This window comes from Litorisediminicola beolgyonensis (genome assembly GCF_042679605.1).
In the GTDB taxonomy this organism is placed as follows: Bacteria; Pseudomonadota; Alphaproteobacteria; order Rhodobacterales; family Rhodobacteraceae; genus Litorisediminicola; species Litorisediminicola beolgyonensis.
In genome coordinates this window covers 164,441-220,116 of record NZ_JBHTMU010000001.1, presented here as the reverse complement: position 1 = coordinate 220,116, position 55,676 = coordinate 164,441, and the positions used below count along the sequence as shown (strand labels likewise).

51 protein-coding genes, 2 tRNA genes and 1 riboswitch (2 of these 54 running past the window's edge) are annotated in these 55,676 nt (G+C 68.1%); of the genes, 28 read left to right on the top strand and 25 right to left on the bottom strand.

Going from position 1 to position 55,676, the window contains the following annotated elements; all coding sequences use genetic code 11:
- The 7 genes from ACFQ4E_RS01045 to thiB form a co-directional block, all read right to left on the bottom strand.
- Positions 1-19 carry the beginning of a phosphatidylserine decarboxylase gene (locus ACFQ4E_RS01045; protein WP_386801058.1) on the bottom strand. Its footprint begins 653 nt before the window's first position, so 19 of the gene's 672 nt are visible here — the first part of the coding sequence; it begins with the start codon at positions 17-19; its stop codon lies off the left edge, out of view.
- Between the two features lie 72 nt (positions 20-91).
- Positions 92-697 (bottom strand): glutathione S-transferase, encoded by a 606-nt coding sequence (locus ACFQ4E_RS01040; protein WP_386801160.1) that lies wholly within the window; start codon positions 695-697, stop codon positions 92-94.
- Positions 698-817: 120 nt separating this feature from the next.
- Positions 818-1,744, bottom strand: a complete 927-nt coding sequence (locus ACFQ4E_RS01035; protein ID WP_386801057.1) for a tyrosine recombinase XerC — start codon at positions 1,742-1,744, stop codon at positions 818-820.
- Positions 1,741-2,448 (bottom strand): DUF484 family protein, encoded by a 708-nt coding sequence (locus ACFQ4E_RS01030; RefSeq protein WP_386801056.1) that lies wholly within the window; start codon positions 2,446-2,448, stop codon positions 1,741-1,743. Before ACFQ4E_RS01030 ends, ACFQ4E_RS01035 begins: the two co-directional genes overlap by 4 nt.
- A gap of 151 nt (positions 2,449-2,599) precedes the next feature.
- Positions 2,600-3,298 (bottom strand): thiamine ABC transporter ATP-binding protein, encoded by a 699-nt coding sequence (locus ACFQ4E_RS01025; RefSeq protein ID WP_386801055.1) that lies wholly within the window; start codon positions 3,296-3,298, stop codon positions 2,600-2,602.
- Positions 3,291-4,799 carry a thiamine/thiamine pyrophosphate ABC transporter permease ThiP gene (locus ACFQ4E_RS01020; RefSeq protein WP_386801054.1) on the bottom strand — a complete coding sequence of 503 codons (1,509 nt, stop codon included), beginning with the start codon at positions 4,797-4,799 and terminating at the stop codon, positions 3,291-3,293. Before ACFQ4E_RS01020 ends, ACFQ4E_RS01025 begins: the two co-directional genes overlap by 8 nt.
- Complete coding sequence (gene thiB, locus ACFQ4E_RS01015; RefSeq protein ID WP_386801053.1) at positions 4,775-5,761, bottom strand: thiamine ABC transporter substrate binding subunit; 987 nt, start codon at positions 5,759-5,761, stop codon at positions 4,775-4,777. The genes ACFQ4E_RS01020 and thiB overlap by 25 nt, the downstream gene beginning before the upstream one ends.
- 34 nt (positions 5,762-5,795) lie before the next feature.
- Positions 5,796-5,899, bottom strand: a riboswitch (TPP riboswitch).
- Positions 5,900-5,991: 92 nt separating this feature from the next.
- Between thiB and aroC the strand changes: the two genes are divergently transcribed.
- The gene (aroC, locus tag ACFQ4E_RS01010) at positions 5,992-7,092 is read left to right on the top strand and encodes a chorismate synthase (protein ID WP_386801052.1); all 1,101 of its coding nucleotides are present in this window, start codon (positions 5,992-5,994) and stop codon (positions 7,090-7,092) included.
- 15 nt (positions 7,093-7,107) lie between these two features.
- Here the strand turns inward: aroC and polA are convergent, their stop codons facing one another.
- The 3 genes from polA to ACFQ4E_RS00995 form a co-directional block, all read right to left on the bottom strand.
- On the bottom strand, positions 7,108-9,909 hold the full coding sequence (gene polA, locus ACFQ4E_RS01005; RefSeq protein WP_386801051.1) for a DNA polymerase I: 2,802 nt from the start codon (positions 9,907-9,909) through the stop codon (positions 7,108-7,110).
- Between the two features lie 67 nt (positions 9,910-9,976).
- Positions 9,977-10,435 (bottom strand): hypothetical protein, encoded by a 459-nt coding sequence (locus ACFQ4E_RS01000; protein ID WP_386801050.1) that lies wholly within the window; start codon positions 10,433-10,435, stop codon positions 9,977-9,979.
- A gap of 209 nt (positions 10,436-10,644) precedes the next feature.
- Positions 10,645-10,824, bottom strand: coding sequence for a zinc-finger domain-containing protein (locus ACFQ4E_RS00995; protein ID WP_386801049.1), 180 nt, complete (start codon positions 10,822-10,824; stop codon positions 10,645-10,647).
- Between the two features lie 73 nt (positions 10,825-10,897).
- Between ACFQ4E_RS00995 and ACFQ4E_RS00990 the strand changes: the two genes are divergently transcribed.
- On the top strand, positions 10,898-11,836 hold the full coding sequence (locus ACFQ4E_RS00990) for an ABC transporter ATP-binding protein (protein ID WP_386801048.1): 939 nt from the start codon (positions 10,898-10,900) through the stop codon (positions 11,834-11,836).
- Between the two features lie 89 nt (positions 11,837-11,925).
- Here the strand turns inward: ACFQ4E_RS00990 and ACFQ4E_RS00985 are convergent, their stop codons facing one another.
- Together ACFQ4E_RS00985 and ACFQ4E_RS00980 are read right to left on the bottom strand one after the other, a co-directional pair.
- Entirely contained in the window at positions 11,926-12,294 is a 369-nt protein-coding gene (locus tag ACFQ4E_RS00985) for a histidine triad nucleotide-binding protein (protein ID WP_386801047.1), read from the bottom strand.
- Positions 12,295-12,313: 19 nt separating this feature from the next.
- Positions 12,314-13,891: a DUF5928 domain-containing protein gene (locus tag ACFQ4E_RS00980; RefSeq protein WP_386801046.1), complete on the bottom strand. Its 1,578-nt coding sequence runs from the start codon at positions 13,889-13,891 to the stop codon at positions 12,314-12,316.
- 145 nt (positions 13,892-14,036) lie between these two features.
- Here ACFQ4E_RS00980 and ACFQ4E_RS00975 point away from each other — a divergent pair, with 145 nt between their 5' ends.
- On the top strand, positions 14,037-14,855 hold the full coding sequence (locus ACFQ4E_RS00975) for a sulfotransferase family protein (RefSeq protein ID WP_386801045.1): 819 nt from the start codon (positions 14,037-14,039) through the stop codon (positions 14,853-14,855).
- Positions 14,856-14,894: 39 nt separating this feature from the next.
- Here ACFQ4E_RS00975 and ACFQ4E_RS00970 read toward each other — a convergent pair whose 3' ends face one another.
- On the bottom strand, positions 14,895-15,662 hold the full coding sequence (locus ACFQ4E_RS00970; RefSeq protein ID WP_386801044.1) for a hydroxypyruvate isomerase family protein: 768 nt from the start codon (positions 15,660-15,662) through the stop codon (positions 14,895-14,897).
- Entirely contained in the window at positions 15,659-16,249 is a 591-nt protein-coding gene (locus ACFQ4E_RS00965) for a DUF1285 domain-containing protein (RefSeq protein ID WP_386801043.1), read from the bottom strand. The genes ACFQ4E_RS00970 and ACFQ4E_RS00965 overlap by 4 nt, the downstream gene beginning before the upstream one ends.
- 69 nt (positions 16,250-16,318) lie before the next feature.
- Here ACFQ4E_RS00965 and ACFQ4E_RS00960 point away from each other — a divergent pair, with 69 nt between their 5' ends.
- From ACFQ4E_RS00960 to ACFQ4E_RS00945, 4 genes are read left to right on the top strand one after another with little or no spacing between them, the layout of a single operon-like run.
- Positions 16,319-17,323: an AAA family ATPase gene (locus ACFQ4E_RS00960; protein ID WP_386801042.1), complete on the top strand. Its 1,005-nt coding sequence runs from the start codon at positions 16,319-16,321 to the stop codon at positions 17,321-17,323.
- Positions 17,320-18,195, top strand: coding sequence for a DUF58 domain-containing protein (locus tag ACFQ4E_RS00955; RefSeq protein WP_386801041.1), 876 nt, complete (start codon positions 17,320-17,322; stop codon positions 18,193-18,195). Before ACFQ4E_RS00960 ends, ACFQ4E_RS00955 begins: the two co-directional genes overlap by 4 nt.
- On the top strand, positions 18,192-20,966 hold the full coding sequence (locus ACFQ4E_RS00950; RefSeq protein ID WP_386801040.1) for a DUF4159 domain-containing protein: 2,775 nt from the start codon (positions 18,192-18,194) through the stop codon (positions 20,964-20,966). The genes ACFQ4E_RS00955 and ACFQ4E_RS00950 overlap by 4 nt, the downstream gene beginning before the upstream one ends.
- Complete coding sequence (locus tag ACFQ4E_RS00945) at positions 20,963-23,005, top strand: glutamine amidotransferase (protein ID WP_386801039.1); 2,043 nt, start codon at positions 20,963-20,965, stop codon at positions 23,003-23,005. The genes ACFQ4E_RS00950 and ACFQ4E_RS00945 overlap by 4 nt, the downstream gene beginning before the upstream one ends.
- A 36-nt stretch (positions 23,006-23,041) precedes the next feature.
- Here the strand turns inward: ACFQ4E_RS00945 and ACFQ4E_RS00940 are convergent, their stop codons facing one another.
- Genes ACFQ4E_RS00940 through ACFQ4E_RS00930 form a run of 3 tightly spaced genes read right to left on the bottom strand, consistent with a single transcriptional unit; the run spans position 23,042 to position 24,566 of the window.
- Complete coding sequence (locus ACFQ4E_RS00940; RefSeq protein WP_386801038.1) at positions 23,042-23,401, bottom strand: hypothetical protein; 360 nt, start codon at positions 23,399-23,401, stop codon at positions 23,042-23,044.
- A 5-nt stretch (positions 23,402-23,406) separates the two neighbouring features.
- A complete protein-coding gene (locus ACFQ4E_RS00935) occupies positions 23,407-24,150 on the bottom strand; it encodes a DUF599 domain-containing protein (RefSeq protein WP_386801159.1) in 744 nt (247 codons plus the stop codon).
- 5 nt (positions 24,151-24,155) lie between these two features.
- Complete coding sequence (locus tag ACFQ4E_RS00930) at positions 24,156-24,566, bottom strand: CopD family protein (RefSeq protein ID WP_386801037.1); 411 nt, start codon at positions 24,564-24,566, stop codon at positions 24,156-24,158.
- A 109-nt stretch (positions 24,567-24,675) separates the two neighbouring features.
- Here ACFQ4E_RS00930 and ACFQ4E_RS00925 point away from each other — a divergent pair, with 109 nt between their 5' ends.
- The 7 genes from ACFQ4E_RS00925 to ACFQ4E_RS00895 all read left to right on the top strand — a co-directional run bounded on the left by ACFQ4E_RS00925 (position 24,676) and on the right by ACFQ4E_RS00895 (position 31,439).
- On the top strand, positions 24,676-26,124 hold the full coding sequence (locus ACFQ4E_RS00925; RefSeq protein ID WP_386801036.1) for an FAD-linked oxidase C-terminal domain-containing protein: 1,449 nt from the start codon (positions 24,676-24,678) through the stop codon (positions 26,122-26,124).
- A 60-nt stretch (positions 26,125-26,184) separates the two neighbouring features.
- Positions 26,185-27,327, top strand: coding sequence for an FAD-binding protein (locus ACFQ4E_RS00920; RefSeq protein ID WP_386801035.1), 1,143 nt, complete (start codon positions 26,185-26,187; stop codon positions 27,325-27,327).
- Positions 27,324-27,668 (top strand): hypothetical protein, encoded by a 345-nt coding sequence (locus ACFQ4E_RS00915; protein ID WP_386801034.1) that lies wholly within the window; start codon positions 27,324-27,326, stop codon positions 27,666-27,668. The genes ACFQ4E_RS00920 and ACFQ4E_RS00915 overlap by 4 nt, the downstream gene beginning before the upstream one ends.
- Positions 27,668-29,044 carry a glycolate oxidase subunit GlcF gene (glcF, locus tag ACFQ4E_RS00910; protein ID WP_386801033.1) on the top strand — a complete coding sequence of 459 codons (1,377 nt, stop codon included), beginning with the start codon at positions 27,668-27,670 and terminating at the stop codon, positions 29,042-29,044. The genes ACFQ4E_RS00915 and glcF overlap by 1 nt, the downstream gene beginning before the upstream one ends.
- A 94-nt stretch (positions 29,045-29,138) precedes the next feature.
- Positions 29,139-29,939, top strand: coding sequence for a trypsin-like serine peptidase (locus ACFQ4E_RS00905; protein ID WP_386801032.1), 801 nt, complete (start codon positions 29,139-29,141; stop codon positions 29,937-29,939).
- Positions 29,936-30,802, top strand: coding sequence for a trypsin-like serine peptidase (locus ACFQ4E_RS00900; RefSeq protein WP_386801031.1), 867 nt, complete (start codon positions 29,936-29,938; stop codon positions 30,800-30,802). Before ACFQ4E_RS00905 ends, ACFQ4E_RS00900 begins: the two co-directional genes overlap by 4 nt.
- A 163-nt stretch (positions 30,803-30,965) precedes the next feature.
- Positions 30,966-31,439 (top strand): Hsp20 family protein, encoded by a 474-nt coding sequence (locus ACFQ4E_RS00895; RefSeq protein WP_386801030.1) that lies wholly within the window; start codon positions 30,966-30,968, stop codon positions 31,437-31,439.
- Between the two features lie 81 nt (positions 31,440-31,520).
- Here ACFQ4E_RS00895 and ACFQ4E_RS00890 read toward each other — a convergent pair whose 3' ends face one another.
- The gene (locus tag ACFQ4E_RS00890) at positions 31,521-32,996 is read right to left on the bottom strand and encodes an NAD-dependent succinate-semialdehyde dehydrogenase (protein ID WP_386801029.1); all 1,476 of its coding nucleotides are present in this window, start codon (positions 32,994-32,996) and stop codon (positions 31,521-31,523) included.
- 92 nt (positions 32,997-33,088) lie between these two features.
- Between ACFQ4E_RS00890 and ACFQ4E_RS00885 the strand changes: the two genes are divergently transcribed.
- The 3 genes from ACFQ4E_RS00885 to yaaA all read left to right on the top strand — a co-directional run bounded on the left by ACFQ4E_RS00885 (position 33,089) and on the right by yaaA (position 36,882).
- On the top strand, positions 33,089-33,880 hold the full coding sequence (locus ACFQ4E_RS00885; RefSeq protein ID WP_386801028.1) for an alpha/beta hydrolase: 792 nt from the start codon (positions 33,089-33,091) through the stop codon (positions 33,878-33,880).
- A gap of 103 nt (positions 33,881-33,983) precedes the next feature.
- Entirely contained in the window at positions 33,984-36,035 is a 2,052-nt protein-coding gene (gene recQ / locus ACFQ4E_RS00880) for a DNA helicase RecQ (protein ID WP_386801027.1), read from the top strand.
- A gap of 82 nt (positions 36,036-36,117) precedes the next feature.
- Positions 36,118-36,882 carry a peroxide stress protein YaaA gene (yaaA, locus tag ACFQ4E_RS00875; protein ID WP_386801026.1) on the top strand — a complete coding sequence of 255 codons (765 nt, stop codon included), beginning with the start codon at positions 36,118-36,120 and terminating at the stop codon, positions 36,880-36,882.
- On the opposite strand, the gene ACFQ4E_RS00870 is transcribed toward yaaA, so the two are convergent.
- The 3 genes from ACFQ4E_RS00870 to ACFQ4E_RS00860 form a co-directional block, all read right to left on the bottom strand.
- A complete protein-coding gene (locus tag ACFQ4E_RS00870) occupies positions 36,844-39,381 on the bottom strand; it encodes a PAS-domain containing protein (protein WP_386801025.1) in 2,538 nt (845 codons plus the stop codon). The two genes, yaaA and ACFQ4E_RS00870, sit on opposite strands and share 39 nt — an antisense overlap.
- Positions 39,382-39,470: 89 nt before the next feature.
- Positions 39,471-40,649 carry an acetyl-CoA C-acyltransferase family protein gene (locus tag ACFQ4E_RS00865; protein ID WP_386801024.1) on the bottom strand — a complete coding sequence of 393 codons (1,179 nt, stop codon included), beginning with the start codon at positions 40,647-40,649 and terminating at the stop codon, positions 39,471-39,473.
- Between the two features lie 215 nt (positions 40,650-40,864).
- Entirely contained in the window at positions 40,865-42,220 is a 1,356-nt protein-coding gene (locus tag ACFQ4E_RS00860) for a mechanosensitive ion channel family protein (RefSeq protein ID WP_386801023.1), read from the bottom strand.
- Positions 42,221-42,520: 300 nt separating this feature from the next.
- Between ACFQ4E_RS00860 and leuC the strand changes: the two genes are divergently transcribed.
- The 5 genes from leuC (at position 42,521) to leuB (ending at position 47,873) form a co-directional block, all read left to right on the top strand.
- Positions 42,521-43,924, top strand: coding sequence for a 3-isopropylmalate dehydratase large subunit (leuC, locus tag ACFQ4E_RS00855; protein WP_386801022.1), 1,404 nt, complete (start codon positions 42,521-42,523; stop codon positions 43,922-43,924).
- A 75-nt stretch (positions 43,925-43,999) separates the two neighbouring features.
- Complete coding sequence (leuD, locus tag ACFQ4E_RS00850) at positions 44,000-44,605, top strand: 3-isopropylmalate dehydratase small subunit (protein WP_386801021.1); 606 nt, start codon at positions 44,000-44,002, stop codon at positions 44,603-44,605.
- Between the two features lie 317 nt (positions 44,606-44,922).
- The gene (locus tag ACFQ4E_RS00845; protein WP_386801020.1) at positions 44,923-45,750 is read left to right on the top strand and encodes a hypothetical protein; all 828 of its coding nucleotides are present in this window, start codon (positions 44,923-44,925) and stop codon (positions 45,748-45,750) included.
- 98 nt (positions 45,751-45,848) lie between these two features.
- Positions 45,849-46,709: an endonuclease/exonuclease/phosphatase family protein gene (locus ACFQ4E_RS00840; protein ID WP_386801019.1), complete on the top strand. Its 861-nt coding sequence runs from the start codon at positions 45,849-45,851 to the stop codon at positions 46,707-46,709.
- A 60-nt stretch (positions 46,710-46,769) separates the two neighbouring features.
- On the top strand, positions 46,770-47,873 hold the full coding sequence (leuB, locus tag ACFQ4E_RS00835) for a 3-isopropylmalate dehydrogenase (protein WP_386801018.1): 1,104 nt from the start codon (positions 46,770-46,772) through the stop codon (positions 47,871-47,873).
- On the opposite strand, the gene ACFQ4E_RS00830 is transcribed toward leuB, so the two are convergent.
- A complete protein-coding gene (locus ACFQ4E_RS00830; RefSeq protein ID WP_386801017.1) occupies positions 47,874-48,575 on the bottom strand; it encodes a hypothetical protein in 702 nt (233 codons plus the stop codon).
- A gap of 9 nt (positions 48,576-48,584) precedes the next feature.
- On the opposite strand from ACFQ4E_RS00830, the gene ACFQ4E_RS00825 reads away from it, so the two are divergent.
- The 4 genes from ACFQ4E_RS00825 to ACFQ4E_RS00810 all read left to right on the top strand — a co-directional run bounded on the left by ACFQ4E_RS00825 (position 48,585) and on the right by ACFQ4E_RS00810 (position 51,404).
- Entirely contained in the window at positions 48,585-49,319 is a 735-nt protein-coding gene (locus ACFQ4E_RS00825; RefSeq protein WP_386801016.1) for an endonuclease/exonuclease/phosphatase family protein, read from the top strand.
- Positions 49,320-49,395: 76 nt separating this feature from the next.
- Complete coding sequence (locus ACFQ4E_RS00820) at positions 49,396-50,361, top strand: DMT family transporter (RefSeq protein ID WP_386801015.1); 966 nt, start codon at positions 49,396-49,398, stop codon at positions 50,359-50,361.
- A gap of 45 nt (positions 50,362-50,406) precedes the next feature.
- Positions 50,407-50,483 (top strand) — tRNA-Pro (locus ACFQ4E_RS00815).
- A 219-nt stretch (positions 50,484-50,702) separates the two neighbouring features.
- The gene (locus ACFQ4E_RS00810) at positions 50,703-51,404 is read left to right on the top strand and encodes a hypothetical protein (protein WP_386801014.1); all 702 of its coding nucleotides are present in this window, start codon (positions 50,703-50,705) and stop codon (positions 51,402-51,404) included.
- 21 nt (positions 51,405-51,425) lie between these two features.
- Here the strand turns inward: ACFQ4E_RS00810 and ACFQ4E_RS00805 are convergent, their stop codons facing one another.
- Both ACFQ4E_RS00805 and ACFQ4E_RS00800 read right to left on the bottom strand, forming a co-directional pair.
- A complete protein-coding gene (locus ACFQ4E_RS00805) occupies positions 51,426-53,708 on the bottom strand; it encodes an adenosylcobalamin-dependent ribonucleoside-diphosphate reductase (RefSeq protein WP_386801013.1) in 2,283 nt (760 codons plus the stop codon).
- Positions 53,709-53,760: 52 nt separating this feature from the next.
- A tRNA-OTHER gene (locus ACFQ4E_RS00800) sits at positions 53,761-53,858 on the bottom strand.
- A 108-nt stretch (positions 53,859-53,966) separates the two neighbouring features.
- Between ACFQ4E_RS00800 and ACFQ4E_RS00795 the strand changes: the two genes are divergently transcribed.
- Both ACFQ4E_RS00795 and yghU read left to right on the top strand, forming a co-directional pair.
- Positions 53,967-54,398, top strand: coding sequence for a DUF1489 family protein (locus tag ACFQ4E_RS00795; protein WP_386801012.1), 432 nt, complete (start codon positions 53,967-53,969; stop codon positions 54,396-54,398).
- A 145-nt stretch (positions 54,399-54,543) separates the two neighbouring features.
- The gene (yghU, locus tag ACFQ4E_RS00790; protein WP_386801011.1) at positions 54,544-55,377 is read left to right on the top strand and encodes a glutathione-dependent disulfide-bond oxidoreductase; all 834 of its coding nucleotides are present in this window, start codon (positions 54,544-54,546) and stop codon (positions 55,375-55,377) included.
- 71 nt (positions 55,378-55,448) lie between these two features.
- Here yghU and choX read toward each other — a convergent pair whose 3' ends face one another.
- Positions 55,449-55,676: the end of a choline ABC transporter substrate-binding protein gene (choX, locus tag ACFQ4E_RS00785; RefSeq protein ID WP_386801010.1), read on the bottom strand. 699 nt of this gene lie beyond the right edge of the window; 228 of the gene's 927 nt are visible here — the last part of the coding sequence; its start codon lies off the right edge, out of view; its stop codon occupies positions 55,449-55,451.

Below are 55,676 nucleotides of genomic sequence, written 5' to 3'. Positions count from 1 at the left end.
AAGTGTCGCGCATGCGCATGGCGTCTGGTCTCCGGATCGTCACTCTGGGCAGCGCGGCTACCGCGCTACCGATACCTTTGCAAGCGAGGCGTCACGTCTCGGGCGCGGTGGCCGTCATCGAGGGGCGCTGCGAGAAATCGGCATACCAGGCCGCCAATCCGTCCCGTCCCTGCCGCCAGTCGCGGTCGCCATGGCGGAAATCGAGATAGCCCAGCGCGCATCCGACGGCGATTTGCCCGGCGTCGATCCGCCCCTTCAGATGGCTGGTCCAGCGCGCCTCGAGCGCGTCGAGCCCGCGCGCGACCTTGGCCCATTGCGCCTCGATCCAGTCGTCCCAGACCAGGCCCTCGGGCCGGAAGCGCCGCTCGTAGACGATCGCAAGCGCCGCCTCGAGAAGACCGTCGCCGGTCGCCTCGAGCGTCAGCACCTCCCAGATCCGGCTCTCGGGATAGAGAGCGCCTCCGGCGCGCGCGTCGAGATACCGGCAGATCACCCGGCTGTCATAGAGCGTCGGGCCATCGGGCCGCACCAGCGCCGGGACCTTGCCGATGGGGTTCACGCCGGTCAGCGCCGCGTCGGGCTCCATCGGCGAGGCGGTGACCTTAACGATCTCGACCGCGTCGGTCTGGCCGGTTTCCTCCAGCGTCACGCGCACCTTGCGCACGAAGGGCGACGGTCCCGCCATCAAGAGCTGCATCATCGCGTCATCCCCTCTGCGCCGGATAAAAATCTTATCTAAGATTTTTATCCGCAGCTTTTAGGAAAGTCGCCGTGCGATAAGAATTTTGTCGCAAAATTCTTAAAGCCCGCCGCGCGTTCACCCGGCCTTGGGATGGGCGGCGGCGTAGACCTTCATCAGGTGCACCGTATCGACCGAGGTATAGGCCTGCGTGGTCGACAGCGAGGCATGGCCCAGAAGCTCCTGGATCGCGCGCAGATCGCCGCCCGCGCTCAGAAGATGCGTCGCGAAGCTGTGGCGCATCGCATGCGGCGTGGCCGTCGCGGGCAGGCCGAGCTGCAGGCGCGCCGCCTCGGTCGCCTTCTGCACATGGCGCGGGCTGAGCGCCCCACCGCGCGCGCCCCGGAACACCGCGAGATCGGGCGCCATCTCGAACGGGCAGAGCGACAGGTATCGCGCCACCGCCTGCCGCGCGACCGGCAGGACCGGCACCAGCCGCTCCTTACCGCCCTTGCCGACAATCCGCAGACTCTCGCCCAGCGGCAGATCGCGTCCGCAGAGGCCCAGTGCCTCGGAGATCCGCAAACCGCAGCCATAGAGCAGCGTCACCACGGCAGCGTCCCGCGCCCCGGCCCAGCCCTTCAGCGACTGCATCTCCACCGTATCGATCATCGCCCGCGCGGCGTTCTCCGAGAGCGGGCGCGGCAGCTTCTTCTGGAACTTCGGCGCGCGCGCCGACAAGACAGCCGTCGGCTCGAACCCGTTCCGCTCGGCGAGCCAGCGATAGAAGCTCTTCACCGCCGAGAGCTTCCGCGCCACCGACCGGGAACTGGCTCCGCCCGCGCGCAGATGCGCCATCCAGGCGCGCATGTCCGAGGTCGTCAGCCGCGACAGCGGCCCAAGGCCTTCTGTCCCGCCGTGATGGTGGGACATGAAGGCGATGAAATCGACGGTATCGGCGCGATAGGCCGCCAGCGTGTTCTCCGCCGCGCCCTTGATCGCGCGGGACTGGTCGAGCCATGTCTCCAGCGCGTCGCGCGCCTGCGGAGAGAGCGCGAGGCTCACGCCAGCCAGCGCCGCATCGACCGCTCGAACACCCCGGCGAAAAAGCCCATGAGATCGGTGCCATGTTGCGGCGTGAACTGATGCGGGTCCTCGGCGCCGAGCACCAGGAGGCCCGGCAGGCGCCCCCGACCGAAATCGAGCCGCAGGCAGGCCTCGGAGCGGATCCATTCGGCCTTTTCGCCGTAGAGCTCCGGATCGCCCGACTGGATCTGGCGCAGCGTGACCACCCGCGACGGCGCGCCGCGCCCGTGATCGACGTAATGCGCGACGAAGCCCGGCACCGCCACGGTCAGGACGTCGCCCAGACGCGCCAGTGCGGCATCGGGTTCGGCCTCTTCACTTTCCAGCACCAGCCGCATCGCGTCCACGCGCAGGATCTCGGCCACCTCGCCGCCCAGGTCGTGTAGGAACGGCTCGAAATCGACCGGGTCGAGCAGCCGCAGGATGGCGCGATGGATCTGGTTGGTGCCCGCGAGGTTCTCGTAGGCGGCGGCGATCACCGAGCGGTGCGTCTCTTCGAGCCGGTCGAGCCGCGCTTCCAGCCGCTCCATGGCGATGCCGCGCAGGTCGATGATATTCGATCCCATCGCGCGCTCGTTCGCAGCGACGAGGGCGCGCATCAGGTCGAGATCCTCGAGCACGATGTCGGGTTTGGCGATGATCGTCTCGCGGAGACGATCGTCGATACGGGTCTGGCTGCTCATGTCGCCCTTTCCGGCCATGTGCCGCCTCTTACGGGCGGCTTTCGGAGTGGCACCGTCTTCTGCGGCGCGCTTTAGAGGGGATCTTGTCCCGCAGCGACGCGCGGGCGTCAATCGCACCAAGCCCGGTTCCGCCGGGCCGGTGTCTTCCGAGTCACTCCTGCCCCAGATAGGCCGCGAGGCTCGGCGGCGGGTCGGCGAGAAGCGCCTCGGTCTCGACCGGCGCCTCGGCGCGACCGTCGGCGACGAGCACGGTCTCGGTCATCTGACGCGCGTCCTTGGGGTCATGAGTCACCAGAAGAACCAGCGCGCCCTGCGCTTTTGCGGTCTCGTCGAGAAGCGCCAGCATCTCGCGTTTCAGCGCGGGTCCGAGCGCCGCAAACGGCTCGTCGAGAAGCCAGACGGGCCGGTCCTGCAAGAGAAGACGCGCGAGCGCCGCGCGGCTCTGCTGCCCGCCCGAGAGCGCCCCGGGCTTGCGCGCGCCCAAGCCCGCAAGCCCGACGCGCTCGAGCGCATCCGAGATGCGCGCGCGCTCTTCCTTCGTGGGCCGGCCGCCCGAGGGCCGGAGCGCCAGGGCGAGGTTCCGGTCGAGATCGAGATGCGGAAAGAGGTTCTGATCCTGGAACAAAACGCCCACGGGCCGCTCCGCAGGCGGGGCGTCGGTGATGTCGCGCCCGTTCCAGATCACTTGGCCGCGGCTGGGCGCACGAAACCCGGCAATCGCGTCCAGAAGCGTCGATTTCCCCGCGCCCGATGGCCCGATCACGGCGATCCGCCCGCCGGACGCGAGATCCAGATCGGCCTCGAGCGCGAAGTCTCCGGCCTCGATCCGCAGGTCCTTCAGCTCAAGCACCGACCCGCCCTCCCCGGTCGAAGAGCCAGAAAAGCGCGAGGCTCGCCGCGAGAAGCAGGAGCGCCGCCGCCTGCGCGTCCTCCATCCGGTAGGAGCCCATCAACCGGTAGACCATGAGCGGCAAGGTCGCGCGGTCGGGATCGGCGAAAAGCGCGATCACCCCCAGATCGCCCATCGAGAGCGCCGCTGTCAGTCCTGCGGCGAAGCCCAGAGGGCGCCGGAGCCGCGGCAGGAACACCCAGCGCAGCCAGGCGAGCGGGTTCAGGCCCAGCGCGGCGGAGAGGCGGCCATAGTCCGCGCGGACGGCCTCGGCCTCGGGGCGCAGGATGCGCAGCGCGAAGGGCAGGCTGACAAGCGCGTTCACCAGCGCCGTCACCGGCAGGGCCAGAACGAAGGGATTGATCACGGGCCGCAGGATCAGGAACAGCCCCGTCCCGAGCACCAGGGGCGACAGCGCGATGCCGAGCAGCCCAAGGAATTCGCCGCGCCGCGTCGCCAGCGGCAAGGCCCAGGCGAGGCAGAGCGCGGTCGAGGCCAGCGCCACCCAGAGCGACTGGAGCGCCGCCTGCCAGACCCCGCCGTCGAGCGATGCGAGCCCCGGCAGACCCGCCAGCGTCACCAGCGCCAAGGGCGTGAGCAGAAACGCCGCCGCCGCGAGGATCGCCACGGCGTCGAGTCCCCGCGCCACCGCGCCCGTGCGTGCCGGCGGCAAGGCGCGGTCCAGACCCGCGCCGAAGCCCGAGCCGGACCCGAGCTTCAGCGCCACGAGGCCCGCCGCAAGCGCGAGCCCCAGTTGCAGAAGCGACAGCGCCGCCGCGCGCCCGAGATCGAACTCGAACCGCACCGCCTGGTAGATCGCCAGTTCGACCGTGGTTGCGCGCGGACCGCCTCCGAGCGTCAGCGCCACGGCGAAGGACGAGAGGCAGATCACGAAGATGACCGCCGCCGCCCCCGGCGCGATGCGCAGGAGCATCGGCGCCTCCAGCACGCGGAACCGGCCCCAGGGCGTCAGGCCCAGCGTCTCGGCCAGGCGCAGCCGTTCCGCGGGGATCGCGAGCCAGCCTTGCAGGATCAGTCGCGTCGCCAGCGGCAAGTTGAAGAACACATGCGCGATCACGACGCCGTGCAGGCCGTAGATCGTCATGCCCGGCAGGCCCAGCGCACCCAGCGCCCGGTTCACCACGCCATTGCTGCCGAACGTGGCGATGAGCCCCAGAACAGCAACGATCACCGGCAGGATGAAGGGCGCGCCAAGAAGCGCCACCAGAAGCCCCCGGCCCGGAAACCGCCGCCGCGCAAGCGCGCGCGCCACCGGCACCGCCAAAGCGACCGAGATCAGCGCCGACAGGGTCGCCTGCCAGAGCGTGAACCGCACCGCCTGGCCTGCGCCGGGGCCGAGCGCGCCGAGCCCCTCGGCGCGCCAGATCACCGCGGCGACCGGTCCAAGCGTCAGCGCCAGGACCAGTCCACCCGCGATTACTGCGAGAGCGCGCGCCGCCATGCCTCGATTGCCTCGGGCGCGCGGTCGGCGGCCGTGTCCTCATCGTAGAAGAGGACGGTTTCGGGAAGATCGAGCGCCTGGAAGCCCTCGGGCCAGTCCTCCTGCGGCAGGGCGGCCGGGAACGACCAGTTGCCGGTCGCGATCATCGACTGGAAGTCGGGCGTCAGGATGAAGTCCATGAACGCCTGCGCCAGCTCCGGCTGGTCGGTGTCCGCGAGCTTCGCCGCCAGCTCGACCATGAAGTAATGCCCCTCGGGGAAGATCGCCGCCTTCTTGGTCCGGTCGTCCTCGGCGATGATGTGATAGGCGGGCGAGGTGGTGTAGCTCAGCACCATGTCCGCTTCGCCATCGGTGAAGAGCCCGTAGCTTTCCGACCAGCCCTTGGTGACGGTCAGGATCTTCGGCGCGAGCTTGGCCCAGGCGGCTTCGGCCTCGTCGCCATAGACCGCGTCCACCCAGAGGACGAGCGCGAGCCCCGAGATCGAGGTGCGCGGGTCCTGGATCACCAGCTTCAGATCGCCCGGCGCCTCGAGCAACGCGTTGAAGCTCTCAGGCGGCGTCTCGATCCGGGTGGCGTCGTAGACGAAGGCCGTGTGCCCGTAGTTGAACGGAAGAAAGATGTCGTCCGACCAATCGACCGGCAGCGTCAGCGGCGCGAGATCCACGCCATGGGGCGCGAAGAGCCCGCTTTCGCGCGCTTTCTTCGTCTCGTCTGTGGTCAGGCCGATGGCCACGTCGGCCTCGGTCCGCGCCCCTTCGAGCAGGAGGCGCGGCAGCAGGTCACCGGGCTTGAACTGCAGGTCGCAGGTGCAGCGGGCCTCGAACATCTCCTCAATCTTCGGGCCGGGGCCCCATTCCGAGGCGAAGTAATCAGGCGAATAGACCGTGAGCACCTCTCGCTCCTGCGCCGCGGCGGCGCTGGCGAAAAGGCATGTCGCGATCAGGGAAAGGGTCCGTGTCATGGCTTTCTCCTATCGGCGACGGATGGGTAAAGCCGGATCAGACCCGTACCTTCCCTCCGCCGGTTCTAACCGGTTCAGGTTCAACGGGTTCGCGCGAGCGCATCTCAGCCTGTCTTCGAGGCACCCCGAGGTATCCCGACAGCTAGCCCCGGAGGCCGCCGCTGGCAAGCCCTGCCCTTGAGCGCGGGCCTCGGCTGGCCTAAAGCGGGCGGCGCAACAGGAGAGCGCACATGAGCTTCAACACGTTCGGCCACGTCTTCCGCGTCACCACATGGGGCGAGAGCCACGGGCCCGCGCTCGGCTGCACGGTGGATGGCTGCCCGCCGGGCGTGGAGATCGACGAGGCGCAGATCCAGCACTGGCTCGACCGCCGCAAGCCCGGTCAGAACAAGTACACGACCCAGCGCCGCGAGCCCGACCAGGTGCGGATTCTGTCCGGCGTGTTCGAGGGCAAGACCACCGGCAGCCCGGTGCAGCTGATGATCGAGAACACCGACCAGCGCTCCAAGGATTACGGCGAGATCGCCGAGACCTTCCGCCCCGGTCATGCCGACATCACCTACTGGCAGAAATACGGCCATCGCGATTACCGCGGCGGCGGGCGGTCCTCGGCGCGCGAAACCGCTGCGCGGGTGGCCGCGGGCGGCCTGGCACGCGCGGCGCTGGCCAAGCTGGTGCCGGGGCTCGTTATCCGCGGCTACATGACCCGGATGGGCGAGCACGCGCTCGAAGGCACCCGCGATCTGGACGAGATCGAGAACAACCCGTTCTGGGTGCCCTCCGCCAAGACCGCCGAGACCTGGGCCGCCTATCTCGATGGGCTCAGGAAGAGCGGCAGCTCGGTCGGCGCCGAGGTCGAGGTCACGGCGACCGGCGTGCCCGCGGGTCTCGGCGCGCCGATCTACGCCAAGCTCGACACTGACCTGGCGGCGGCGATGATGTCGATCAACGCCGTGAAAGGCGTCGAGATCGGCGAGGGCATGGCCGCCGCGCGACTGACCGGCGAGGCCAATGCCGACGAGATCTTCCTTGGCAACGAGGGCGAGCCGGTGTTTTCCTCGAACCACTCGGGCGGAATCCTCGGCGGCATCTCCACCGGACAGGAGGTCGTGGTCCGCTTCGCGGTCAAGCCGACCTCGTCGATCCTGACGCCGCGCGCCTCGATCACCAAGTCGGGCAAGCCGACCGAGGTCGTCACCAAGGGCCGCCACGATCCGTGCGTCGGCATCCGCGCGGTGCCGGTGGGCGAGGCGATGATGGCCTGCGTGCTTCTCGATCACCTGCTGCTCGACCGCGCCCAGACCGGCGGCGAGCGCGGTCAGATCGGCTGAGCCCCTCCGCCGCGCCTAATGCGCGGCGGCCCAGTTCGCCCCCTGTCCGGCATCGACGACAAGCGGCACGTCGAGCCGGATCACCGGATCGGCCGCCCCCTCCATGACCTCGCGCGCGACCGCGATCAGGTCTTCGGTCGCGCCCTCTTCGACCTCGAAGAGCAGTTCGTCATGGACCTGCAGCAGCATCTTCGCGGGCAGGCCCGCAATGGCCGAAGGCATCCGCACCATCGCGCGGCGGATGATATCCGCGGCGGTGCCCTGGATCGGCGCGTTGATCGCCGCACGCCGCGCGAAGCCCGCGCGCGGCCCCTTGGCCGAGATCTCGGGCGTGTGGATCACCCGACCGAACAGCGTCTCGACCCGGTCGTGCTTCTTCGCGAACTCCACGGTGTCGTCCATATAGGCGCGAATGCCGGGGAAGCGCTCGAAATAGCGGTCGATGAAGCCCTGCGCCTCGGCGCGCGGGATGCGCAGGTTGCGCGCCAGCCCGAAGCCCGAGATGCCGTAGATCACCCCGAAATTGATCGCCTTGGCCTGGCGGCGGATATCCGGCGTCATCTCGTCCATCGGCACGTTGAACATCTCCGACGCGGTCGCGGCGTGAATGTCCTGCCCGTCGCGGAACGCTTCTTTCAGAGCCTCGATCCCGGCGACATGGGCGAGGATGCGAAGCTCGATCTGCGAATAGTCGAGACTGACCAGCACCTTGCCCTCGGGCGCGACGAAGGCTTCGCGGATGCGCCGCCCCTCCTCGGTCCGGACGGGGATGTTCTGCAGGTTCGGATCGGTCGAGGCCAAACGCCCGGTATTCGCTCCGGCGATGGAATAGGAGGTATGGACGCGCCCCGTCTCGGGGTTGATGTGCTCCTGCAGCGCGTCGGTATAGGTCGATTTCAGCTTCGAGAGCTGCCGCCAGTCCAGAACCCGCGCCGGGAGATCGTGCTCGGTCGCGAGATCCTCCAGCACGTCGGCGGGCGTGGCATAGGCGCCGGTCTTGCCCTTCTTGCCGCCCTCGAGCCCCATCTTGTCGAAGAGGATCTCGCCAAGCTGCTTCGGCGAGCCCACGTTGAACTTTTCCCCCGCGAGCTCGTGGATCTCGTCCTCGAGCGCCGCCATCTTCTGCGAGAACGCGTTCGACATCCGGCTGAGCGTGTCGCGGTCGACGCAGATGCCCTGCATCTCCATCTCTTTCAGCACCGGCACCAGCGGGCGCTCCAGCGTCTCGTAGACCCGGGTGACGCGGGCGCGGTGCAGCTCGGGCTTCAGGAGCGTCCAGAGCCGCAGCGTGATGTCGGCGTCCTCGGCGGCGTATTTCGTGGCCTCGGCGATGGGCACCCGGTCGAAGGTGATCTGGCTCTTGCCGCTGCCGATCACCTCCTTGATCGGGATCGGCTGGTGGGCGAGGTAGCGCTCCGAGAGCGTGTCCATCCCGTGCCCGTGCAGACCCGCATGCTGGGCGTAGGAGATCAGCATCGTGTCGTCGATGGGCGCGATCTCGATGCCGTGCCGCGCCAGCACCTTGGCATCGTATTTCATGTTCTGGCCGATCTTCAGGACCGCCGGGTCCTCGAGAAGCGGCTTCAGCAGCGCGAGCGCCGCCTCCATGTCCATCTGCCCCTCTTCCAGCGCATCCGAGCCGAAGAGGTCGTCGCTCGACGCGGGCCGGTGCGCGAGCGGCAGGTAGGCCGCCGCGCCCGGCGTCACGCAGAGCGACACGCCGACCAGGTCGGCGCGCATCTCGTCGAGCGATGTGGTCTCGGTGTCGATGGCGAGATAGCCGCGCTCGCGGGCCTCGGCGATCCAGCTCTCAAGCGTCTCGGCATCGCGGATGGTGACATAGGCCTCGGGGTCGATGGCGGGCATCTCGGGCGCGGCGCGCTCGCCGTCGGACGGCGCGGTCGGCTCGGGGATGGTCGGAGCCTCCTCGCCCAGCGCCTCGGCGATGCGGCGCGAGAGAGTGCGGAACTCCATCTCCGCGAGAAAGCCCAGAAGCGTGTCGGGATCGGGATGGCGCGCCTCGAGATCGTCGAGCGTGAACTTGATCGGCGTCTCGCAATGGAGCTGCACGAGCCGCTTCGACAGCTCGATCTGCGCGCGATGCTCGATCAGGGTCTGGCGGCGCTTGGGTTGCTTGATCTCCTCGGCCCGGTCGAGAAGCTCTTCCAGCGTGCCGTATTCGTTCAGGAGAAGCGCCGCGGTCTTCACGCCGATCCCCGGCGCGCCCGGCACGTTGTCAACCGAGTCGCCCGCGAGCGCCTGCACGTCGACCACCCGCTCCGGCCCGACGCCGAACTTCTCCTCGACGCCCTCGCGGTCGATCACGCGGTTTTTCATCGCGTCGAACATCACCACCCCGTCGCCGACGAGCTGCATGAGGTCCTTGTCGGAGCTGACGATCGTCACCTGCCCGCCCGCATCGCGCGCCCGGCAGGCGAGCGTGGCAATGATGTCGTCGGCCTCGTATCCCTCCATCTCCTGGCAGGCGATGTTGAAAGCCTCGGTGGCACGGCGGGTGAGCGGGATCTGCGGGCGCAGATCCTCGGGCATCTCGTCGCGATTGGCCTTGTACTGATCGTAGAGATCGTTGCGGAAGGTGTGGCTGCCCTTGTCGAAGATCACCGCGATATGGGTCGGCGCGTCGCGCCCGTGATCGCGGCCGATATAGCGGCGGAGCATGTCGCAGAAGCCCTGCACCGCGCCGACCGGCAATCCGTCGGACTTGCGGGTCAGCGGCGGCAGCGCGTGGAACGCGCGGAAGATGAAGGCCGAGCCGTCAATCAGATGCAGGTGGGATCCCTTGCCGAAACCGCTCATGTCTCACTCCCGTCGCGCAATCACTGCGCCACGGCTTAGCACATCGCGAAGGAGGGAACAGGCGCGATCAGCCGCCGAAGTCGAAGACCTCGGCGATGGCACCGAAGAAGGCCGCGATGATGATCGCGCCGCAGATCAGAAGCGCGACCTGCCAGGCGAAGGGCAAGGCGATTGCCGCGACCGCCACCGTCGCGGTGGCCGTGGCGGGCTTCCAGGGTTCGCCGCGAACGAGCGCGAAGAGCGCCGTGGCCAGCGCCGCGGCCCCGGCCACCGAGACCGTCATCGCAAGCACGCGGTCGATATCCCAGGGGGCGGCTTCGGGCGGAGGCGCGGCGACGGGTTTGTCGGTCATGCTGCCCCAGGCCGCCTTGAGCGCGCTTCCGGCGAACTCGCCGAGAGAATTGGCCGCGTCGGGCTGGGGGGCGAAGGGGCCGGCGAGGATGGTGACCATCGCAACGGCGATGGCGCCGCAGCCCAAAATCAACGAGAGGGTCGTGGCCACAGGACGAGGGGCAGTCCGTGTCATGGCGTCTCCGGAACCTAAAGACTTGCACGAGGATGGCCGGAACGGCGCCGTGCTGTCAATCTTCTGGGCCGGTGCGCCCGACAGGACCGTGGCTTGCAGAGCGGACTACCGCGCCAAGGGCTGACGTCACGCACGTCTCCACCGCGCGCGGTGCGGCGCGAGGACGACAGAAGCTCGGGTCGGAAACGCGACGCCCGGGAGCGCGAGGGTCAGACCTTGCCCTCGAACTCCTTGTGCACGTATTTCGCGTCGCAATAGCCACATTCGACATATCCCTCGTCGCGGGGAATCTGCAGCCAGACGCGCGGATGACCGAGCGCGCCTTCGCCGCCGTCGCAGGCGACACGCCAGGTCTCGACGATCTTGGTCTCCGGTGCCTCGATGGTCATGGCAGGGTGCCTTTCCTGTCTTCGCGATCTAGATGCGTTATGGGCGAAGGCCGCAGCAGGAGCAAGACACGCCATGGCACGGGACGCGATCCGCATCGAGAGCTTGCGGAAAACCTACGGGGGACAGGGCAAGGCGCCGCCGAAAGAGGCGCTGACGGGCGTCGATCTCGCGGTTCCCGAAGGCTCGGTCTTCGGGCTCCTCGGTCCGAACGGTGCGGGCAAGTCGACGCTGATCAACATCCTCGCGGGTCTCGTGACCAAGACCTCGGGCAAGGTGACGATCTGGGGCTTCGACCAGGACGTGAACCCGCGCCAGTCGCGCGCCTCGATCGGGGTGATGCCGCAGGAGCTGAACCTCGATCCCTTCTTCACGCCGCGCGGCGCCCTGGAGGTGCAGGCCGGTCTCTACGGCGTGCCGAAGGCGCAGCGCCGCTCGGACGAGATCCTGGAGATGGTGGGGCTCTCGGACAAGGCCGAGGCCTATGCGCGGACGCTTTCGGGCGGCATGCGCCGAAGGCTGCTCCTCGCCAAGGCGCTGGTGCACCACCCGCATGTGCTGGTCCTCGACGAGCCGACCGCGGGCGTCGATATCGAGCTGCGCGAGATGCTCTGGGAAAACGTGCGCCGCCTCAACCGCGAGCGCGGCATGACGGTGATCCTGACGACGCATTACCTCAAGGAGGCCGAGGAGATGTGCGACGAGATCGCGATCCTGCACCAGGGCGCGAAAGTGGCGCAGGATTCGACGCGCAACCTTCTGGGTCAGCTCGATGCCCGCACGCTGGTGATCGACCCCGAGGAGGGCGGCGACGCGACCCCCGACGCGCAGGGCGTCGAGACCGAGCGGCGCGAGGACGGCACGCTGGCGCTGACCTATCACGCCAACGACACCTCGGCCGAGGAGGTGCTCGACGCGGTGCGCCGCGCAGGGATCCGCATCCGCGACGTCCGCACCGAACAGCCGGACCTCGAAGACGTGTTCCTGTCTCTCACCCGCGGCGCGCATGGCTGAGCGGGCGCCGGGAGGGGCGCCGCCCCTCTTGGCCTGACGGCCAATTCACCCCGGCGGTATTTGGAAAAAGAAGAAGCGTTAAGAGGCGCTCACGCGGGCTGGAGCATCCGGCCCAGATTGCGGCCGGCGAGGATATGGACGTGCAGATGCGGCACCTCCTGCACCCCGTCGCGGCCCGCATTGGCGATCATCCGGAACCCGCCCTCGGCCACGCCCTCCATCCGGCAGACCTCGCCCACGGCGCGGGTATAGTCGAGGAGCTCGGCATCCGAGGCCTCCTGGGCGAAATGGTCGTAGCAGACATAGGGGCCTTTCGGGATCACCAGCACATGCGTCGGCGCCTGCGGCTGGATATCGCGGAAGGCGAGGCTGTGGTCGGTCTCGAGCACGGTGTCGTTCGGGACCTCGCCGCGCAGGATCTTGGCGAAGATGTTCTGGTCGTCATAGGCGTAGGCCATCGGGTCCTCCGGCACTCGGTCAGTCGGCAAAGAGATAATGCGTCCGCGCGATATCGAGCGCCTGCTCGCGTTGCAATCCCAGGAAGCGCTCCACCGCCACCGCGTTCTCGTCGGGCGTGTTGACCTCGCGGATGCGCAGGTAATTGTCGAAATCCGCATCGCGGATGCGGTCGCTTTCATGGGTCATGTCGCCGCGGATCGTCGGCAGGAGCCGGTTCAGCGTCTCCTTGGGCGTGCGCTCTCCAGCGAGGCCCACCCGCATCGCGTGGCCGATCAGGTAATCGTCGGAGAACTGGCACTCGATCTCGAGGATGCGCGTCACCGCCCGGTCGCGGCAGAAATCCTCGAGCAGGTCGAGATTGGCCGGATCCATGCAGACCACCAGCCGGTCGGTCTCGTAATAATCGAAGAGCATCCGCATCAGCGCGCGCCGGTGGCGGTGGCGCTTGCCCATCGTCGCCTGGATGCCGCCGAGATCGGGCAGCGCGCAGCTTTCCTCGTTGAAGAGATATTCGATGCAGGGAATGTTTGTCATCTGCCGCACCCGCTCGAGCAGGCGCTTGGCGACATGCCATTTCTTGCACACCACGATCAGGAGCTCGCGCTCGCGTCCGAGCGTCGACTCGGTCTCCCAGAAGCGCGGCGCGAAGCGGCGGCCGATCCGGCCCTTGCCGACCAGGAACTTGTAGAGCGAGGTGCCTTCGTTCGAGATCTGGAAGCGGATGCCCTCGGTCGCGTAGAGCACGCCCAGCCGCCGCTTGAGCTCGGTCGCGCCGGGCGAGATCTTCCGCGCGAAGAGGAAATCCTGGCTCAGGAGCAGATCGTAGTGATCGTTGTAGAACGTCACCGGCATCCCGTAATCGGAAAACATCAGGAAGGTGAGCGTCCGGCTGTCGATCTCGGTCTCGGGCACCAGATGGCGCACCAGCGTCTGGAAGAAGGTCTCGTCGGGGATCCAGGTGGTCGCGAAGAACCGCATCACGTCGCGCCGCCGGTCGCAGAAATCGAGGATCCACTCGATGGTCCGGCGCCTCAGGCACCACCATTGCGAGCCGATCATCACCTCGATATCGGCGGGGATCTCGCGGGTCAGGCCCAGCCGCTTCTGGACCTCGAACATCGCGTAGAAGCGGCGCTTCTGGGTGCGTTCGTTGAACCAGTGGCGATAGATCAGCCGCTCTTCCTTCCAGCCGGTCTTGATCCAGTCGGACTGGAAATAGTCGAAGCTCTCGATGTAGTCGGCCTCTCGCCGATCTAGGAAGTCATGCGCGTATTCCGCCGACTTGATCGCCATGCAATCGCCCGAGAGCATGTAGAAATGGGTGGCGCGCGGGAAGGCCTCGACCGCGGCGCGGATCGCCGAGAGCGAGGCCGCGACGAGGCTCCACTCGCCCCAGCCGCATTTGTGGCGGCGCTTGGCGAAGGTGACATTGGGATTGCCGTTCAGCGCCAGCCGGATCTTGCGATAGGCCGACAAGGGCGCGCGGGCATCGAAATGGATCGCCATGTAATCGCCCACGGCGGTGAGGCTCTCGGCCTGCTTGATGATCGCATCCGGGTCCTTGTGACACAGGAGGATGAAGGCGATTTTTGCCATTACGCGATCAGTCTGCCCTATTTCTGCCTGATTGTTGTATTGATAGAGATGAACAAGCGTTGAATGAACCTCGTTCTTTTGCTTTTTTCAGACGGTGCGCGCGCAGAAGACGCGCCTCGAGCAGGATGTCGGAGGCACGGCCGCTATGGGCTTTCCCGGAACATGGATGACCGAGAGTGAGAGCGTGGTCTACCGCGTGGTGCCGAAATGCGCCTGCTCGACCATCGGGCAGATCATGTATTACTCGGATCATGGGCAGTTCTTCGACGGGGACATTCACGATGCGGAACAGGGCCTGCACAAATGGGCCCGCGAGGACAGCCAGGCGGCGATCAAGGCCAACGTCAAGACGCGCTCCTCCTATGCGTTCACATGTGTCCGAAATCCCTACACGCGCATCCTTTCGTCCTTCTTCGACAAGATCTGCGGCATCCAGCGCAACGGCAAGCGCTACCGCGGCAATCTCGTCCCGCTCCTGATCCAGAAATACGGGATCGAGGTCGGCGGCGACGACGGCAAGGACGAGTTCGACCAGATCAAGAGCTTCCGGCGCTTCCTGCTCTTTGCCCGCGACACCATCCGCTGGCGCCGCCCGATGGAGCCGGACATCCACTGGTCGGCAATGTCGGGGCATGTCTCGACCTTCATCGTCAATGGCGGTCGCTACAACAAGATCTTCTGGACCGAGCAGTTCAACGAGGGCATGCAGGACGTGCTCGACCATATCGAGACGCCGCATCCGGTCGATCTCGCGACGATCCCGCGCTTCAATGAAAGCGAAGGGCACGGGCCGAAGCGCGCCCACCCGGTCGAGGAGTATTTCGACGATCTCGCGATGCATCTCGTCTACGAGATCTACAAGCGCGACTTCGAGCTGTTCAAATACGATTTCGAGAACCCGGGCAACAAGATGCCGGTGGGCGAGATCGACCTCAACGAGGTTCACGCCAAGCTTGGCGACTGAGCGCTAAGGCGCGCCCGCCTCAAGCTGCCCCCTAAGCCCTCAGGCCGCCAGCGCGCTGCGCAGGGTGCTCAGCCACTCGGCATCCTGCGGATCGGGGTCGGGATATTCGACGCTCACCCAGCCGTCATAAACGCTCTCGACCATCGCGGCGTAAAGCCGGGCCTCCTCGGGATGGCCTGGATCGGGCGCGCCGCGGCCGTCTAGACCGGCGATCTGCACATGCGCCGCCCGGTGGCCATGCTCGCGCCAGACGCCCGCGGCATCTCCGTGGATGCGATGCGCGTGCCAGCTGTCGAACTGCAACGCCACGTTGGGCCGGTCGACCGCGTCGAGAACCTCGGCCGCGCGCTCGAAGCTGTTCAGCCAGTAGCCCGGCGCGTCTCCGGGGTTCAGCGGCTCGATGGTCAGCGTCAGGTCCGGCTGCGCATCCGCCGCGGCGCGGAGATTGTCGACCAGCGTGTCGCGCGCGCCGGGCGCGTCGGTCGTGCCGGACATGATGTGCAGCATCGGCGCGCCGCAGGATTTCGCGTAGCGCATCGCCTGTTTCAGCTCCTTGCGGAACGCCTTGGCCTCGCCGGGAACGGCCGCGCGGCCCCGGTCGCCGTGATCCCAGCCCGACACGGGTGTGTTGATCAGGACAAGCGCCAGGTTCGCCCCGTCCAATGCCTCGGCGAAGATCCCCCGCCCCAGATCGTAGGGAAAGAGGCACTCGATCGCGTCGAAGCCCAGCTCGGCGGCGCGGCGCGGACGCTCGAGGACCGGCAGGCCGAACTCCAGAAGCGTGATATTCGCGGCGATCCCCTTCATTCCGGCAACTCCGCCGAGGGGATGACCGGGAAAAACGCGCCGCCCGACCAGAGACCGAACCAGCTGTCGCCTTCGTGCGGGTGATGCGCGCCAAGCTCGACCAGCCGGTAGAAGCTCTTGCGGTCGATCAGCGCTTCGAGGTTGCGGCGGATCAGCACATAAGGCGAGGGCTCGCCGGTCTCGGGGTCGCGCTCGACCCGGATCGGATGGTCGGGCCCGGCGACCGCGACGTCGCCGACATGGGTGGTGAAGGTCAGCACCTGATCCTCGCCTTCGCCCGCGGCCTCCACATCCGTGGCCACGAAAGGCGCGTCCTCGACCGTGATCCCGACCTTCTCGACCGGCGTCACGAGAAAGTAATTCTCGCCTTCTTTCTTGAGGATAGAGGAGAACAGCTTGACCAGACCGAAGCGCCCGATCGGCGTGCCGAGATAGAACCACGTGCCATCGCGGGCGATGCGCATGTCGAGGTCGCCGCAGAACGGCGGGTCCCATTTCTCGACCGGCGGAAGCCCGCGCCTGCCCTCTTTCCGGGCGGCCGCGGCGATCCCCTCTGCCGTCGGCGTCACGGAATTTTGTGTGCTCATTGCTTTTGCCATTTGCGGCTCGGAAGATATGGTCATGCTCTACAACCTAGCAGATAGAGAGGCGCTGTCATGGCCGAGGACGATCTGGTCGCAGAAATCGAGGCGCTCGAAGCCAAGCTGGCGGATGCCAAGGCGGCCATCACCAAGCGGTTCATCGGGCAGGAACGCGTGGTCGACCTCACCCTCTCGGCGCTGCTTTGCGGGGGCCACGCGCTCCTGATCGGCCTTCCGGGTCTCGGCAAGACGCGGCTCGTCGAGACGCTCTCGACGGTGATGGGGATCGATGGCAACCGGGTGCAGTTCACGCCCGACCTGATGCCCGCGGACATCCTCGGCTCGGAAGTGCTCGAGACCGGCTCGGACGGCTCGCGCGCCTTCAAGTTCATCCCCGGCCCGATCTTCTGCCAGCTCCTGATGGCCGACGAGATCAACCGTGCCAGCCCGCGCACCCAGTCCGCGCTCCTGCAGGCGATGCAGGAAAAGCAGGTCAGCGTCGCGGGCGAGACCCGCACCCTCGCCGCGCCCTTCCATGTGCTCGCCACCCAGAACCCGATCGAGCAGGAGGGCACCTATCCGCTGCCCGAGGCCCAGCTCGACCGCTTCCTCGTGCAGATCGACGTGGGCTACCCCAACCGCGAGACCGAGCGCGACATCCTTCTGGCCACGACCGGCGTCAGCGACGCGCAGGCGCACCGGGTCTTCGACACCGAAAGCCTGATCGAGGCGCAGGTGCTCCTGCGCCGGATGCCGGTGGGCGACAGCGTCGTCGAGATGATCCTCGACCTCGTCCGCGCCTTCCGCCCCTCCGATCCGTCCTCGCCCGAGCGGGTCCGCGACCTTGTCGCCTGGGGCCCCGGCCCCCGCGCCGCGCAGGCGCTGATGATGACCGTCCGGGCGCGCGCGCTCCTGCAGGGACGGCTCGCGCCCTCGCCCGAGGATGTCATCGACATGGCCCGCCCGGTCCTCGTCCACCGTATGGCGCTCACCTTCTCGGCCCGCGCCCGCGGCGAGGATCTGGGCGAGCTCATCGACAGCGTCAGCGCAGGGCTCCTGCGCACCAAGGCGGCTGCGTGACAGAGCCCCTTCGCCTTCGTCAACGCGCGCAAGAGGAAGCCTCCCGCCTGCCGCCGCTCCTGGCGCGGGCGGAGCATCTTGCGGGCACCGTCCTTCTGGGCGAGCACGGACGGAGGCGCGCCGGTCTCGGCGACGATTTCTGGCAATACCGCCCGCTCATGCCGGGCGACAGCTACCGCGCCATCGACTGGCGCCGCTCGGCCCGTGGCGATGCGCAATTCGTGCGCGACCGCGAATGGCAGATCGCGCAATCGGTGCTTCTCTGGTCCGATCCCGGCGCGTCGATGCGCTTCTCCTCGGACAAGGCGCTGCCAACCAAGTTCGACCGCGCCGGGCTTCTCGCCCTCGCTGTCGCGGTGCTCCTCATTCGCGGCGGCGAACGTGTCGGACTGACCGGCTGGACGCTGCCGCCCCGGCGCGGGCAGCGCCAGATCCTGCGGCTGGCCGAGGCCTTCACCACCGAGGACCCCGAGGACTACCCCGCCCCCGAGGCGCGCGGGATGCTCCCGCATGCGCGGGCGCTGTTCCTGTCGGATTTCATGGGTGACATCGCGCCGGTGGAGGCCGCGCTGACCAAGGCCGCCGATCGCGGCGTGCGCGGCGTGATCTTCCAGGTGCTCGACCCCGCCGAAGAGGTCTTTCCCTACGAGGGCCGCACGATCTTCCAGAGCGTCGGCGGCACACTGGCCCATGAGACCATGAAGGCCGGCGACCTGCGCGCGCGCTATCTCGACCGTCTGGCCGAGCGCAAGGCGCGGCTCGAGACGCTCGCGCGCGCCACCGGCTGGCTCTTCGAGACGCATCACACCGACAAGACCGCACAATCGGCGCTGCTCTGGCTCTGGCGGGCGCTCGACGGGGGACATGGATGACGGTTCTCGGACCTCTCGGTTTCACCGCGCCCTGGCTGCTCCTGGGCCTTCTGGCGCTGCCGATCCTCTGGATCATCCTGCGCGCGGTGCCGCCCGCGCCGATCCGGCGGCTCTTTCCCGGCGTCGCGCTGCTTCTGGGGCTCAAGGACGAGGAACAGGTCAGCGACCGCACGCCCTGGTGGCTCCTGCTTCTGAGGATGCTCGCCGTCGCCGCGGTGATCGTCGGCCTCGCCGGTCCGATCCTGAACCCCGAGGACGAGGGCGAGGCCGCGGGCTCCGCGCCGCTTCTGGTGCTCATGGACGCGAGCTGGGCCTCGGCCAATGACTGGTCGTCCCGGATCGACGCGCTCGACGCGCTTCTGGCCGAGGCCGGTCGTCAGGACCGTCCCGTCGCCCTCCTGCGCCTGACCGCGCCCGAAGCCCCGCAATTCCAGGCGGCTGGCACCTGGCAATCGCGGCTCACCGGTCTCGCCCCCCTGCCCTGGCAGCCCTCGGACGAGATGATGGCCGAGGCCGCCGCGCTTCTGCCCGACGAGGGCTTCGACAGCTACTGGTTCTCCGACGGGCTCGCACGCGACAGCCGCGAAGCGCTTCTGACGACGCTGGAAGACCGCGGCCGCGTCACAGTCTTCGAAAGCCCGCGCCCGCTCTACGGCCTGCATCCCGCGCGTTTCGAGGATGGCGAAGTGGCGCTGACGCTGCGCCGCCTGCGGGACGGGATCGCCCGCGAGGTCACGGTTCTGGCGCAGGGTCTCGACCCGGCGGGCAATCCCGCCACGCTCGACCGCGCCACGCTGGCCTTCACCGCCGACGATCTCGCCGCCACCGCCACGCTCGACCTGCCCGCCGAGCTGCGCGCCCGCGTCACCCGGTTCGAGGTCGAGGCCGCCTCGAGCGCGGGCGCCATCACGCTGCCGGACGATTCGCTCCGCCGCCGCGAGGTCGCGCTGATCGCCGGGACCGAGGACCGCGAAGGGCTCGAACTGCTGTCGCCGCTCCACTATCTCGAGCGCGCGCTCGAGCCGACCGCCGATCTGATCGGCGGCGGCATTCTCGACGTGCTCCCCGCCAATCCCGACGTGATCGTCCTGGCCGATGTCGCCACCATCTTCGGCGGCGAGGCCGAGGCGCTGACCGACTGGATCGAAAGCGGCGGGATGCTTCTGCGCTTCGCCGGTCCGCGTCTGGCGGGCAGCGAGGTCAGCCGCGACGACGAAGACCCGCTCATGCCCGTGCGCCTGCGCGCGGGCGGCCGCAGCGTCGGCGGTGCGATGAGCTGGGGCGAGCCCAAATCGCTTGCGCCCTTCGATGCCGAGAGCCCGTTCTTTGGCCTCGAGGTGCCCGAGGACGTGACCGTCACCGCGCAGGTCATGGCCCAGCCCGACCCGACGCTCGCCAGCCGGGTGATCGCGCAGCTGACCGACGGCACGCCGCTCGTCACCCGCAAGCGCATGGGTGCAGGTCAGGTGGTGCTCGTGCATGTCACCGCCAATGCCGAATGGTCCTCGCTGCCGCTCTCGGGTCTCTTCGTGCAGATGCTCGAACGGCTCGCCGTCTCCTCCATGCCCGCCCAGCCCGAGATCGAGGACATGGCCGGCACCACATGGGAGCCGATCCGCGTGCTCGATGCCTTCGGCGAGCTGAGCGATGCCGACGCGCTCCCCGGTGTCTCGGGCGAGATGCTGGTCTCTGCCGCGCTCGGTCCCGATCTGCGTCCCGGCCTCTACCAGGGCGAAGAGCGCAGCCTCGCGCGGAACGTCGTCACCGCCGAGACCGAGCTGCGCCCCGCCCTCTGGCCCGACCGGATCCCGGTCGAGGGCCTCGCCCGCGCCGAGGAACGCCCGCTGGCCGGGTTCCTTCTGGCGCTCGCCATAGCTCTTCTCTTCGCCGACGTGCTGGCCTCGCTCGCCCTCTCCGGTCGCCTGCGCGGCGCCCGGGCCAGCAGTTCCGCGACCGCGGCGCTGGCCCTGATCCTCGCGCTCGGCACGGTCCCCGCGCCCACGCAGGCGCAGGACGACACCTTCGCCATCGACGCGACCTCGGACGTGACGCTCGCCCATGTGCTGACCGGCGACACCCAGATCGACAACCTGGCCGCCGCGGGGCTCAAGGGCCTCTCCGACACGCTCTTCTTCCGCACCTCGGTCGAACCCGGGCCCCCGATGGGCGTCGATCTGGAAAACGACGAGCTGGCCTTCTTCCCGCTCCTCTACTGGCCGGTCACCCCTGACCAGCCCACGCCCTCGGCCGAGGCCTATGCCAAGCTCAACACCTACCTGCGCTCGGGCGGGATGATCCTCTTCGACACCCGCGACGCCGATATCGCGAGCTACGGCGCGTCCTCGCCCAATGGCCGCAAGCTGCAGGAACTGGCCGCGCCGCTCGACATCCCGCCGCTCGAACGCGTGCCGCAGGATCATGTACTGACCCGGACCTTCTACCTGCTCCAGGATTTCCCCGGCCGCTACACCGGCCGCGACGTCTGGGTTGAGGCCGCGCCGCCCGATGCCGAACTGGTCGAGGGCATGCCCTTCCGCAATCTCAACGACAACGTCACCCCCGTGGTGATAGGCGGCAATGACTGGGCCGGGGCCTGGGCGACGGATGCCTCGGGCCTGCCGCTGAACCGTCTCGGGCGCGGCTTCTCCGGCGAGCGCCAGCGCGAGATCGCCTATCGCTTCGGGGTCAATCTGGTGATGCATGTGCTGACCGGGAACTACAAATCCGACCAGGTCCATGTGCCTGCGCTGCTCGACAGGCTGGGCCAATGACCGGCACCATCGTCTTCGATCCGCTCCTGCCCTGGGTGGCCATCGGCGCGCTGGCCGCGCTCGCCATCCTCGGCATCGTGCTGGCGCTCTGGCGCGGGCTCGCGGGCTGGGCGCTCCGCGCCCTGGCCGGGCTGGTGCTTGTCGCCGCGCTGGCGCAGCCCGCCTACCAGGAAGAGGACCGCGCGGCGCTCACCGATATCGTCCTTCTCGTCGTCGACAAGAGCGCGTCGCAAACGCTCGCTGAACGCGCGGGCGTCACCGACGAGGCCGCCGAGACGCTGGAGGCGCGGCTCGCCGCCCGCCCCAATACCGAGTTTCGCCGGATCGAGGTCGGCGATGGCGAGGGCGATGCCGGAACGCTCCTGATGACCGCGCTGACCGAGGCGATGGCCGAAGAGCCGCGCGGCCGCATCGCGGGCATCCTGCTTTTGTCGGACGGCCGGCTGCACGATCTCGAACGCGCCCCCGACCTGCCCGCGCCCATGCATCTCCTTCTGACCGGACAGGAGGACGACTGGGACCGCCGCCTCATCGTCAAGAACGCCCCTGCCTTCGCCATCCTGGGCGAGCCGGTGACGCTCACGCTTCGCGTCGAGGATGACGGCGCCGCGCCGGGCGACACCACCACGCCGCTCGACATCTCGGTCGACGGGGCCGAGCCGCAGCGCTTCACCCTGCCCATCGGCGAGGATCTCGACCTGCCGATCACCCTGCCCCATGGCGGTCTCAACGTGATCGAGTTCACCGTGCCCGAGGCCGAGGGCGAGCTGACCGACCGCAACAACACCGCGCTGGTGCAGATCAACGGCGTCCGCGACCGGCTGCGCGTGCTTCTGGTTTCGGGCGAGCCGCATGCGGGCGGGCGCACCTGGCGCAACCTCCTGAAATCCGACAGCTCCGTCGATCTCGTGCATTTCACCATCCTGCGCCCGCCAGAAAAGCAGGACGGCGTTCCGGTGACCGAGCTGTCGCTGATCGCCTTTCCGACCCGCGAGCTCTTCCTCGACAAGATCGACGATTTCGACCTGATCATCTTCGACCGCTACAAGCGGCGCGGCATCCTGCCCGCGATCTATCTCGACAACGTCCGCAACTATGTCGAACAGGGCGGCGCGGTGCTGATCGCCGCGGGACCCGACTACGCCTCGGCGGATTCGATCTTTCGCTCGCCCCTGGGCGAGGTGCTGCCCGCCGCGCCCACCGCGCGCGTCGTGGACGAGGGCTTCCGCCCAGCGATCACCGATCTGGGCGAGCGTCACCCGGTCACCTCTGGTCTGGCCGGGGAAGACAGCTGGGGCCGCTGGCTGCGCCAGATCGAGGTCGCACCGGGCGAGGACACCGAGGTCGTGATGTCCGGCATCGACGACCGCCCGCTTCTCGTGCTCGACCGCAAGGGCGAGGGCCGCGTCGCGCTTCTGGCCTCGGACCAGGCCTGGCTCTGGTCGCGCGGCTACGAGGGCGGGGGACCGCAGCTCGACCTCCTGCGCCGCCTCGCGCATTGGTTGATGAAGGAGCCCGAGCTCGAGGAAGAGACGCTGATGGCCGAACCGACCGGCCAGACCATGCGCATCATCCGCCGCACCCTCGCCGAAGAGGTCGGCACGGTCACCGTGACCCGCCCCGACGGCACGACCGAGGAGATCACGCTCGACGAGGTCTCTCCCGGCCGCTTCGAGGCGCTCTATCGCGGCCCCGAAATCGGTCTCTATCGTCTCGCGGAAGGCGAGGAAGAGGCCGTTGTCGGCCTTGGCCCCGCCGCGCCGCGCGAGTTCGAGGAAACCATCGCCAGCGGAGACGCGCTGGAGCCCGTGATTGACACGATGCGCGGCGGCGTGCTGCGGCTGGCGTCGGGCGTGCCGTCCTTGCGCGACGTGGGCGAAGGCCGCCCCGCCGCCGGTCGCGGCTGGATCGGTCTCACCCCGCGCGAGGCCTACGAGACCCGCGATGTGCGGCAATTGCCGGTGCTCCCGGCATGGCTCGTACTGCTTCTGGCCTCGGGCCTGACCGTCGGCGCCTGGCTGCGCGAAGGCCGCCGCTGACACGGGACAGCGGGCCGGAAAATCGGCCCGCGCGCCTCAGCGCAATGTCAGGGTAAAGCTCTGCTCGGACCAGCCGTGCTCATGGCAGCGTGCGCGCAGAATCAGCTCGCGCGTCCCGTCGGGCACCATCACCGAGGACAGCGACCGCGTGAAGGGCTGCTCCTGCACATGCGGATGCAGAAGCTCGCGCGTGCCCAGGACCTTGCCCGACACATCCTCGGCCCGCCAGGCATCGGCGTAATTCTCCCAGCCGGTATCGGCATGCTGGACGGTCGCCGAGATCCGCCAGCCCATCCCGGTCTTCGAGGCCTCGCCATCGAGCACCCGCGCCTCGTCGGCGCGCAACGCATGCGCGGACGCGGCGATCATGAGGAGGCAGAAGAGAATCCGTTTCATGTCAGTCACCTTACGCCTTCTCCCCGCGCCGTCTCGTCACTCTTGCGTGTCGGAGCGGCTTTCAAAAGCACTTCGCGCGAATCCGAGGCAAACTCGCGCCGCAGCACCACGATCAGCGTCGCCAGCGTCGCGAGGACCAGCGGCAGCGTGCCGACAAGAAACGCCCCCGAGGCGATCCCGAAATAGACCGAGCGCAGCCCGCGATTGTAGCTCCGCGCCGCGGTCACGTTGATCTCGCCCGCCTGCGCGGCGCGCGGATAGGCGCCGGGATCGGCCGGATCGTTCGGCACCGACGCCATGAGCACCGCGCAATAGCCGAAGAGCCGGTGCGACCAGACAAATTTCAGGAACGCATTGACCGCGAAGACCAGCATCAAAAGGAGCTTCAGCTCCCAGATCACCACCGGCGGCGCGGTGCTGACCAGATCGGCCGCAACCCCGCGCAAAAGGTCGGCATTGCCGATCAGCGCGAAGCCCCCGCCGATGGCGATCATCGAGGCCGAGGCCAGGAACGCGGTGCCCTGCCGCAGATTGCCGACGATCTGGCTGTCGAAGATGCGCGGGTCGCGCGCCACGAAGACCTGCATCCATTCGCGCCGGAACCCGGCCATCAGCCACGAGGTCGAGCGGCGGCGCTCCGGCGGATGCTCGATCAGGAGGCCCGACCCGATCCAGGCCACCCCGAGCAGGATCAGCGCCAGCCAGTCCGCAAGCTGGAAATAGCCCAATGCCGCGAGCCCCTGCTCCATGCCCATCAGAACGGCTTTGCGACCACGACCCAGAGGATCGCGATCACGCCGAAGACGCTGATCTCGTTGAAGATGCGCAGGTAGCGGTCGCTCTCGGTGAAGACGCCGCGCCGGGCCCGCAGAACCAGGCGCCCGGTCCAGGCGTAATGCCCGGCCAGCAAGAGAACGAGCGCCAGCTTCAGCCACACCCAGCCCGGCATCCCCCAGAGACCGCCCAGCCAGAGGCCGGTCCCGAGCGCGATCACCCCAAGCCCCGCCGAGAACCGGTAGAGCCGGATCGTCAGATCGCCCAGGGGTCCGAACGCGCCCAGCCGCTCGTATTCGCGCTTCCAGTAGATCAGCGCGCGGGGCACGGCGAAGATCGAGGTCATCCAGCCCATCACGCAGAGAAGATGTACGATCTTGATCCAGTCCATGGCGCCAAGTGCTGCCCGTCTTCGCGCGGTTGTGCAAGTGTGCCGCACGTGAATCCGGTGGTCAGCGTGGCCCTGTCACCCTAAGCTTACTCTCCGAGGAGGACACGCCATGGAGATGCCGAAACCCGACGCCGCCGTGCTCGCGCGCAAAGCCGAGATCGTGGCGCGCCTGTCCCGCGCCCTGCCAGAGGACGCCGTGATTTCCGACGAGGCCGAGACGCGCGCCTATGAATGCGACGCGCTGACCGCCTATCGCTGCCCGCCCCTGGCCGTGGTCCTGCCAAGCTCGACCGACGAGGTCGCGACGACGCTCCGGATCTGCCACGAGGCCGGTGTTCCGGTTGTCCCGCGCGGCTCCGGCACCTCGCTTGCGGGCGGGGCGCTGCCGACCGCCGATTGCGTGATCCTCGGCGTGGCGCGCATGAACCGCGTGCTCGAGACCGATTACGACAACCGCTTCATCCGGGTCGAGACCGGCCGAACCAACCTGTCGGTCACCGGCGCGGTCGAACAGGACGGCTTCTTCTACGCGCCCGATCCCTCCTCGCAGCTCGCCTGCGCCATCGCGGGCAATATCGCGATGAACTCGGGCGGCGCGCATTGCCTGAAATACGGCGTCACCACCAACAACCTGATGGGCGTGACCATGGTGCTGATGGACGGCACGGTGGTCGAGCTCGGCGGCGCGCATCTCGATGCGGGCGGGCTCGATCTTCTGGGCGTCGTCTGCGGCTCCGAGGGCCAGCTCGGCGTCGTGACCGAGGCCACACTCCGCATCCTGCCCAAGCCCGAAGGCGCGCGCCCGGTGCTGATGGGCTTCTCCTCGAACGAGGTGGCGGGCGCCTGCGTGTCCGACATCATCAAGGCGGGTGTGCTTCCGGTGGCGATCGAGTTCATGGACCGCCCCTGCATCGAGGCCTGCGAAGCCTTCGCCAAGGCAGGCTACCCGATGTGCGAGGCGCTGTTGATTGTCGAGGTCGAGGGCTCGGAGGCCGAGATCGACCACCAGCTCGGGCTGATCATGGAGGTCGCCAGGCGCCATGATCCGGTCGAGATGCGCGAGGCCAAGGATGCCGACGAGGCCGGCCGGATCTGGCTCGGCCGCAAATCGGCCTTTGGCGCGATGGGCCAGATCAACGACTACATGTGCCTCGACGGCACGATCCCGGTCTCGGAACTGCCGCGCGTCCTCAAGCGCATCGGCGAGCTGGCCGATGAATACGGCCTCGGCGTCGCCAACGTGTTCCACGCGGGCGACGGCAACATGCACCCGCTCATCCTCTACAACGCCAACACCCCCGGCGAGCTCGAGAAATGCGAGGCGATGGGCGCCGACATCCTGCGGCTCTGCGTCGAGGTCGGCGGCTGCCTGACCGGCGAGCACGGGGTGGGGATCGAGAAACGCGACCTGATGGCGGATCAATACGCGCCGGACGATCTGGACCTGCAGATGGCGGTGAAGGACGTGTTCGACCCGAACTGGCTCCTGAACCCGGCCAAGGTCTTTCCGCTCGGCGCCTCCGAGGCGCGGCGCGGCCAGAAACTCGCGGCGGAATGAGCGGCAGCGGCCGGCGCAGCGCGCGCGCGACGTCACCCGGAAGGAATTGAGGCCAGAGACATGCAACAGGTGTCGGAGCAAACGGCGACCGCGCGTCACCGTCCGAAAACCGAGGAAGAGCTCGCCGAGCTCATCGCCGGGGCCAACGCGCCGTTCTCGATCCGGGGCGGCGGCAGCCAGGGCGTGGCGCTCGCGGGCGAGGCGGTTCTGGAAACCGGCGGCCTGAGCGGCATCACCCTCTATGAGCCCGGCGCGCTGACGCTCGTCGCGCGCGCGGGCACGCCGCTGTCCGAGATCGACGTCGCGCTCGCCGCCGAGAGCCAGCGCCTGGCCTTCGAGCCGATGGATTGCCGCGCGCTGATGGGCAGCGACGGCGCGCCGACGCTCGGCGGCATGGCCGCCGCCAACCTCTCCGGCCCGCGCCGGGTGCAGGTGGGTGCAGCGCGGGACTTCATGCTGGGCGTCCGCTTCGTCGATGGCAGCGGGCGGATCGTCAAGAATGGCGGCCGGGTGATGAAGAACGTCACCGGCTACGACCTCGTGAAGCTGATGGCGGGCGCGCATGGCACGCTTGGCGTCCTGACCGAGATCGCCCTCAAGGTGCTGCCGACGCCAGAGACGCAGGCCTGCCTGATGATCGACGGGCTCTCGGACGGCGAGGCCGTGGCGGCGATGGCCAAGGCGCTCTCCTCGCCCTACGAGGTCATGGGCGCGGCGCATGTGCCGGAGGGCCCGGGCGGCACACCCGTCACCATGCTCCGCCTCGAAGGCTTCGAGACGCAGGTCAGCTACCGCCTCGACCAGCTCAAAGCCCTGTTCCCCGGCGCGGCGATCCGGGTGGAGCGCGATCCCGATCAGGTCGACACCGGCTGGCGCCGGGTGCGCGACCTCGAAGGCTGGGCCGAGACGCAAGGCGATGTCTGGCGGCTGTCCTGCACACCCTCGGACGCGCCCGGTCTGGTCGAAAAGGCGGCCCCCGAGGCGCATCTCTACGACTGGGGCGGCGGACGGGTCTGGCTGCGCCTGCCCGAGGGCACCGATCTGCGCGCGCGCCTCGGCGCGTTCGACGGCCACGCGACGCTCCTGCGCGGCACCGGCCAGCCGCGCTTTCAGCCCGAGCCCGAGGCCGTCGCTCTCCTGACGCGCGGACTGCGCCAGCGCTTCGACCCGAAGGGCCTCTTTAACCCGGGTCTCATGGGATGAGGACCGACGCGCTCATTCTCGCCTACGGGCTCTGCTTCCTCGCGGGGCCGCTGATCTTCCTGATGGCGCTCCGGGCCGATCCCGGACGCAGCACCGCGCTGGCGCTCGGCATTCTCGTGCTGGCCGCACTGGTGCTGGCCGCCCGGCTCCAGTCGACGACGCCCGCCGCCGCGCTGGCCGCGCTCTGGCTTGCCTGGGTCGGCACCGTGGCGCTTCTGGCGCGGGCCGCCCGCGCCCGGCTCACCGATCCCCGCACCCGGCGCTGGGGCCTTGTCGCGGGACTTCTTGCAACGACCGTGCCGTGGTTCGGCCTGGCCACAGCCCTCTGGATGACCGCCTGATGCAGACGAATTTCACCGAGACCCAACTCAAGGACCCGGACGTCAAGCGCTCGAACGAGGTACTTCGGGCCTGCGTGCATTGCGGCTTCTGCACCGCGACCTGCCCGACCTACCAGGTGCTGGGCGACGAGCTCGACAGCCCGCGCGGGCGCATCTACCTGATCAAGGACATGCTCGAGAACGACCGGCAGCCCGATGCCAAGACGGTGCGCCATATCGACCGCTGCCTGTCCTGCCTCGCCTGCATGACCACCTGCCCCTCGGGCGTGCATTACATGCATCTCGTGGATCACGCCCGCGCCTATATCGAGGAGCGCTATACCCGTCCCCTCCCCGAGCGCGCGCTCCGCTGGGTCCTGGCGCGCATCCTGCCCTATCCCGGGCGCTTCCGGCTGGCCCTGCTCGGCGCCAAGATCGGCCGTCCCTTCGCGCGGCTGATGCCCGATCCGCGGCTGAAGGCGATGCTCGAGATGGCCCCGCGCCGCATTCCGCCGGTCAGCCCCAATGACGACCCGCAGGTGTTCCCGGCGCAAGGCGAGCGCCGCAAGCGCGTCGCCCTGATGACCGGCTGCGCGCAGAAGGCGCTCAACACCGACATCAACGACGCCACCATCCGGCTCCTGACCCGGCTCGGCTGCGAGGTCGTCGTCGCCGAGGGCGCGGGCTGCTGCGGCGCGCTCACCCATCACATGGGCAAGATCGACGAGAGCCACGCCAGCGCCGCCCGCAACATCCGCGCCTGGACGCGCGAGATCGATGGCGACGGGCTCGACGCCATCGTGATCAACACCTCGGGCTGCGGCACGACGGTCAAGGATTACGGCCACATGTTCCGCACCGAGGCCCTAGCCGAGGACGCCGCCCGCGTCTCCTCGCTGGCCCGCGACGTGAGCGAGGTGCTGGTCGAGCTTCTGGAGCCCGCCCATGTCGCGACCGGCAACGAGGCCCGCGACGACATCGCCGGGACCGACGCCGCGCCCGGCCACGGGGTCGCGGCGCCGCCCAAACCCGAGGGCCAGGGCCTGACGGTCGCCTATCACGCCGCCTGCTCGCTGCAGCACGGCCAGAAGATCAAGGCCCATCCCAAGGAGCTGCTGAAGCGCGCGGGCTTCACCGTGGTGGAACCTGCCGACAGCCATCTGTGTTGCGGCTCTGCGGGCACCTACAACCTGATGCAGCCCGCGATCTCGAAAGAGCTCAAGACCCGCAAGCTCGCCACGCTGCATGCACGCGATCCCGACGTGATCGCCGCGGGCAATATCGGCTGCATGATGCAGCTTGCCTCGGGCGCTCAGGTGCCCGTGGTGCACACCGTGGAACTGCTCGACTGGGCGACCGGCGGCCCGAAACCGCCCGCCCTGTTGCGCGCCGGATAAACCGGACAATCGCCCTCGGACGAGTCCCTCCACGGTCGTATTTTCGCCAAACCCGGGCGGTATGTCGCCCGGGAACTCGATAAGGACGAGATCAGTGCGCGACTTACTGGTTCTTCTGGCGGCGGGTGCCTGTCTCGCTGGCTCGGCCGCGGCGGACGGCCTGTTCAGTTTCGGAAATGCCCGCCAGGATTCGGGCTGGGGCGCTGTCGGGCGGCTCGAGATCGCGGGCGACGCCTTCTGCACCGGCGCGATGATCGCGCCCGACCTCGTGCTGACCGCCGCGCATTGCCTCTTCGATGCCGAGACCGGCGCGCCGAGCGATGTCACCGAGATGACCTTCCTCGCGGGCTGGCACTCGGGACGTGCCGCGGCCTATCGGCGGGTGCGCCGCGCGGTTGCCCATCCCGATTACGATTTCAGCGGCAGCGACGGTCCCGGCCGCGTGCCCTTCGACATCGCGCTGCTCGAACTGCAGCACCCGATCCGCAACACCGTGATCGAACCGTTCGAGACCGATCTCCTGCCCGAGATCGGCGACCGGATCGGCGTCGTCTCCTACATGAGCAGCCACAGCGACGCGCCCGTGCTGCAGGAGCTGTGCAAGATCCTCTCGCGGCAGGACGGCTATGTGGTGATGTCCTGCCAGGTGGATTTCGGCTCGTCCGGCTCGCCCGTCTTCTCGTTCGAGAGCGGCCAGCCGCGGATCGTCTCGGTGGTCTCGGCGATGGCGCAGTCCGACGGCGCGCCGGTCTCGCTCGGCACCGCGCTCAACGACCCGGTGGCTCTTCTGAAGGAAGAGCTCGCCCATGCCCGCGACATGGCCGCCCTGCCCGGCACCCGCTCGGTGCGCCCGGGCGATCCGCCCGCGACCAGCGCAAAGGTCCTCAGACCATGATCGCGCCCGCCCGCCTTGTCGCCGCCCTGCTCGCTGCGCTTACCCTCTCCGGCCCCGCAAGCGCCCAGTCCGCGCTCGAGGCGCTCGACCAGCGCGGCAAGATGCTCGGCTGGGAGGGCGTCGGTCGCATCGATCATGCGGGCGGCATCTGCACCGGCACGCTGATCGCGCCCGACCTCGTCCTGACGGCAGCGCATTGCGTCGACCGGCTGGGCCGCGCGCCCTCTCCGGGCCGGGTCGTGTTCCGCGCGGGCTATCATTCGGGCCGCGCCATGGCCGAACGCTCGGTCGCCCGCATCGCCATCGCCGAGGGCTATCTCGGCGACCCGAACGGACGCATCCGCGCCGACATGATCGCCCGCGACGTGGCGCTCCTGAAGCTCGACGCGCCCGTCGCTTCGGCCGAGGCCGACCCGTTCCGCGTCGCCGCGACCGGCACCAGCGGCGACCGCGTCAGCGTCGTCTCCTACGGCCGCGGCCGCGAAGAGGTCCTGTCGCGCCAGGCCGAATGCTCGGTCATCGGACGGTTCGAGGGCGGCGTCCTGGGCTTCGACTGCGACGTCACCTTCGGCTCTTCGGGCGCGCCGGTCTTCGTGCGCGAAGACGGGCGCACCCGCATCCTGTCGATCGTCTCCGCAGGCTCCGAGAATGCCGCCTACGGGATGACGCTGTCGAACACCGTCGCCGCCCTGACCGCGACGATCCGGCAGCCGCTTCCGCCGCCCCGCGTGTCGTCCGGCATGCGCACCGTGACCGCGCGCGGCGCCACGACCTGGCGAACGGTGGGCGAGGACAAGGCCGAGGGCCAGACCAACTGGCGCACCGGCCCCGGCGGCGCGAAATTCGTCCGCCCCGGCGAATAGGCCCGCGCCCGAACGCAGCGATTCCAGGCTCTTGACGGGCCGCCATGCCCTACCCACATAGCGAGTGCCGGGACGCCTAGAGAGGGTCCCGGCATCACGACAGCGCCTGTCCCGACCGGGAAGGCGCGCACAGATTGGTATCGCTCAAAGGAGGATTCCTGCCATGCGCAGCTTCGATCTCGCACCGCTTTACCGGGCCACCGTCGGCTTCGACCAGATCGCCGACCTGATGGACCGCGTGCTGGCCAATGACGTGGCCCAGCCCACCTACCCGCCCTACAACATCGAAAAGACCGCCGACGATGCCTATCGCATCTCCATCGCGGTCGCCGGCTTCTCCGAGGCCGACCTCTCCGTCGAGGTGAAGGATCACGCGCTCGTCGTGTCCGCCCGCAAGACCGAAGAGGATGAGGGCAAGACCTACCTGCATCGCGGCATCGCCACCCGCGCCTTCGAGCGCCGCTTCACGCTGGCCGATCACGTGCGCGTCGTGGGTGCGTCCTATGCCGACGGCATGCTGCATGTCGATCTTCAGCGCGAGATCCCCGAGGCCCTGAAGCCCCGCCGGATCGAGATCGCCAAAGCCGACGCCCGCACCACCCAGAAGGACGTGGTCGACGCCGAGAAGGTGAACTGATCGCCTAACGGCATGACCTAAGACGACAACGCCCCGGCCAGACGGCCGGGGCGTTTTTGTTTTGCAAAATAAGGCCTTGGATCAGACCGACAGGCAGACGTATTTCATCTCCTGGTAGTCATCCATCCCGTGGGTCGAGCCTTCGCGGCCGAGGCCGGACTGCTTGACGCCGCCGAAGGGCGCAACCTCGGTCGAGATGATCCCGGTGTTCACGCCGACAATGCCGTATTCCAACGCCTCGGCCACCTTCCACACGCGGCTCATGTCCTTGGCGTAGAAATAGGACGCGAGGCCGAAGATCGTGTCATTGGCCATGCGGATCACGTCGTCCTCGTCCTCGAACTTGAAGAGCGGCGCGAGCGGACCGAAGGTCTCGTCAGTTGCGAAATCCATCTCCTGCGTGGCGCCGGTCACGATGGTCGGGCCGAAGAAATTGCCGCCCATCTCGTGCTCTTCGCCGCCGAGGATGACCTCGCCGCCCTTCGCCTTGGCGTCGGCGATATGCTCCTGCACCTTGTCGATGGCTTCGCGGTTGATCAGCGGCCCGAGATCGACGCCGTCTTCCAGACCGTCGCCGACCTTCATCGCCGCGACGCGCGCGCGCAGCTTCTCGGCGAAGGCATCATAGACACCGGCCTGAACGTAGAGACGGTTCGCGCAGACGCAGGTCTGGCCGTTGTTGCGGAACTTGCAGGCGATGGCGCCTTCGACCGCCGCGTCGAGATCGGCATCGTCGAACACGATGAACGGCGCGTTGCCGCCCAGCTCCATCGAGCATTTCATCACCTGGTCGGCAGCCTGCTTGAGAAGGATGCGGCCCACCTCGGTCGAGCCGGTGAAGGTCAGCTTTCGCACCTTGTGGTTCTCGCAGAACTCCTTGCCGGTCTCCGAGGCCGAGGACGACGGCACCACGTTGAAGACCCCCGCCGGAATCCCGGCGCGCTCTGCCAGAACCGCGATGGCGATGGCCGAAAGCGGCGTCTCCTTGGCCGGGCGCGCCACGAAGGCACAGCCCGCCGCCAGCGCCGGGCCCGCCTTGCGGGTGATCATGGCGTTGGGGAAGTTCCAGGGCGTGATCGAGGCCGCCACGCCGATGGGCTGCTTCATCACCATGATGCGCTTGTCGCGCTGGTGGCCGGGGATCAGTTCACCGCCCGAGCGCTTGGCCTCTTCGCCGAAGAACTCGATGAAGCTGGCGCCATAGCCGATCTCGCCCTTCGATTCGGTCAGGGGCTTGCCCTGCTCGGCGGTCATGATGATGCCGAGATCGTTCTGGTTCGCCATCATCAGGTCGAACCATTTGCGCATGACCTGCGCGCGTTCCTTGCCGGTCCAGGACGCCCATTCCTTTTGCGCCTCATAGGCTTGGTCGATCGCGTCCGCGACCTGGGCGCGACTCAGGTCGGCCACCTGCGCGATCACGTCGCCGCGCGCCGGGTTGGTCACGTCGAACGTGCCCTTGTCGCCCTCGACCCACTGGCCGCCGACATAGGCGCGGGTTTCCAAGAGGCTGGGATCGTTCAGAAGTTCGGAAAGATTGGTGGTTTGGTCGAGCATGTCGGGTCTCCCGCCTATTTCGGGATGCGCTCATCGGCGCATCTGATACGTCTTGCCCCGTCCTTATCTCGGTCACAAGGGAGAGAAAAGCGATGGACCTGGACGACGCCTATGCCAACCATACCCACATTCCCGGTGCCGATGACTATCCACCGCGCTGGGACGAGGCAGCGCGATCGTTCCGCCAGAGGCTCGGCGCGGTCAACCGCGCCCGTCTGGCCATTCCGTATGGTCCGAAAACGCGCAACGAGCTCGATCTGTTCCTGCCCCTGGGCAAACCCGAGGGTCTGTTGATCTTCGTCCATGGCGGCTACTGGCGGCGCTTCGGTCGCGGAGACTGGTCGCATTTCTCCGACGGCGCGCTTCTCAGCCACTGGGCGGTCGCGATGCCCTCCTACACGCTCTGCCCCGAGGCCACGATCCCCGAGATCACCGACGAGGTCACGCAAGCCGTGATCCGCGCCGCCGAAGAGCTTCCCGACATGCCGATCCGGCTCGCCGGTCACTCGGCGGGCGGCCATCTCGTGGCCCGCATGCTCGAGCCCGGGCGCCTGCCCGACGCTGTCGCAAGCCGTATCGAGGCGGTCATGCCGATCTCGCCCGTCGCCGATCTCGAGCCGCTCCTGCGCACCTCGATCAATGACGATCTGCGCCTCGACGAAGACACCGCGCGGGCCGAGAGCCCGATCCACCAGCCCAAGCCCAAGCGGCCCGTCACCGTCTGGGTCGGCGCCGATGAGCGGCCCGCCTTCCTCGATCAGGCGCGCTGGCTGGCCGAGGCCTGGGACGCACAGCTCGAGATCGAGGACGGCAGACATCATTTCGACGTGATCGACGGGCTCGCCGATCCCGAGAGCGCCATGATGCGTCGGCTTCTGGGATAGGTCGGGGAACGCACCGGCGGGCCTCAGGAGGCTTGTTCACCAAATCTTAGTGTGCGACTGTCTGCATAAGAGCAGATATAGTCAAAACACGACAGGCCCGCCCATGCCCCGCGACCTCCCCGAGGCCCCCGCGCTGTTGCGCGACATCTTCGGATTCGACGCCTTCCGCCCCGGCCAGGGCGAGATCGTCGAGGCGGTCGCCGACGGCCAGAACACGCTGGCGATCATGCCCACAGGCGGCGGCAAATCGCTCTGCTTCCAGCTGCCCGCGCTCATGCGCCCCGGCGTGACGGTGGTGATCTCGCCCTTGATCGCGCTCATGCGCGACCAGGTGAGGGGCCTGCGCGAAGCCGGTGTCGCCGCGGGCGCGCTCACCTCGGCCAATACCGAGGACGAAACCAACGCGGTCTGGGACCAGCTCCGCGACGGCTCGCTCAAGCTTCTCTACCTCGCGCCCGAGCGGCTCGCCTCGACGGGCACGCAGCGGATGCTGGCGCAGGCCGGTGTGAGCCTGATCGCGGTCGACGAGGCGCATTGCGTCAGCCAGTGGGGCCACGATTTCCGCCCCGATTACCTCCGCATCGGCGAGCTGCGCCGGGCGCTCGACGTGCCGCTCGCGGCCTTCACCGCAACCGCCGACCAGGAAACCCGCGACGAGATCGTCACCCGGCTCTTCGACGGCGTACCGCCCAAGAGCTTCCTGCGCGGCTTCGACCGCCCGAACATCCACCTCGCCTTCGCGCCCAAGGACGGCCCCCGCGCGCAGATCCTGCGCTTCGCCGCCGCCCGCAAGGGCCGCTCGGGCATCGTCTATTGCGGCACCCGCGCCAAGACCGAGACGCTGGCCCAGGCCCTCCGCGAGGACGGCCACCCCGCCGTCGCCTATCACGGCGGCATGGAGCCCGATCAGCGCCGCGCCGTCGAGGACCGCTTCGCCACCGAGGACGGTCTGATCGTCGTCGCCACCGTCGCCTTCGGGATGGGCGTCGACAAGCCGGACATCCGCTGGGTCGCCCATGCCGACCTGCCGAAATCCATCGAGGCGTATTACCAGGAGATCGGCCGCGCCGGCCGCGACGGCGCCCCCGCCGAGACGCTGACCCTTTTCGGCGCCGACGATATCCGCCTCCGCCGCGCCCAGATCGACGAGGGCCTCGCGCCGTCTGACCGGCGCGCCGCCGATCACGGTCGCCTGAACGCGCTTCTCGGCCTGGCCGAGGCGCTCGGCTGCCGCCGCCGGGTGCTTCTGGGCTATTTCGGCGAGACCGCCGAGCCGTGCGGAAATTGCGACCTCTGCGACAGCCCGCCCGAGACCTTCGACGGCACCGACGCGGTGCGCAAGGCGCTCTCCGCCGCGCTGCGGACCGGCGAAAGCTTCGGCGCCGGACACCTGATCGACATCCTCACCGGCAACGCCACCGACAAGGTCCGCCAGCGCGGCCATGACGGCCTGCCCACCTTCGGCGTCGGGCAGGAGCTCAAGCGCGGCGAGTGGCAGGCGGTGTTCCGCCAGATCATGGGCCGCGACCTGATGCGCCCCGATCCCGAACGCCACGGCGCGCTGGTGATGACCGAGGCCGCGCTTCCCGTTCTGCGCGGCGAAGAGCAGGTCGAGCTCCGCCGCGACGCGATGGACCGCGCCCGCGACCGCCGCCCGGCGGTCAAGACGCTGGTGGCCGAGGAAGACGCGCCGCTCCTCTCGGCGCTCAAGGCCAAGCGCCGCGCCCTGGCCGAGGCCGCGCGCGTCCCGGCCTATGTGATCTTCCCCGACCGCACCCTGATCGAGATGGCCGAGACCCGGCCCCAGAGCCTCGACGACATGGCCCGGATCGGCGGCGTCGGCGCCAAGAAGCTCGACCGCTACGGCGACGCTTTCCTCGAGGTCATCGCGGGCGCCTCGCCCGAGATGCATCCCCAGCGCCGCAAGCTCGCCGGGCGCGAGGCCGGGTCGCTCTTCGACCGGCTTCTCGAAGCGCAGGCCGCGCTCGCCCGCGGCCCCGACGGCACCGACAAGCCGCTCTCCTGCTCGGCCTCGCAACTCGCCCGCATCGCTGAACATCGCCCCGGCGACACGCAGGCGCTGGCGCTCTATCTCGACACCCGCCGGGTCGAGCGGTTCGGCGATGCGTTCCTCAAGGTGCTCGAGGCCGCCTGACCTGCGGCGCGGCGTCGCTCTGCCCTCGCCCTCGGCGCCCCCTCGCGTTAGATAGCGCCCCGGATGTGAGCAGGAGGATGCGATGCTGGTGGTAATCTCGCCCGCCAAACGGCTGGACTGGAGCGAACGCGCGATCCCGACGACGGCCCCCGCCTTCGAGGAGGACGCGGTGCGCCTGTCCAAAACCATGCGCAACCTGACGCTCGGCAAGCTCAAGGCGCTGATGGATCTTTCCGACGATCTGGCCAAGCTCAATCGTGACCGGTTCCGCGACTTCTCAGACGCGCCCTCGGATGCCGATCTGCGCCCCGCCGCGCTGGCCTTCGCGGGCGACACCTACCAGGGGCTCGACGCGCCGTCGCTCGACGAGGATGCGCTCCACTGGGCGCAGGACCACCTGCGGATTCTCTCGGGCCTTTACGGCCTTTTGCGCCCGCTCGACGCGATCCAGCCCTACCGGCTCGAGATGGGGTCGCGGCTCAAGACCCGCCGCGGCGCCTCGCTCTACGACTACTGGGGCGACACGCTCGCCCGCGCCCTGAACGCCCAGGCCGCCGAGACCGGCACCGACACGCTGGTGAATTGCGCCAGCCAGGAATATTTCGGCGCCGTGCCCGAGACCGCGCTCAAGCTGCGCGTGATCACCCCGCAATTCATGGAGCTGAAGGACGGCAAGGCCCGGATCGTCAGCTTCCACGCCAAGCGCGCGCGCGGCGCGATGGCGCGCTTCATCGTCGAGAACCGCCTGACCGATCCCGAGACGCTCACCGGGTTCGACAGCGGCGGCTATCGCTTTGAGCCCGACATGTCAGAGCCCGACCGCCCCGTGTTCCTGCGCGACGCCTGACACCGCCACCGGCCCGAACCGCTCGAGCGCATCGACAAGCGCGGCGCGGCGCAGCGGCTTGGTGAGCACCAGGTCGACCCCGGCCTCGAGGATCTCGCGCCGGTCGGCGTCGCGCGCATGCGCGGTCACCGCCACGATCGGCACCTTTCCGGTGGGCCCCGCGGTCGCGCGGATGCGCCGCGTCACGTCGCGGCCATCCATCTCGGGCATGGAGATGTCCATGAAGATCAGGTCGGGACAGCGCGACTGCCAGGCAGCGAGCGCCTCGCGCCCGTCATTGGCGACGCGCAGCGCCACGTCATAGCCCGAGATCATCTTTTCGAAGACCTTGCGGTTCGTGCGGTTGTCCTCGGCCAGCAGCACGTCGAGCGCGCCCGGGGTTGCGCCGCTCTCGGGCAGAGCGACAGGGGTCTCGGGATCGCCCGGAGCGGGCGCGCGTTCCGGCAGACCTTCGAGCGCGCGGAACAGCGCGCTGCGATCGGCGGGCCGGTTCAGCGCGGCCTGCAGACGCACGCCGTCGGCGGCAGGCGCCGGTCCGTCCGACAACAGAAGCGCGGGCGCGTCAGCCCCGTCGCGCCGCGCGGATGTCAGCGCGGAGAGCGCGGCGCTGCAATCGCCGCTGCAGGACAGGATCAGCACGTCCCAGGGCCCCGGCGCCATGTCCCGGAACTCGGCCAGCGTGGCGCAGGCCGTCGCTTCGAGCCCGGCGAACTCGAGCTGCGTGAAGAGGATCGAGCGCCCGGATTCCGAGCTCTCCAACACCAGCGCCCGGCGCAGGTAGGAGGGCAGGCTCGCCTGCACGGTCAGCCGCGGCTCGGCCACCGGAAGCGTGACGCGGAAGCCGAAGCACGATCCGTCGCCCGGAACCGAATCCACCCAGATCTCGCCGCCCATCAGCTCGACCAGGCGGCGCGTGATCGACAGCCCGAGCCCCGCCCCGTCATGGCGGCGGGTGCTGTCGCTTTCCGCTTGGGTGAACTCGCCAAAGATGATCCCGAGCTTCGAGGACTGGATGCCGATCCCGGTATCCTCGACCGTGATGTGCAGCGCGCTCTTGCCGCTCGCTTCCTCGAAGCCGTTGACCCGGATCAGCACATGGCCCTCGCGGGTGAACTTGACCGCGTTGTCGACGAGTTTCGACAGAACCTGCTGGAGCCGCGCCTGGTCGCCGCGAAACCGGATCGGCAGGAACATGTCGTAATCGAGCAGGATCTCGATGCCCGCATCCCGCGCCGCGTCGCGATGGGACAGGATCACCTCCTGCACCATCTGTTCGAGATCGAAGGCCTCGTCCGCAAGCTCGATCCGCTCGGCCTCGATATTGGCGAGGTCGAGCACGTCGTCGATCACCGACAGAAGCGCCTGCCCGGAGTCGCGGATGGTCTCGACGCATTTGCGCTGCTCGCCGTCGAGCGGCGCGTCGAGAAGGATCTCGGACATGCCGATCACGCCGTTCATCGGCGTGCGGATCTCGTGGCTCATATTTGCGAGAAAGGCGGATTTGGCGCGGTTGGCGGCCTCGGCCCGCTCGGAGGCGTCCTTCAGGTTGCGCTCGGTGGTCTTGAGCGCGGTGATGTCGACCCTGAGACCGACCCGGGCGCCATCGGTGGTCTCGCGCTCGAAGACGCGGATCCAGGTGCCGTCGGACAGCCGTTCCTCCAGCATGCTCTCGGCCTTGAGGTGCCGCTCCATCCGGTCGGCGAGCCACCCGTCCTCGCGCCCCACCGCATCGGCATATTGGCCGTTCCTGAGCCCGTAGCGCAGGATCTCGGCATAGGAATTGCCCGGAACGATGGCCGGGGCGCTAATCTTGTAGAGCTCGCGATAGCGTTCGTTGCAGGCCAGGAGCCGGTCGTCGGAATCGTAGATGACGAAGCCGTCGGGAAGCTGCTGCACCGCCGACCACATCCGCATCAGCTCGGTCGTGTCGACGAAGATCGACACCGTCTCGCCCTCGGGCGTGCGGCGGTTATGGACCTTCATGTAGGTGCCGTCGAAGAGCCTGAGCGTGAACGGGCGCTGCTTCTCGCTTCGCCAGCCGTCGCGCATCTGCGCGCGCCACCCCTCGGGCGAGGCGTCTTCGGGATCGGCGATGCCCTCGTCGATCAGCGCGTCGATCAGGTCGAACACATGGGTGCCCGGGCCGATATGGTCGAGCCCGCCGAACATCGCGAGATAGGCGCGGTTGGCGAACTCGAGCCGGTCGTGCCGGTCGAAGAGCGCAAAGCCGTCACGGATCGAATCGAGCGCCTTCCAGAGATGGTTTTCCACCGTCTCGATCTTCGTCACCGCATGGTGGAGCTCGGTCATCACGCGGCTGTTTTCGTCGCGCATCGTGTCGACCTGCGCGCGGGTGTTCGAGATCTCGCGACTGAGGCTCTGCGACTGCGCGCCGAGCTGGCGCCGGGCCCGACCGAGCTCGATCCGTTTCTGTTCGAGCGCGCGTTCGGCGGCCAGCCGCGCGCGCCGTTCGCGGGAGAGATCTTCGCCCAGGGACATCGGCCGACCTCGAATCGACAAAAGAAAACGCCCCGGCAGGATTGCCGGGGCGGTGTGAAGATCGCCTTAACGATGTCGGAGCGGGCGGCTCAGAGACGCTCGAAGGCCAGCGCGATGCCCTGCCCGCCGCCGATGCACATCGTCACCAGCGCGCGCTTGCCGTCGATCCGGTCGAGCTCGTAGAGCGCCTTGACGGTCAGGATCGCGCCGGTCGCGCCCACCGGATGTCCGAGCGCGATGGCGCCGCCGTTCGGGTTGACCTTGTCGGTGTCGAGCCCGAGCTCGCGATTGACCGCGATGGCCTGCGCCGCGAAGGCCTCGTTCGATTCGATCACGTCGAAATCGCCGACCGAGAGACCGGTCTTCTCGAGGAGATTGCGCACCGCCGGGATCGGCCCGACGCCCATGACCTCGGGGCGTACACCGGCATGGGCATAGCCCAGGAACTTGGCGCGCGGCTTGAGGCCCGCCGCCTCGGCGGCCCTGGCGGTCGCGAAGACGAGCGCCGCGGCGCCGTCATTGATGCCGCTGGCGTTGCCCGCGGTGACGGTGCCGTCCTTCTGGAAGGCGGGCTTCAGGCCCGCGAGCCGCTCGAGCGAGGTCTCCTTCATGTGCTCGTCGGTGTCGAAGGACACGGTCTCGCGCTTGACCTGCACCTCGACCGGCACGATCTCGGCCTTGAAGCGTCCCTCGTCGCGCGCGGTGGTGGCGCGGTCCTGCGAGGTCATGGCGAAATGGTCCTGATCCTCGCGGCTGATCTGGTGCTCCTTGGCGACATTCTCGGCGGTGACGCCCATATGGCCGGTGCCGAAGGGGCAGTTCAGCGCGCCGAGCATCATGTCGAGGGTCTTGATGTCGCCCATCTTCTGGCCGAAGCGCTGGGCCGGAACGATATAGGGGCTGCGCGACATGCTCTCGGCCCCGCCCGCGAGCACGAACTCCGCATCGCCCAGCATCAGGTGCTGGACCGCCGAAACGATCGCCTGCGCGCCCGAGCCGCAGAGACGGTTGACGTTCATCGCCGGGGTGGTCTCGGGGATGCCCGCCTCCATCGCGGCGGCACGGGACAGGTACATGTCGCGCGGCTCGGTGTTGATCACGTGGCCGAAGGCGACATGGCCGATCTGCCCGCCCTCGACGCCGGCGCGCTCGAGCGCCGCCTTGGCCACGGTCGCGCCGAGCTGGATCGGCGGCACTTGCGACAGGCTGCCGCCGAACGTGCCGATGGCGGTGCGGGCTCCGGACAGGATGACGATGTCTTCGCTCATGGGGTCTCCTCCTCTTCTCCGTCAGTGATATGCGGCGCGACGCGGAAATGTCAGCCGTCCCTTTGCGTCGCCGGGGTCTGGAGGCGCGCCGCAGGACCTCTCGGCCTGGCGGTTTCACGCGTTGGCAGGCCGGAAGGGGCGCTGCCCCTCTTGGCCTGACGGCCAATTCACCCCGGCGGTATTTGGAAAAAGAAGAAACGCATGGGGCGTCCCGCTCAGTCCGGCAGCGGCGCGCGGCGGGTGGCGAGGGTCGATCCCTCGAGCACGCGCACCTCGCGCTGCGGGAAGGGGATCGAGATGCCGTGTTCCTGGAACGCGTCCCAGAGCGCCAGGTAGACATTGCCGCGAATATTGGTGAGGCCGCCGGTGGGGTCGCGGATCCAGAACCTCAGGATATAGTCGACCGAACTGTCGCCGAAGCCCACGATATGGCAGACCGGCGCGCGGTCGGCGAGCACCCTCGGGGTGCCCGCGCAGGCGGCGATGGCGACCTTGCGCACCAGGTGCGGGTCGTCGCCATAGGCGGTGCCGAAATAGACGTCGAGCCGGACGAAATCGTTCGAGTGGGACCAGTTGACCACCTGCCCGGTGATCAGGTCCTCGTTGGGGATCAGGTATTCCTTGCCGTCCCGCGTGGTGATCGAGACGTAGCGCGCGCCCAGCGCATTGATCCAGCCGAAGGTGTCTCCGAGCGAGATCACGTCGCCGGGCTTGATCGAGCGGTCGAGGAGCAGGATCACGCCCGAGACGAGGTTCGAGACCACCTTCTGCAGGCCGAAGCCCAGGCCCACGCCGATGGCGCCCGAGAGCACCGCGAGGCCGGTCAGGTCGACGCCGACGAGCTTGAGCCCCAAGAAGAAGGCCGCGCCGTAGAGCGCGACCTGAAGGATCTTCACCGCCAGAACCTGCATCGAGGGCGAGATGTCCTCGTTGGCGCGGATGCGCGCCGAGGAGGCCGTCGCCACGAAACGCGCCAGCGTGATCAGCACCGCGAGCATCACCGCCGCCTGCAGCACGATCCAGGCCGAGAGGCGCATGTCGCCGAAGCTGATCGCCAGGCTGTCGAGCACGGCGCGGGTCTCTTCGGTCAGGTCGAGAAAGGACAGCGTCACCCAGGTCCAGGCGCCGTAGCGCACCGCGCTGCGCAGCATCGGGTTGCCGATCAGCCGCGTCAGCACCGCGATCAGGAGCCAGGCGAGCGCGAGATTCGCCAGAAGCGCCAGGAGGTAGGAGCGCGATGGCCAGGTCAGCTCGCGCATCACCCAGACCACGCTCCAGATCAGGACCACGAAGACCATCATCCGGACGCGGCGCTGGATCACCACCATCATGCGCATGCGCCATTTCGGCCAGCCCTCGCGGGTCCTGAGCCAGTCGCGCAGGCTCGGCGTGATCCAGTAGGTCGCGACGAGGTGCGCCACGAGGAAGAGCCCCATGGCGATGGCGATCTGGTAGGCGTTCCAGGGCCTCAGGAGTCCCTCGAGGAAGAGCTCGGCATCGGTCGTCAGCCGGGACAGGAGGCGTCCGGCCTGCTGCGCCGGTTCGCTGTCGAGGATTCCTTCGGTGTCCATCTCGGCTCCTTGCCTGTTCGCCGTCGCGATGGTGCGGTCTCTCCGGGCCCGCGTCCAGTCTCTCGCGCATGCCTGCGCCACTGAGGGCGCTTGCGACAGCGCCGCGAAGGGCGTATGTCCGGCGGCACCATGGACCGCATCTTCGATCTCGACGACCGCGTGCGGCTGAACGAGCGCTTCTACGGCGCCACCCGCACGGTTCTCGCCCGCCTATGAGCGCGGGCGGCGCGCCCGCTTTTGCGCGGCCCGCGTCCGAGACGACCCTGCCACACGAGACTTTCACATATCGGGAGAGGACCCATGTCCCCCAAGACGCTCTACGACAAGATCTGGGACGCCCATGTCGTCCATGAAGCCGAGGACGGCACCTGCCTGCTCTATATCGACCGCCACCTCGTCCACGAGGTCACGAGCCCCCAGGCCTTCGAAGGCCTGCGCATGGCGGGCCGCACCGTGCGCGCGCCGGAGAAGACCATCGCCGTGCCCGACCACAACGTGCCGACCACGCTCGGCCGTGAAAAGGGCATCGAGAACGAGGAAAGCCGCATCCAGGTCGAGGCGCTCGACAAGAACGCGCGCGATTTCGGGCTGGTCTATTACCCCGTGACCGATATCCGCCAGGGCATCGTGCATATCATCGGGCCGGAGAACGGCTGGACCCTGCCGGGCATGACCGTGGTCTGCGGCGACAGCCACACCGCGACCCACGGCGCCTTCGGCGCGCTGGCCCATGGCATCGGCACCTCCGAGGTCGAGCATGTGCTGGCCACGCAGACGCTGATCCAGAAGAAATCGAAGAACATGAAGGTCGAGATCACCGGCCAGCTCGCCCCGGGCGTCACCGCCAAGGACGTCGTGCTGTCGATCATCGCCCATACCGGCACCGCGGGCGGCACCGGCTATGTCATCGAGTATTGCGGCGAGGCGATCCGCTCGCTCTCGATGGAAGGCCGGATGACGATCTGCAACATGGCCATCGAGGGCGGCGCCCGCGCCGGCCTGATCGCGCCGGACGAGACCACCTTCGAGTATGTGAAGGGCCGCACCCACGCGCCGAAGGGCGCCCAGTGGGAAGCCGCTCTGAACTGGTGGAAGACGCTCTTCTCCGACGATGACGCGACCTGGGACAAGGTCGTGACCATCCGCGGTGAGGACATCGCGCCGACCGTCACCTGGGGCACCTCGCCCGAGGACGCGCTGCCCATCGACGCCGAGGTCCCCGATCCTGCGAGCTTCGCGGGCGGCAAGGTCGAGGCGGCCAAGCGCTCGCTCGACTACATGGGCTTGACGCCGGGGCAGAAGCTCAAGGATATCGAGATCGACACCGTCTTCATCGGCTCCTGCACCAACGGCCGGATCGAGGATCTGCGCGCCGCGGCCGCGATCCTGAAGGGCAAGAAGATCAAGGACGGTCTCCGCGCCATGGTCGTGCCCGGCTCGGGTCTCGTGCGCGCGCAGGCCGAGGAAGAAGGTCTCGCCGACATCTTCAAGGAGGCCGGGTTCGAATGGCGCCTCGCGGGCTGCTCGATGTGCCTCGCGATGAACCCCGACCAGCTCTCGCCCGGCGAGCGCTGCGCGGCGACCTCGAACCGCAACTTCGAAGGCCGTCAGGGCCGCGGCGGACGCACGCACCTGATGAGCCCGGCGATGGCGGCGGCAGCGGCGGTCACCGGCCGCCTGACCGACGTGCGCGAGATCATGTGACACTGGCGGGCGCGCGCCCCCCGGGACCCACGGGCTCCGGTGGGCGTCGCGCCCAACCGCTCGAAGGAGACGGAAATGGACAAGTTCGAAACACTGACCGGGATCGCGGCGCCCATGCCGCTCGTGAATATCGACACCGACATGATCATCCCGAAGCAGTTCCTGAAGACCATCAAGCGCGAGGGGCTCGGCGTGAACCTCTTCGACGAGATGCGCTATGACGACAACGGCAACGAGATCCCCGATTTCGTGCTGAACAAGCCGCAATACCGCGAGGCCGAGATCCTGGTCGCCGGGGACAATTTCGGCTGCGGATCGAGCCGCGAGCACGCGCCCTGGGCGCTCAAGGATTTCGGCATCAAGGCGATCGTCGCACCCTCCTATGCCGACATCTTCTACAACAACTGCTTCAAGAACGGCATCCTGCCCATCGTGCTGCCCTCCGAAGAGGTCGACATCCTGATGAAGGACGCCGAGAAGGGCCAGAACGCGCGGATGACCGTCGATCTCGAGGCGCAGACCGTGACCTCGTCGGACGGCCAGGTGTTCTCGTTCGAGGTCGACAGCTTCAAGAAGCACTGCCTGCTCGAAGGTCTCGACGATATCGGCCTGACGCTGGCCAAGGTCGACGCCATCGACAGCTTTGAATCCCAGGCCTCCCAGAGCCGTCCCTGGGTCTGAAAACAGCCCCAAGGGTAACTGAAAGATGAACCGCAACGGCACGCCCGTTGCGGTTTTTTTCTGCGCTCCCGCAACATCTTGACGGTGACCACTAGAGCGCCGCACCTCCGCCGCGCGAATGATGCAATCGCGCACCAACTTCGCCGTGAAACCGCCCCGATTGCTGGGATCTTCGGTGAAGGGATTGTCGGCAAGGCGGAAAGACGGCAAAAATTGGGCAAGATTGAGGCAGATCGTCGGAATGGACGATCCTTGGGTGGAACAAGGGAGCGGCATCGAATCGCGCCCGTCCGGACCAGGGGAGCAGGTTTGTGATCATGCGCATGATCAGCGCGGGCGCGAGAGCGCTCCTTGTGGCCTGGGTGGTCGTGCTTCCGGCATTGATGATGCCGGGGCTGTCGGCCGATGCCGCGCAGGTCGCCGCGCTCTTGGGACTTCTCGCCGCGCTCCTGACCTTCATCGAATACGTCTCGATCGTGCCCTCCTTCGTCGAGTTCCGCTCGGCCCCGCCGTTCAACCGGATGCGCTTCCTCACCCTCTTCGCCATCGCCGCCACCGCCTCGGTGCTGGTGCGCAACGCGATCTCGCCGACGCTCTTCGGCGACGCGATGTCGGGCATGGCGGCGCTGGCGGGCCGCGCGCTCGATTTCCCGTTCTCGCCCGTGCGCCTGATGATGCTCCTTCTGCCCGAGGGCACGAAGCCGTCGACCATCGTGCTGATCCGCGACCTCGCCGGGGTGACCTATCTTCTGGCGATGGCCTCGGTCGCGCTCTTCTTCGTGGTCATCAAGCTCATGGGCTGGCCGATCCGGCGCAAGGCATTCAACGTCTGGATCAACCTGCCGCTCTTCGACCCGACGGCGGGCGGCGATGTCCTCTACCGGCTGAAGCGCGATGCCAGCGTTAACGCGGCCTTAGGCTTTCTCCTGCCATTCCTGCTTCCGGCGGTGATGAAGACCTTCGCCGAGGTGGCGATGCCGCTCAGCCTCGTCTCGCCGCAGACCTTGGTTTGGACGATCACCGCATGGGCCTTTCTCTCCGCCAGCCTGATCATGCGCGGCATCGCGCTGATGCGCGTGGCCGAGCTGATCGAGGAAAAGCGCCGCCGCGCCTACGCCCAGACCGAGCATTTCGCGCATGCCTGAGCGCAGCGCTGCTGCTCGCCCTCGCCACTCCGACCCTCGCTGACAGCTTCCGCGCCGCCACCTGGCACTCGCCCCTCACCCGCGACGGACCCGGCCTCTTGGTCCGTGACCTCGACCGCGACGCGCCCGATCTGAGCGCGATCCTCGACGGCATCGCCGCGCTCGACGCCGATCTCCTGCTGCTGACCGATCTCGACTATGACGCGGGCGGTGCCGCGCTCGACCTCGTCCACGACCGCCTCGACACCCGGGGCAGCCCCTACCCCTACAGCCTCAGCCTCCGGCCCAATACCGGGCGCGCCACCGGCTCCGATCGCGACGGCGACGGACGGTTGGGCGAGCCCGAGGATGCCGAGGCCTGGGGCCGCTTCGCCGGACAGGGCGGCATGGCGCTCCTGTCGCGCGTCCCGCTCACGCTCCTCGCCGATTTCACCGATCTCCGCTGGTCCGATCTGCCCGAGACCCGCCTCTCGCCCGAGGATCCAGCGCCCGACACACGCCGCCTCTCCACCGGCGGCCATTGGGTGATCGAGGCGCGGACGCCACGCGGCCCGCTGATCCTCCTCGCCTTCCACGCCACGCCGCCGGTCTTCGACGGTCCCGAGGACCGCAATGGCCGACGCAACTCCGACGAGATTGCGCTCTGGCGCCACTGGCTCGACGGCCGTCTCGGCCCCCGCCCCGACGCGCCGGTCCTCATCCTCGGAAACGCCAATCTCGACCCCGACCGTGGCGAGGGCCTGCGCTCCGAGATCGCCGCGCTCCTCAGCCATCCCGCGCTCACCGACCCGCTCGCCGGTCGCGCCACCGTCGACTGGACCGCGCTCGGCCTCGGAGAGATGCGCGTCAGCTACGTCCTGCCCGACGCCGCGCTCCGCGTGACCGATACGGGCACCACCCCGCCAGCCGACAACGCCGGACCCCATCGGCCGGTCTGGGTCGACCTCCTGCTTCCTTGACCTCGACGGGCGGCTCGCATACCGCTCCGGCGATCACGATCAACTCGAGGACAGCGCCCCATGAGCACCTTTTCGCTTCTCATCCTGCCCGGTGACGGCATCGGCCCCGAGGTCATGGCCGAGGTCCGCAAGATCATCGACTGGTACGGGGCGAAGCGCGATCTCAGCTTCGACGTGTCCGAGGATCTCGTCGGCGGCTGCGCCTATGACAAACACGGCACGCCGCTGCACGACGACACGATGGCCAAGGCGCAAGAGGTCGACGCGGTCCTCCTCGGCGCGGTCGGCGGCCCGCAATACGACAATCTCGATTTCTCGGTGAAGCCCGAGCGCGGCCTCCTGCGCCTGCGCAAGGAGATGGACCTCTTCGCCAATCTCCGTCCCGCCCAGTGCTTCGACGCGCTGGCCGATTTCTCCTCGCTCAAGAAGGACGTCGTCGCCGGTCTCGACATCATGATCGTGCGCGAACTGACCTCGGGCGTCTATTTCGGCGAGCCGCGCGGCATCTTCGAGGAAGGCAACGAGCGCGTCGGCATCAACACCCAGCGCTACACCGAGTCCGAGATCGACCGCGTCGCCCGCGCCGCCTTCGAACTGGCGATGAAGCGCGGCAAGAAGCTCTGCTCGATGGAAAAGGCCAATGTCATGGAATCGGGCATCCTCTGGCGCGAGGTGGTCACCCGCGTCGGCCAGGATTACCCCGAGGTCGAGCTGAGCCACATGTATGCCGATGCCGGCGCCATGCAGCTCACCCGCTGGCCCAAGCAGTTCGACGTGATCGTGACCGACAACCTTTTCGGCGATCTCCTCTCCGATCTCGCGGCGATGCTCACCGGCTCGCTCGGGATGCTGCCCTCGGCCTCGCTCGGCGCGCCGATGTCCAATGGCCGTCCCAAGGCGCTTTACGAACCGGTCCATGGCTCCGCGCCCGACATCGCCGGTCAGGGCAAGGCCAACCCCATCGCCTGCATCCTGAGCTTCGCGATGGCGCTGCGCTACAGCTTCGACCAGGGCGCCGAGGCCGACCGTCTGGAACAGGCCGTCGAGACCGTTCTGGCGCAGGGCCTGCGCACCGCCGATCTCCTGGGCGAGGAAGGCAAGGTGCCGGTCTCCACCACCGAGATGGGCGACGCCATCATCGCGGCGCTCGACGCCTCGCTCTGATCACTCCTCGCGGTTGCGCCCCCGGCGCAGCCGCGCTTTCTTGAAGAGCCGCCGGTTCAGCCGCACGAACTCGTCGAGCGACGACCCGAGCCCGCCAAGCTCCCGCCCCTTCAGGTACAGAAACCCCATCGTCGCCCCGAACCCCGCGCCGAGGCAGTCGACGATCAGGTCCCACATCGTGTCCTGAAGCCCGTTCTTCTGCATGTTCAGCCCGAAGGTCTGGTCCATCGCGAACTCGAAGATCTCCCAGATCGCACCGATGGACACCGCAAGGCTAAAGGCCATGAAGCCGATGGCCCAGGCGGGCGCGGCATAGCGGTCGCCTTCGAAGAGCATGAAGATGAAGAGAAACCCCAGAAGCCCGAAGCCCACCGCCGATCCGGCGTGCAGGACCACGTCCCACCACCAGTATTTCTCGTAGAAATTGCCGGCCTCGCCCAGGAAGATCGTCGCGAAGATGAAGATCACCGCGGCGGCGAAGAAGCTGACCGGCAGGCGGATGTCGAAGCGCGAGGCGAAGATCGCCGGAAGCATCGACAGGACCAGCGTCGCGACGGCCACGAACAGGGTCGACCAGCGCTGCGTCACCAGCGCAAACAGCGCCTCTCCGACGAGCACTGCCCAAATCGCGAACACCGCGTAATTCCGGCGCTGATCGCGGATCATGTCTGCTTGCTGGCGCTCGTCCATCATCGATCCCATATACACTCTATGACGTCGAACGATCCACAGGCGGATAAGGTCCGCATCGCGAGCTACAATCTTCGCAAATGCGTCGGCACCGACTGGCGCCGCGATCCGCATCGCGCGCTCGACGTGATCGCCGGGCTCGGCGCGCAGATCGTCGCGCTGCAAGAGGCCGACAAGCGTCTGGGCGCGCGCCCCGCCGCCCTGCCCGCGGCACTGGCCCAGGCGCGCGGCTTCGTTCCGGTCGATCACGGCGGCGGCGCCGACAGCCTCGGCTGGCACGGCAACGCCATTCTGGTGACCGCGGAGGTCAGGATCGACGCCGTCCATCGCCTCGACCTGCCGGGGCTCGAGCCCCGCGGTGCGCTCATCGCCGATCTGGTGCACCGAGACCGCCCCTTGCGCGTGGTCGCCACCCATCTCGGTCTCCGCCGCCGCGACCGCCGCCAGCAGGTGGCGCGCATCCGCGACGCGCTCGCGGCGCTCGCCCAGAGGCCAAGCGTCATCCTCGGGGATATGAACGAATGGTCGCCGCGCGTCGGTCTCGAACCGCTCGCGGACTACGAGGTCATCGCCCCGGGCCGCACCTTCCACAGCACCCTGCCCATGGCCGCGCTTGACCGGATCGCGCTCTCGAAGGGGCTCGATCTCGTCGCCGCGGGGGTATCGGATCATCCCCTGGCGCGGCGCGCCTCGGATCATCTGCCGATCTGGGCGGAGATCACCCATTCTGCCGAGTACGCCACTTTGACCGCTTGATCTTCCCCGCCCGCCGGGCGTATCGGGCAGACAGGCCTCCGCGCTTTTCTCCTCTTCCAAACGGCGGGCTTCTGTCATGAGCGGCAATGCACGCGGCGCGCTTCTCGCGCTCCTGTCCTTTGGGCTCTACGCCCTCCACGACGTGATCGTGAAAGCGCTCGGCGCGACCTACAGCCCGTTCCAGATCGTGTTCTTCTCGGTGCTGTTCGGCTTCCCGCTGGTCACGCTTCTGCTGATCCGCGACGCCGAGCCCGGCACGCTGCGCCCGGTCCATCCGTGGTGGACGCTCACCCGCACGCTGGCCGCGGTCGCGACCGCCGGATCGGCCTTCTACGCCTTCTCGACCCTGCCGCTCAGCCAGACCTACGCCATCCTCTTCGCCTCGCCGCTGATCATCACCGTGCTCTCGGTCCCGATCCTGGGCGAAACCGTCCGCCTCCGCCGCTGGCTCGCCGTCGCAGCGGGCATGATCGGCGTCCTCGTGGTGCTGCGCCCCGGCGCGACCGAGCTTCAGCTTGGCCATCTCGCCGCACTGGTGGCGAGCTTCGGCAGCGCCCTCGCCGCGATCATCGTGCGCCGCATCGGCCAGGACGAGCGCCCCGTGGTGCTGGTCCTCTACCCGATGCTGACGAACCTCGTGGTCATGGCCGCCATCCTGCCCTTCGTCTACATCCCCATGAGCGCGGGCGATCTGGGCCTGACCGCCGCCATCGCGGCCTTGGCCTTCGCCGCCTCGATGGTCGTGATCGCCGCCTACAAGGCGGGCGAGGCCGTGGTCGTCGCGCCGATGCAATATTCCCAGATCCTCTGGGCCACCTTCTACGGCGCGCTCCTCTTCGACGAGCTGCCCTCGCTCACCACCCTCGCGGGCGTGGCCATCATCGTCACGAGCGGCATCTACATCGTGCTCCGCGAAGGCGGTCAGAGCGCGACCTCGAAGACCCCCGTTCTCGAGAGCCGCTCGCGCCTCGACGACGGCCTCAGCCCCCGCGTCAGCACGCTTCTGCGGCTCTTCAGAAAACAGCCGCCCGACGCGCCCTGAGCCCTTGCCAAACCCGGACGCCTGGGCTAATCGACGCGCCACGGTCGGAGTGTAGCTCAGCCTGGTAGAGCACTGTCTTCGGGAGGCAGGGGTCGTAGGTTCGAATCCTGCCACTCCGACCAATTTTCTCCCACATATCTGCGCGATACGCGATCTCACTGGTCGCGTGCACCCCATGCCCCGTCGCGCGCGGGCATGGCACCGAACGCGCGCCCGGCACGCAGGCGACACCGCGTCTGCGACAGGCGACCGAGTGTCCGAAACTTGACAGGGCCGCCCAAAACGCCGTCTCCTGACGATATTCTTTTTGACGAGACCATTCGTTGCGCCAGAAATTTGTCGTGCCCCTCACACCGGAGCGGCTGGTCCTTTATCTCGGGCTGCTGCTTCTCGCGATCCTCGCTGCCGGGGCCGCGATCATCGTGCTGCGCGCGGGCCTGCCCTATCCCTACCCCACGGGCCCCGCCTTCTTCATCCGCCTCTTCGACCTCGATGCCGAGCGCAACCTGCCGACCTGGTTCTCGTCGAACCTTCTGCTGATCAACGCCGCGCTTCTAGGCCTCTGCGGCGCGACATACACGACCGGACGGCTGTCATGGTGGAGCCTCGCGGCGATCTTCCTGCTCCTGTCGCTCGACGAGAGCGCCTCGATCCACGAGGCCGCCGGGCGCTTCGCCTCGCGCAGCCTCGGCATCGGCGGCGGGCAAACGCAGTTCTGGGTGGTGCTGGCGCTGCCGGTGATCGCACTCCTCGGCGCGGTCTACTGGCGCTTCCTGACCCGCCTGCCCGCGCGCACGCGGCGCCTGAGCATCCTGGCCGGTGCGGTCTACATCTCGGGCGCGGTCGGGGTCGAGGCCATCGGCTGGCTGCAATCGAACACCACCGAGGCCTCGCCGACCGTCTATTCCTGGCTCGCCTTCCTCGAGGAAGCCACCGAGATGACCGGCCAGCTGATCTTCACCTTCACCCTGCTCGATGCCCTGCGCCGCAGCGGCGTCTCCATCCGCTTCGGACCGCCCCGCGACACGGGCAGCGCGCCCTGACCCGTCAGGCGTCGCGTCAGATCACCCGCATTTCGAGTAGCCGCAGGAGCCGCAGGTCATGCAGCCTTCCTGCATGTGCATCTCGTACTGGCCACAGGACGGGCATGCCTTGCCGGGGCGCCCGTCGAGGTTCACCACCATGGCCTTGGGATCGGATTTCAGCCCCATCCCCTCGCCCTCGAGGAACCCGGTCGCGACCAGATGCTGCTCGATCACCCCGCCGATGGCCGCGAGGATCGAGGGGATGTACTTGCCCTTCACCCAGGCCCCGCCGCGCGGATCGAACACCGCCTTCAGCTCCTCGACCACGAAGCTCACATCGCCGCCGCGCCGGAACACCGCCGAGATCATCCGCGTCAGCGCCACGGTCCAGGCGAAATGCTCCATGTTTTTTGAGTTGATGAAGACCTCGAAGGGCCTGCGGCGGCCGCCGACGATGATGTCGTTGATCGTCAGGTAGATCGCATGCTCGCTGTCGGGCCATTTGAGCTTGTAGGTATTGCCCTCCAGCGTCTCGGGCCGGTCGAGCGGCTCGGACATGTAGACCACCTCGGCCCCATCCTCGGCCTCGTGGACAAGCACCGGCGTCTCGGCGGGCTTCTCGGCCTCGCTGACGGTCAGGACCGACCCGGTCACGTCGTTGGGGCGGTAGGTGGTGCAGCCCTTGCAGCCCTGCTCGTAGGCCGCGATGTAGACGTCCTTGAACGCCTCGAAGCTGATGTCCTCGGGACAATTGATGGTCTTCGAGATCGACGAATCCACCCATTTCTGCGCCGCCGCCTGCATCCGCACGTGATCGAGCGGCGACAGGGTCTGCGCGTTGACGAAGTGATCCGGCAGCTCGGCCTCCTCGCCGAAGGCGTCGCGGTACAGCTGCACCGCGTAATCGACCACCTCTTCCTCGGTCCGGGTGCCGTCCTTCTGCAGGACCTTGCGCGTGTAGGCATAGGCGAAGACCGGCTCGATCCCCGAGGACACGTTGCCCGCGTAGAGCGAGATCGTGCCGGTGGGCGCGATCGATGTCAGAAGCGCGTTGCGGATGCCGTGCTCGCGGATCGCGTCGCGCACATCCTCGTCCATCATCTGCATCGCGCCCGAGGCCAGGTAGGCCTCGGCATCGAACAGCGGAAACGGCCCCTTCTCCTTGGCCAGCTCGACCGACGCGAGGTAGGCCGCGCGCGCGATCTGGTGCAGCCAGGCCTCGGTCTGCGCCGCCGCGGCCTCGGAGCCGTAGCGCAGGCCCAGCATCAAGAGCGCATCGGCAAGACCGGTGACACCCAGCCCGATCCGGCGCTTGTTCTGCGCCTCGCGCGCCTGTTCGGGCAGCGGAAAGCGCGAGGCATCGACGACATTGTCCATCATCCGCACGGCGGTCGCGACCAGCTGGTCCAGAGCCTTCAGATCCAGCGCCGCGCCCTCCTGGAACGGCTCCGAGACCAGCCGCGCGAGGTTGATCGAGCCCAGAAGGCACGCGCCATAGGGCGGCAGCGGCTGCTCGCCGCAGGGGTTGGTCGCCGCGATGGTCTCGCAATAGGCGAGGTTATTGGCGGCGTTGATCCGGTCGATGAAGATCACGCCCGGCTCGGCGTAATCATAGGTCGCCCGCATGATCCGGTTCCACAGGTCGCGCGCCTGCACGGTGCGGAACACCTTGCCGTCGAAGACCAGATCCCAGGAGCCGTCCGCCTTGACCGCCTCCATGAATGGATCGGTGATCAGGACCGACAGGTTGAACATCCGCAGCCGCGCGCTGTCGGCCTTGGCCCCGATGAAATCCTCGATATCGGGATGGTCGCAGCGCATCGTCGCCATCATCGCGCCGCGCCGCGAGCCCGCCGACATGATCGTGCGGCACATCGCGTCCCAGACATCCATGAAAGACAACGGCCCCGAGGCATCCGCCGCCACGCCCGCCACCGCCGCGCCCTTGGGCCGGATCGTGGAGAAATCATAGCCGATCCCGCCGCCCTGCTGCATGGTCAGCGCGGCTTCCTTCAGCATGTCGAAGATGCCGCCCATCGTGTCGGGGATCGTGCCCATCACGAAGCAGTTGAAGAGCGTCACCGACCGCGCCGTGCCCGCACCCGCGGTGATCCGGCCCGCGGGCAGGTATTTGAAATCCTCGAGCGCGGCGTAGAACCGATCCTCCCAAAGGGCGGTGTCGTCCTCGACCTCCGCGAGCGATCGCGCGATCCGCCGCCAGCTGTCCTCGACACTGCCGTCGATCGGCGTGCCATCCGCCTCTTTCAGACGGTATTTCATATCCCATATCTGTTCTGCGATCGGGGCGGCGAAGCGGCTCATGTCTTATTTCTCGCAGCGTAATGGTCCGCGTAACGCGGGCCGAATGGAGGGATGGGCGCTACGGTTGGACTTGAACCAACAACCTCTCTGCTTTAGCTGTAAGTCGTCCGACAAACGCGCAGAGTGCTCTTCCGCTTGAGCTACGTAGCGTAGAGTTCCCACCTTCACGGTGGGGACTCACTTTATAGCCCCATTCCACAACAGTTTGAAGCGGAAGCGACAAGCACTAGAATATCTTGTGTGAGTGAGGACGAATCTGTGGACAAGATCTGCCACCTTCTGAAACTGAGCGCGGGCACCGAAAGCGTCGAGAGCCTCGCGGACTGGCAGGCCTCGCGCCGCGCCCAGACCGAGGACGGCCTGCCCCGCCATGTCACAAGAATGTGGCCCAAGCGTGAGGACGAGATCCTCGCGGGCGGGTCGATTTTCTGGGTGATCAAGGGCCTCATCCAGTGCCGCCAGCGCATCCGCCGCCTCGACGAGGTGACCGGACCCGACGGCATCCGCCGCTGCGCGCTGGTGCTCGACCCCGAGCTGATCCGCGTCACCCCCGCCCCGAAACGCGCCTTCCAGGGCTGGCGCTACCTCGCGGTAGCCGACGCGCCGCGCGATCTTCCCGCCGCCCGCCGCTCCGAGGACCCGCTCCCGCCGGAGCTCGCCGGCGCGCTGGCCGAGATCGGCGTTCTCTGAGCGCCCGCGCCTCCGCGGCCCGTCCCGGTCACGCCCGCCACATCATCCGCGTGCATCCCCGCACATGCGCTCCGACACCCTGCGCATGGTAATTCCCGCGCGACCGCTTAGCTCTTGTCCGAACAGATCACCCGAAGGACATGCCATGAGCTACACGCCCCCCGAGAAATGGACCTGGGACGCCGAGAACGGCGGACGCTGGGCCAGCCTCAACCGCCCGATCGCCGGATCGACCCACGAGGCCGAGCTGCCGCGCGGCGATCACCCGTTCCAGCTCTACTCGATGGGCACGCCGAACGGTCAGAAGGTCACGATCCTCTTCGAAGAGCTGCTGGCCGCCGGGCATTCCGACGCCGAATACGACGCCTGGATGATCAATATCGGTGACGGCGATCAGTTCGGCTCGGGGTTCGTCGGCCTCAACCCGAACTCGAAGATCCCCGCCCTGCTCGACTGCTCCGGCCCGAAGCCCGTGCGTCTCTTCGAATCGGGCGCGATCCTCATGCATCTCGCCGAGCGCTTCCACGCCTTCCTCGGCGCCCCCGCCGAACGCCCCGAGATGCTGTCCTGGCTCTTCTGGCAGATGGGTTCCGCGCCCTATCTCGGCGGCGGTTTCGGCCATTTCTACGCCTACGCGCCGGAGCCGATGGAATACCCGATCAACCGCTACGCGATGGAGACCAAGCGCCAGCTCGACGTGCTGAACCGCCGCCTGGGCGAGACGCGCTATCTGACAGGCGACAGCTACACCATCGCCGATATCGCGGTCTGGCCCTGGTACGGCAATCTCGCGCTCGGCCGCTCCTACGACGCGGCGACCTTCCTCGACGTGGAGAGCTACGAGAACGTGCAGCGCTGGGCCAAGGAGCTCGACGCCCGCGAGGCGGTCAAGCGCGGCCGCATCGTCAACAAGAGCTCCGGCGAGAACACCCTGCGCGAGCGCCACGCCGCCTCGGATTTCGACGCGCTCTCGCTCTGAGCGACCAAAACGCACGAAAAACGCCCCGCGCCAGAGGCACGGGGCGTCTTTATCCGTAAGACCGAACCGGATCAGTTCAGCGCGGACATCACCGCCTCTTTCGCGTCACCGCCATCCTTGGTGGTCACGCCCTCGAGCCAGCCGCTGACCATGTCAGTGTTCTCCGACATCCAGGCCACGGCCGCATCGCGCGGATCGGCGCCGTCGTTCAGGATCGCGCCCATGATCTCGTTCTCCATCGCCAGCGAGAAGACGAGGTTGTCGAGCAGCGCGCCGACATTCGGGCACTCCTCGGAGAA

What these genes read in the sequence shown, in the direction of transcription:
- ACFQ4E_RS00970 (WP_386801044.1), bottom strand. Translation starts at nt 15,662, where the DNA reads ATGAAGGGGATCGCCGCGAATATCACGCTTCTGGAGTTCGGCCTGCCG.
- ACFQ4E_RS01040 (WP_386801160.1), bottom strand. Translation starts at nt 697, where the DNA reads ATGCAGCTCTTGATGGCGGGACCGTCGCCCTTCGTGCGCAAGGTGCGC.
- ACFQ4E_RS00990 (WP_386801048.1), top strand. Translation starts at nt 10,898, where the DNA reads ATGGCACGGGACGCGATCCGCATCGAGAGCTTGCGGAAAACCTACGGG.
- ACFQ4E_RS00895 (WP_386801030.1), top strand. Translation starts at nt 30,966, where the DNA reads ATGCGCAGCTTCGATCTCGCACCGCTTTACCGGGCCACCGTCGGCTTC.
- ACFQ4E_RS00820 (WP_386801015.1), top strand. Translation starts at nt 49,396, where the DNA reads ATGAGCGGCAATGCACGCGGCGCGCTTCTCGCGCTCCTGTCCTTTGGG.
- ACFQ4E_RS00960 (WP_386801042.1), top strand. Translation starts at nt 16,319, where the DNA reads ATGGCCGAGGACGATCTGGTCGCAGAAATCGAGGCGCTCGAAGCCAAG.
- ACFQ4E_RS00985 (WP_386801047.1), bottom strand. Translation starts at nt 12,294, where the DNA reads ATGGCCTACGCCTATGACGACCAGAACATCTTCGCCAAGATCCTGCGC.
- ACFQ4E_RS00825 (WP_386801016.1), top strand. Translation starts at nt 48,585, where the DNA reads ATGACGTCGAACGATCCACAGGCGGATAAGGTCCGCATCGCGAGCTAC.
- leuB (WP_386801018.1), top strand. Translation starts at nt 46,770, where the DNA reads ATGAGCACCTTTTCGCTTCTCATCCTGCCCGGTGACGGCATCGGCCCC.
- ACFQ4E_RS00940 (WP_386801038.1), bottom strand. Translation starts at nt 23,401, where the DNA reads ATGAAACGGATTCTCTTCTGCCTCCTCATGATCGCCGCGTCCGCGCAT.
- recQ (WP_386801027.1), top strand. Translation starts at nt 33,984, where the DNA reads ATGCCCCGCGACCTCCCCGAGGCCCCCGCGCTGTTGCGCGACATCTTC.
- leuC (WP_386801022.1), top strand. Translation starts at nt 42,521, where the DNA reads ATGTCCCCCAAGACGCTCTACGACAAGATCTGGGACGCCCATGTCGTC.
- ACFQ4E_RS00935 (WP_386801159.1), bottom strand. Translation starts at nt 24,150, where the DNA reads ATGGAGCAGGGGCTCGCGGCATTGGGCTATTTCCAGCTTGCGGACTGG.
- ACFQ4E_RS00995 (WP_386801049.1), bottom strand. Translation starts at nt 10,824, where the DNA reads ATGACCATCGAGGCACCGGAGACCAAGATCGTCGAGACCTGGCGTGTC.
- ACFQ4E_RS00965 (WP_386801043.1), bottom strand. Translation starts at nt 16,249, where the DNA reads ATGAGCACACAAAATTCCGTGACGCCGACGGCAGAGGGGATCGCCGCG.
- ACFQ4E_RS00890 (WP_386801029.1), bottom strand. Translation starts at nt 32,996, where the DNA reads ATGCTCGACCAAACCACCAATCTTTCCGAACTTCTGAACGATCCCAGC.
- ACFQ4E_RS00920 (WP_386801035.1), top strand. Translation starts at nt 26,185, where the DNA reads ATGCAACAGGTGTCGGAGCAAACGGCGACCGCGCGTCACCGTCCGAAA.
- ACFQ4E_RS00900 (WP_386801031.1), top strand. Translation starts at nt 29,936, where the DNA reads ATGATCGCGCCCGCCCGCCTTGTCGCCGCCCTGCTCGCTGCGCTTACC.
- ACFQ4E_RS00845 (WP_386801020.1), top strand. Translation starts at nt 44,923, where the DNA reads ATGCGCATGATCAGCGCGGGCGCGAGAGCGCTCCTTGTGGCCTGGGTG.
- ACFQ4E_RS00885 (WP_386801028.1), top strand. Translation starts at nt 33,089, where the DNA reads ATGGACCTGGACGACGCCTATGCCAACCATACCCACATTCCCGGTGCC.
- ACFQ4E_RS00865 (WP_386801024.1), bottom strand. Translation starts at nt 40,649, where the DNA reads ATGAGCGAAGACATCGTCATCCTGTCCGGAGCCCGCACCGCCATCGGC.
- ACFQ4E_RS00945 (WP_386801039.1), top strand. Translation starts at nt 20,963, where the DNA reads ATGACCGGCACCATCGTCTTCGATCCGCTCCTGCCCTGGGTGGCCATC.
- thiB (WP_386801053.1), bottom strand. Translation starts at nt 5,761, where the DNA reads ATGACACGGACCCTTTCCCTGATCGCGACATGCCTTTTCGCCAGCGCC.
- ACFQ4E_RS00860 (WP_386801023.1), bottom strand. Translation starts at nt 42,220, where the DNA reads ATGGACACCGAAGGAATCCTCGACAGCGAACCGGCGCAGCAGGCCGGA.
- ACFQ4E_RS00925 (WP_386801036.1), top strand. Translation starts at nt 24,676, where the DNA reads ATGGAGATGCCGAAACCCGACGCCGCCGTGCTCGCGCGCAAAGCCGAG.
- aroC (WP_386801052.1), top strand. Translation starts at nt 5,992, where the DNA reads ATGAGCTTCAACACGTTCGGCCACGTCTTCCGCGTCACCACATGGGGC.
- ACFQ4E_RS00930 (WP_386801037.1), bottom strand. Translation starts at nt 24,566, where the DNA reads ATGGACTGGATCAAGATCGTACATCTTCTCTGCGTGATGGGCTGGATG.
- ACFQ4E_RS01030 (WP_386801056.1), bottom strand. Translation starts at nt 2,448, where the DNA reads ATGAGCAGCCAGACCCGTATCGACGATCGTCTCCGCGAGACGATCATC.
- ACFQ4E_RS00950 (WP_386801040.1), top strand. Translation starts at nt 18,192, where the DNA reads ATGACGGTTCTCGGACCTCTCGGTTTCACCGCGCCCTGGCTGCTCCTG.
- leuD (WP_386801021.1), top strand. Translation starts at nt 44,000, where the DNA reads ATGGACAAGTTCGAAACACTGACCGGGATCGCGGCGCCCATGCCGCTC.
- yghU (WP_386801011.1), top strand. Translation starts at nt 54,544, where the DNA reads ATGAGCTACACGCCCCCCGAGAAATGGACCTGGGACGCCGAGAACGGC.
- polA (WP_386801051.1), bottom strand. Translation starts at nt 9,909, where the DNA reads ATGAGCGGTTTCGGCAAGGGATCCCACCTGCATCTGATTGACGGCTCG.
- ACFQ4E_RS00915 (WP_386801034.1), top strand. Translation starts at nt 27,324, where the DNA reads ATGAGGACCGACGCGCTCATTCTCGCCTACGGGCTCTGCTTCCTCGCG.
- yaaA (WP_386801026.1), top strand. Translation starts at nt 36,118, where the DNA reads ATGCTGGTGGTAATCTCGCCCGCCAAACGGCTGGACTGGAGCGAACGC.
- ACFQ4E_RS01020 (WP_386801054.1), bottom strand. Translation starts at nt 4,799, where the DNA reads ATGGCGGCGCGCGCTCTCGCAGTAATCGCGGGTGGACTGGTCCTGGCG.
- ACFQ4E_RS01000 (WP_386801050.1), bottom strand. Translation starts at nt 10,435, where the DNA reads ATGACACGGACTGCCCCTCGTCCTGTGGCCACGACCCTCTCGTTGATT.
- ACFQ4E_RS00975 (WP_386801045.1), top strand. Translation starts at nt 14,037, where the DNA reads ATGGGCTTTCCCGGAACATGGATGACCGAGAGTGAGAGCGTGGTCTAC.
- ACFQ4E_RS00980 (WP_386801046.1), bottom strand. Translation starts at nt 13,891, where the DNA reads ATGGCAAAAATCGCCTTCATCCTCCTGTGTCACAAGGACCCGGATGCG.
- ACFQ4E_RS00870 (WP_386801025.1), bottom strand. Translation starts at nt 39,381, where the DNA reads ATGTCCCTGGGCGAAGATCTCTCCCGCGAACGGCGCGCGCGGCTGGCC.
- ACFQ4E_RS00805 (WP_386801013.1), bottom strand. Translation starts at nt 53,708, where the DNA reads ATGAGCCGCTTCGCCGCCCCGATCGCAGAACAGATATGGGATATGAAA.
- glcF (WP_386801033.1), top strand. Translation starts at nt 27,668, where the DNA reads ATGCAGACGAATTTCACCGAGACCCAACTCAAGGACCCGGACGTCAAG.
- ACFQ4E_RS00830 (WP_386801017.1), bottom strand. Translation starts at nt 48,575, where the DNA reads ATGGGATCGATGATGGACGAGCGCCAGCAAGCAGACATGATCCGCGAT.